Source organism: Pseudomonas sp. KUIN-1, from assembly GCF_009176725.1.
GTDB lineage: Bacteria > Pseudomonadota > Gammaproteobacteria > Pseudomonadales > Pseudomonadaceae > Aquipseudomonas > Aquipseudomonas fragariae.
Map to the genome: position 1 here is coordinate 2,175,911 of NZ_AP020337.1, position 57,671 is coordinate 2,233,581.

At 62.2% G+C, this 57,671-nt stretch carries 25 protein-coding genes and 4 tRNA genes (2 of these 29 running past the window's edge); 16 read left to right on the forward strand and 13 right to left on the reverse strand.

The genetic code is table 11. The annotated features are described in order from the left end of the window. The 4 genes in view from KUIN1_RS10225 to KUIN1_RS10240 are tightly spaced (at most 14 nt apart) and all read left to right on the forward strand, a layout consistent with a single transcriptional unit that may run on beyond the window. Nucleotides 1-468 carry the final stretch of a non-ribosomal peptide synthetase gene (locus tag KUIN1_RS10225; protein WP_152091968.1) on the forward strand. It extends 2,943 nt beyond the left edge of the window, so only the last 468 of its 3,411 coding nucleotides appear in the window; its start codon lies beyond the left edge, outside the window; the stop codon is at nt 466-468. Beyond that, nucleotides 465-8,465: a non-ribosomal peptide synthetase gene (locus tag KUIN1_RS10230; RefSeq protein WP_152091969.1), complete on the forward strand. Its 8,001-nt coding sequence runs from the start codon at nt 465-467 to the stop codon at nt 8,463-8,465. The genes KUIN1_RS10225 and KUIN1_RS10230 overlap by 4 nt, the downstream gene beginning before the upstream one ends. A gap of 14 nt (nt 8,466-8,479) precedes the next feature. Next, nucleotides 8,480-14,944: a non-ribosomal peptide synthetase gene (locus KUIN1_RS10235; RefSeq protein WP_152091970.1), complete on the forward strand. Its 6,465-nt coding sequence runs from the start codon at nt 8,480-8,482 to the stop codon at nt 14,942-14,944. A gap of 1 nt (nt 14,945) precedes the next feature. Then, complete coding sequence (locus tag KUIN1_RS10240) at nt 14,946-23,576, forward strand: amino acid adenylation domain-containing protein (protein WP_172980048.1); 8,631 nt, start codon at nt 14,946-14,948, stop codon at nt 23,574-23,576. A gap of 257 nt (nt 23,577-23,833) precedes the next feature. Here KUIN1_RS10240 and KUIN1_RS10250 read toward each other — a convergent pair whose 3' ends face one another. From KUIN1_RS10250 to pvdM, 6 genes are all read right to left on the reverse strand, one after another. After that, complete coding sequence (locus KUIN1_RS10250) at nt 23,834-26,245, reverse strand: TonB-dependent siderophore receptor (RefSeq protein WP_116887075.1); 2,412 nt, start codon at nt 26,243-26,245, stop codon at nt 23,834-23,836. Nucleotides 26,246-26,570: 325 nt separating this feature from the next. Next, the gene (locus KUIN1_RS10260) at nt 26,571-28,811 is read right to left on the reverse strand and encodes a TonB-dependent siderophore receptor (RefSeq protein ID WP_152091972.1); all 2,241 of its coding nucleotides are present in this window, start codon (nt 28,809-28,811) and stop codon (nt 26,571-26,573) included. 306 nt (nt 28,812-29,117) lie between these two features. Next, a complete protein-coding gene (locus KUIN1_RS10265; RefSeq protein ID WP_024659945.1) occupies nt 29,118-30,794 on the reverse strand; it encodes a cyclic peptide export ABC transporter in 1,677 nt (558 codons plus the stop codon). A gap of 66 nt (nt 30,795-30,860) precedes the next feature. Continuing rightward, nucleotides 30,861-31,721 (reverse strand): dihydropyoverdine dehydrogenase, encoded by an 861-nt coding sequence (pvdO, locus tag KUIN1_RS10270; RefSeq protein WP_024650675.1) that lies wholly within the window; start codon nt 31,719-31,721, stop codon nt 30,861-30,863. Nucleotides 31,722-31,768: 47 nt separating this feature from the next. Next, the gene (gene pvdN / locus KUIN1_RS10275) at nt 31,769-33,049 is read right to left on the reverse strand and encodes a pyoverdine-tailoring periplasmic protein PvdN (RefSeq protein WP_096127024.1); all 1,281 of its coding nucleotides are present in this window, start codon (nt 33,047-33,049) and stop codon (nt 31,769-31,771) included. Continuing rightward, the gene (gene pvdM / locus KUIN1_RS10280; protein WP_103378971.1) at nt 33,042-34,436 is read right to left on the reverse strand and encodes a pyoverdine-tailoring dipeptidase-like protein PvdM; all 1,395 of its coding nucleotides are present in this window, start codon (nt 34,434-34,436) and stop codon (nt 33,042-33,044) included. The genes pvdN and pvdM overlap by 8 nt, the downstream gene beginning before the upstream one ends. A 182-nt stretch (nt 34,437-34,618) precedes the next feature. On the opposite strand from pvdM, the gene pvdP reads away from it, so the two are divergent. Beyond that, on the forward strand, nt 34,619-36,253 hold the full coding sequence (pvdP, locus tag KUIN1_RS10285) for a pyoverdine maturation tyrosinase PvdP (RefSeq protein WP_152091973.1): 1,635 nt from the start codon (nt 34,619-34,621) through the stop codon (nt 36,251-36,253). Nucleotides 36,254-36,599: 346 nt separating this feature from the next. On the opposite strand, the gene KUIN1_RS10290 is transcribed toward pvdP, so the two are convergent. The 3 genes from KUIN1_RS10290 to KUIN1_RS10300 are packed head-to-tail and all read right to left on the reverse strand — an operon-like array spanning nt 36,600 to nt 41,142. Continuing rightward, nucleotides 36,600-37,988 carry an efflux transporter outer membrane subunit gene (locus tag KUIN1_RS10290; protein WP_024650596.1) on the reverse strand — a complete coding sequence of 463 codons (1,389 nt, stop codon included), beginning with the start codon at nt 37,986-37,988 and terminating at the stop codon, nt 36,600-36,602. Nucleotides 37,989-37,995: 7 nt separating this feature from the next. Then, nucleotides 37,996-39,969, reverse strand: coding sequence for a MacB family efflux pump subunit (locus KUIN1_RS10295; RefSeq protein WP_024650597.1), 1,974 nt, complete (start codon nt 39,967-39,969; stop codon nt 37,996-37,998). Next, entirely contained in the window at nt 39,970-41,142 is a 1,173-nt protein-coding gene (locus KUIN1_RS10300) for an efflux RND transporter periplasmic adaptor subunit (RefSeq protein WP_103378974.1), read from the reverse strand. A 192-nt stretch (nt 41,143-41,334) separates the two neighbouring features. Here KUIN1_RS10300 and pvdQ point away from each other — a divergent pair, with 192 nt between their 5' ends. After that, nucleotides 41,335-43,668 (forward strand): bifunctional acylase PvdQ, encoded by a 2,334-nt coding sequence (gene pvdQ, locus KUIN1_RS10305; protein ID WP_332107648.1) that lies wholly within the window; start codon nt 41,335-41,337, stop codon nt 43,666-43,668. Between the two features lie 52 nt (nt 43,669-43,720). On the opposite strand, the gene KUIN1_RS10310 is transcribed toward pvdQ, so the two are convergent. Together KUIN1_RS10310 and KUIN1_RS10315 are read right to left on the reverse strand one after the other, a co-directional pair. Then, nucleotides 43,721-44,032, reverse strand: a complete 312-nt coding sequence (locus KUIN1_RS10310) for a hypothetical protein (protein ID WP_003407694.1) — start codon at nt 44,030-44,032, stop codon at nt 43,721-43,723. Nucleotides 44,033-44,219: 187 nt separating this feature from the next. Then, on the reverse strand, nt 44,220-45,416 hold the full coding sequence (locus KUIN1_RS10315; protein WP_003407696.1) for an amino acid aminotransferase: 1,197 nt from the start codon (nt 45,414-45,416) through the stop codon (nt 44,220-44,222). 401 nt (nt 45,417-45,817) lie between these two features. Between KUIN1_RS10315 and uvrB the strand changes: the two genes are divergently transcribed. From uvrB to KUIN1_RS10365, 9 genes are all read left to right on the forward strand, one after another. After that, nucleotides 45,818-47,833, forward strand: a complete 2,016-nt coding sequence (gene uvrB, locus KUIN1_RS10320; protein ID WP_116887083.1) for an excinuclease ABC subunit UvrB — start codon at nt 45,818-45,820, stop codon at nt 47,831-47,833. A 695-nt stretch (nt 47,834-48,528) separates the two neighbouring features. After that, nucleotides 48,529-50,010 (forward strand): glutamate--tRNA ligase, encoded by a 1,482-nt coding sequence (gene gltX, locus KUIN1_RS10330; RefSeq protein WP_011267360.1) that lies wholly within the window; start codon nt 48,529-48,531, stop codon nt 50,008-50,010. A gap of 148 nt (nt 50,011-50,158) precedes the next feature. Further along, nucleotides 50,159-50,234, forward strand: a tRNA-Ala gene (locus tag KUIN1_RS10335). Between the two features lie 88 nt (nt 50,235-50,322). Continuing rightward, nucleotides 50,323-50,398, forward strand: a tRNA-Glu gene (locus tag KUIN1_RS10340). A 51-nt stretch (nt 50,399-50,449) separates the two neighbouring features. Continuing rightward, nucleotides 50,450-50,525, forward strand: a tRNA-Ala gene (locus tag KUIN1_RS10345). A 46-nt stretch (nt 50,526-50,571) separates the two neighbouring features. Beyond that, nucleotides 50,572-50,647 (forward strand) — tRNA-Glu (locus tag KUIN1_RS10350). 521 nt (nt 50,648-51,168) lie between these two features. Further along, nucleotides 51,169-51,630: an acyl-CoA thioesterase gene (locus KUIN1_RS10355; protein WP_116886189.1), complete on the forward strand. Its 462-nt coding sequence runs from the start codon at nt 51,169-51,171 to the stop codon at nt 51,628-51,630. Nucleotides 51,631-51,659: 29 nt separating this feature from the next. After that, on the forward strand, nt 51,660-52,625 hold the full coding sequence (locus tag KUIN1_RS10360; protein ID WP_116886190.1) for a tRNA dihydrouridine synthase: 966 nt from the start codon (nt 51,660-51,662) through the stop codon (nt 52,623-52,625). A 129-nt stretch (nt 52,626-52,754) separates the two neighbouring features. Next, nucleotides 52,755-53,198: an Hsp20 family protein gene (locus KUIN1_RS10365; RefSeq protein ID WP_003316521.1), complete on the forward strand. Its 444-nt coding sequence runs from the start codon at nt 52,755-52,757 to the stop codon at nt 53,196-53,198. A 66-nt stretch (nt 53,199-53,264) separates the two neighbouring features. On the opposite strand, the gene KUIN1_RS10370 is transcribed toward KUIN1_RS10365, so the two are convergent. Then, nucleotides 53,265-55,457 (reverse strand): putative bifunctional diguanylate cyclase/phosphodiesterase, encoded by a 2,193-nt coding sequence (locus tag KUIN1_RS10370; RefSeq protein ID WP_032654037.1) that lies wholly within the window; start codon nt 55,455-55,457, stop codon nt 53,265-53,267. A 63-nt stretch (nt 55,458-55,520) separates the two neighbouring features. Next, complete coding sequence (locus tag KUIN1_RS10375) at nt 55,521-56,393, reverse strand: LysR family transcriptional regulator (RefSeq protein WP_116886191.1); 873 nt, start codon at nt 56,391-56,393, stop codon at nt 55,521-55,523. Nucleotides 56,394-56,538: 145 nt separating this feature from the next. On the opposite strand from KUIN1_RS10375, the gene leuC reads away from it, so the two are divergent. Next, nucleotides 56,539-57,671, forward strand: the 5' portion of a protein-coding gene (leuC, locus tag KUIN1_RS10380; RefSeq protein ID WP_003406190.1) for a 3-isopropylmalate dehydratase large subunit. 292 nt of this gene lie beyond the right edge of the window; only the first 1,133 of its 1,425 coding nucleotides appear in the window; it begins with the start codon at nt 56,539-56,541; the stop codon falls past the right edge of the window.

The following is a 57,671-nucleotide window of genomic DNA, read 5'->3' on the forward strand; positions in this document are numbered from 1 at the left end:
TTGGCGCTGCGCCAGAGCATCCGCAGCCAGTTGCAAGCCAGCCTGCCGGATTACATGGTGCCGACGCACATGCTGCTGTTGCCGGAGCTGGCCCTGACGCCCAGCGGCAAGCTGGACCGCAAGGCATTGCCGACCCCCGACGCAAGCCAGTTGCAGGCGCGTTATCGGGCGCCGCGCAGCGAGGTGGAAATCTGCCTGGCGGCCATCTGGCAGGACGTCCTGCACGCACCCCAGGTGGGCCTGGACGATCACTTCTTCGAACTGGGCGGGCATTCGTTGCTCGCCGCACAAGTCATCGCCCGTATCAAGACGCAGCTGGGCGTCAGCCTGCCGCTGCGCACCCTGTTTGAAAAACCGCTGCTCAGTGAGCTCGCCGTCGAAGTGGCAGCGCTGACCGACAACAGCACGGACAACGACTGGAGCGACATGGACCAGTTCATGGATTCACTGGAGGAATTCGGCGCATGACCGGGACCACTGCTGCACGCATCGCGAAACGTTTTGTCGGCCTGTCGCTGGAGCAACGCCAGCAGTTCCTCGCCCGGTTGCGCCAGGAAGGCAAGGATTTCAGCCTGTTGCCGGTGCCTGTCAGTCGGCATGATGTCAGCGCCATTCCGCTGTCCTTCGCTCAGCAACGCCTGCTGTTCCTCTGGCAGCTCGATCCCTCGAGCGACGCGTACAAGATGACCACCGGCCTGCGTCTGCACGGCACGTTGAATGAGCCTGCGTTGCGCCGCGCATTCGATCATCTGATCGAACGCCACGAGGTGCTGCGCACGGTGTTTCAGACTGATGGCGATCAGGCACAGCAACTGCTGCTGCACGACCAGACGGTCGCATTGGAAAGCATTGATTTAGCCGGTCTGGCCGATGTCGAACTGCGCGATGCCGAGCTGGCGCTGCAAGTGGCCACAGTCACCGGCCAGCCGTTTGATCTGCGTACGGGGCCGCTGCTGCGCGCGCACCTGTTCCGCCTGGCGGGCGATGAGCATGTGCTGATCGTGAGCATGCACCACATCGTCTCCGACGGCTGGTCGATGGACGTGATGATTCAGGAGTTCGTGCACTGCTATCAGGCGTACTGCGAAGGTCGCGAGCCCGCACTGCCGGAACTGCCGCTGCAATACGCCGACTATGCGATCTGGCAGCGCAGCTGGCTGGAGGCAGGCGAGGGCGCACGTCAGCTGGACTACTGGCGTAACCAGTTGGGCGAAGAGCAACCGTTGCTGGACGCTGCACCGGATTTCCCGCGCCCGGCCACGCAGAGCTATCAGGGCGAGCACCTGCGCTTCGATTTCGGCGTTGATCTGTCGCGGCGGCTCAACGCTTTTGCGCGCACGCAGGGCATGACCCTGTTCATGCTGGTGCTGGCTGGCTTTTCGTTGTTTCTGTCGCGCAAGGCCGGGCAGCGTGATATCCGCATCGGCGTGCCGAATGCCAACCGCGGTCGCGCGGAAACCGAAGGGTTGATCGGTTTCTTCATCAATACTCAGGTTTTGCGCTGCCAGGTGGATGAACGCCTGAGCTACCTTGACCTGCTGGCGCAGATTCGCGACACCTCGTTCGGTGCGCAGGCGCATCAGGACGTGCCCTTCGAACAACTGGTCGATCAACTGGCACCCGAGCGCAGCCTGGGCCACAACCCGCTGTTCCAAGCCAAGTTCAACCAGAACGTGGTCCTCAAGCAGAAAACCGCGCTCAGGCTGGCCGGGCTGGAGGTCAGCGAATATGCCTTCGACAAACAGGGCGCGCATTTCGATCTGGCGCTGGACATCACGGATGATGGCACACTGATCCACGGCGACATGGCCTACGCCAGCGACCTGTATCGACGCACCACCGTCGAAGGTTTCATCCCGGAACTGCTCGCGCTGTTCGAAACCCTGCTCGACGCCCCGCAGGCACCGCTGTTCAGCCTGGGAGCACTGGCGATCGAGCCGAGGCGCGAAGCTCGCGAACCCGCGCCGCACATGCTGCAACTGTGGGATCGGCAGGTCGAACGGCAACCTCATGCCCAGGCAGCCCGCAGCCTGGAGCGCACGCTGACCACGCTGCAACTGGAGCAGGCCGCCAATCAGCTGGCTCATCACCTGATCCGCATGGGCATCAGTGAGGGCCAGCCGGTCGCGGTATTGATGGAGCGTTCGCTGGACTGGCTGACCGCCGTGCTGGCGATTTTCAAGGCCGGCGGCGTGTACATGCCGCTGGATGTCAAAGCCCCGGATGCGCGGTTGCAACAGATGCTGGTCAATGCGCAGGCCAGGGTGCTGCTGTGTGCTGAGGGTGATGTGCGGCACACGTCGCTGGGTGTTGCCGGTTGTCAGGGCCTGACCTGGACGCCTGCGCTGTGGCAGGACCTGCCTGTCAGCCGCCCTGACACCCGGCCTTCAGCCGATTCGGCCGCCTACGTGATTCATACCTCCGGCTCGACTGGCCAGCCTAAAGGGGTGCTGGTCAGCCAAAACGCGCTGGCCAGTTACCTGCGCGGCCTGTTGGAGCAGTTGCAACTGGCCCCCGAGGCGAGCATGGCCCTGGTCTCGACCATCGCCGCCGACCTCGGCCATACCGTGCTGTTCGGTGCGCTGTGTTCGGGGCGCACGCTGCACGTGCTGACCGAGGCGCTGGGTTTCGACCCGGATGCCTTTGCGGCCTACATGACCGAGCATCAGGTGGGCGTGCTGAAAATCGTCCCCGGTCATCTGGCCGCGCTGTTGCAGGCCGGCCAGCCAGCCGACGTACTGCCGCAACACGCACTGATCGTCGGCGGCGAAGCCTGCTCGCCGGCGCTGGTCGAACAGGTGCGTCAGCTCAAGCCGGGTTGCCGGGTGATCAACCACTACGGGCCGAGCGAAACCACTGTTGGTGTGCTGACTTATGAGGTGCCAGCTTCATCATGCCTTGATCAAAAATTGAAAGCGGACTCGAATCCCTGTGGGAGCGAGCTTGCTCGCGAAAGCGATAGTCCGGCTTTCCCATCTCGCAAGAATGTACAAACCTCTTCGCGAGCAAGCGAAGCGTCGCCCAGCTCGCTCCCACAGCTCCCATGTTTCCCACAGAGCACTGCACACTCTGGCAATCCTCTGCGCAGCGTGCCGGTCGGCACGCCGTTGCCAGGGGCCAGCGCCTACGTGCTGGATGACGTGCTGAACCCGGTCGGCACTCAGGTCGCCGGCGAGCTGTACATCGGCGGTGACAGCGTGGCGCTGGGCTATATCGGCCAGCCTGCGCTGACCGCCGAGCGCTTCGTGCCGGACCCGTTCGCGCAGGACGGCACGCGCGCCTACCGCAGCGGTGATCGCATGCGCCGCAATCATCAGGGCCTGCTGGAATTCATCGGCCGGGCTGACGATCAGGTCAAAGTGCGCGGTTATCGTGTCGAGCCGGCAGAGGTCGCGCGGGTGTTGCTGGGCCTGCCTTCGGTGGCGCAGGTCAGCGTACTGGCGTTACCCATCGATGACGATCAGACCCGCCTGCAACTGGTGGCCTATTGCGTGGCGGCAGGCGGGGCGGACCTGAGTGTCGACAGCCTGCGCGAGCAACTGACTGCGTGCTTGCCGGACTACATGGTGCCCGCGCAGATCATGCTGCTGGACAGTCTGCCACTGACCGCCAACGGCAAGCTCGACAAGCGCGCCTTGCCCAAGCCTGGCGTGGTCAAACAGCGTTATACCGCGCCGGTCGGCGAGATCGAGGAAAAGCTCGCCGCCGTGTGGGCGGACGTGCTGAAACTGGAACAGGTCGGCAGCACCGACAACTTCTTCGAACTGGGCGGCGATTCGATCCTCAGCCTGCAGATCATCGCCCGCGCCAAGCGCCAGGGCATCAAGCTCAGCCCCAAGCAATTATTCGAAAAACAGACCATCGGCCAACTGGCTTCGGTGGCAAAACTGATTCAGAAAAAGCCCGTCGCTGTGGCAGAGCAGATCAGCGGTTCGTTGCCGTTGCTGCCGATTCAGGTACGTTTCTTCGAACTGGACATCCCCGAGCGCCAGCACTGGAATCAGGCGCTGATGCTCAAGCCGTTGCAAACGCTGGAGGCCGCTCATCTTCAGTCGGCATTGACTGCGTTGGTCGAACAGCACGACGCACTGCGTCTGGGTTTCACCCAGCAGAACGGCCAATGGCAGGCCACCTTCGGCGCCCCGAATACTTGCGAGCTGCTCTGGACCCATGAGCTGGACAGCATCGAGCGCTTGCCTGAGCTGGCCGATGAGGCGCAACGCAGCCTGGATCTGAAAAACGGACCGCTATTGCGTGCCGTGCTGATCCACCTGCCGCAAGGCGAACAGCGCCTGCTGCTGGTGATTCATCATCTGCTGGTGGACGGCGTGTCATGGCGGGTGTTGCTGGAAGACCTGCAACAGGCGTACCTCGCCCTGGCGCAAGGCCAGCCGGTAGCACTCGCGGCAAAAACCACGTCGCTCCAGCGTTGGGCCGAGCAATTGCAACAGTACGCGACCGGCCAGACGCTGAAGGCCGAGCGCGATTACTGGCTGCAGGCCTTGCAGGGCGCGGACCAGCCGCTGCCTCGCGACAAGCCCGAAGGCACGATGCGCAATCGCGACGCGGCCCATGCGTCGTCATGGCTGAGCAGGGACCTGACCCACAAGCTGCTGAAAGTCGCGCCTGCCGCGTACCGCACGCACGTCAACGACCTGCTGCTGACGGCGCTGGCCCAGGTCCTCTGCGAATGGAGCCAGCAGCCCTCGGTGCTGATCCAGCTGGAAGGGCATGGCCGTGAAGACCTGTTCGACGAGACTGATCTGAGCCGCACCGTCGGCTGGTTCAGTAGCCTGTTTCCAGTGCGCCTCACGCCGCAGATCGCGCCGGGTGCAAGCCTGTCTGGCATCAAGGAGCAATTGCGTGCAGTGCCCGACAAGGGCATTGGTTACGGCGTGTTGCGCTATATGGGCGAGGCGTCTTTCGCGCAGCAACTGGCTGCCTTGCCGCAGGCGCGGGTCACGTTCAATTACCTGGGCCAGTTCGACGGCAGCTTCAACGAACATCAAGGCGCGCTGTTCGTACCGAGTGCCGACAGTGCAGGCACTGCGCTGTGCGAGGACGGGCCGCTGGGCAACTGGCTGAGCCTCAACGGCCAGGTATTCGACGGCCAGTTGCAACTGGACTGGAGCTTCAGCCGCGAGGTGTACCACGCCTCGACCATCGACACCCTGGCGCGTCGCTACGAGCAGGCGCTGACCACCCTGATCGAACATTGCACGGCCGGGCATCAAGGCGTCACGCCGTCGGACTTCCCGCTGGCGCGCCTCACCCAGGCGCAGCTTGACGGTCTGCCGATTGCGGCGGGCCAGATCGAGGATATCTACCCGCTGTCGCCGATGCAGCAGGGCATGCTGTTTCATTCGCTGTTCGATGAGGGCGCGGGCAACTACATCAACCAGTTGCGGGTGAACATTGGTGGGCTGGATGTGCCGCGTTTCCGCAGCGCATGGCTGGCCGCGGTGGACCATCACGACGTGCTGCGCAGCTGTTTTGTCAGTCAGCGCGAACAGTCGCTGCAAGTGGTGCAGCGCCAGGTGACGCTGCCCTTTGTCGAACTGGATGCGCGTGGCCAGCCAGAAAGCTGGCTTGACGACTGGGCGCAGGCCGACCGTCAGCAGGGTTTTGATCTGGCGCAAGGGCCATTGTTGCGCCTGGCCGTGTTGCGTACCGCCGCCGACGCTTGGCATCTGGTGTATACCAGCCACCACATCCTCATGGATGGCTGGAGCAGCTCGCGCCTGCTCGGTGAAGTGCTGCAGCGCTACAGCGGCCAGATGCCAGCGAAACAGGCAGGCCGCTATCGTGATTACATTCAGTGGCTGCAGCATCAGGACGCCGCCCTCAGCGAGCGTTTCTGGACTGCGCAGCTGGCGGAACTGGACGAGCCGACCCGTTTGCTGCAAGCGTTCAAGTCTTCGGCGCAGGGAGGGGGCTACGGCGATTACATCCAGTTGATCGATGCCGATGGCACCCGACGCCTGAACGCGTTTGCCCGCGAGCAGCGCGTGACCCTCAATACGCTGCTGCAATCGGCCTGGCTGTTGTTGCTGCAACGCTACACCGGCCAGTCCAGCGTGACCTTTGGCGCGACCGTGGCCGGGCGTCCGGCCGAGTTGCCGGGTGTCGAAGAACAACTGGGGCTGTTCATCAACACCTTGCCGGTCATCGCCAGCCCGCGAGCCGAGCAGACGGTGGCCGACTGGGTGCAGCAAGTGCAGGCGAAGAACCTTGCGCTGCGCGAGCATGAGCACACGCCGCTGTATGACATCCAGCGCTGGGCGCGCAACAGTGGCGAGGCGTTGTTCGACAACATTCTGGTGTTCGAAAACTACCCGGTGTCCGAAGCCCTGCAGCGTGCGCCGGACGGTCTGGCCTTCAGCGACCTGCGCAATCAGGAGCAGGCGCATTACCCGCTGACCCTGGTGGTCGAGGCCAATGAGGTGCTGTCGGTGCGTTTCAGTTACGACCGCCAGCACTTCAGCGCTGAAGGCATTCTGCAACTGGCGGCGCATTTCGATCACCTGCTGCAGAGCCTTTGCGCATCGGCAACCACGCGACTCAGCGAACTGGCATTGCCGACCGCCTGGACACAAAGCGTGCAGCGCTACCCGAGCGAGCACTGCGCGCATCAACGCATCGAAGCCCAGGTCGAGCGTAACCCGCAGGCCATCGCCCTGAGTTTTGGCGATGAGCAACTGAGTTACCGGCAGCTCAACCAGCGCGCCAACCAGATGGCGCACAAACTGCGTGAGCAGGGCGTCGGCCCGGATGTGCGCGTCGGGCTGGCTGCCGAGCGCGGTGTGGAAATGATTGTCGGTCTGCTGGCCATCCTCAAGGCCGGCGGCGCTTACGTGCCGCTGGACCCGGATTATCCGCAGGATCGCCTGAGCTTTCTGATGCACGACAGCGGTATCGAACTGTTGCTGACTCAGGCGCCGTTGCTAGAAAAACTGCCTATCCCAGCCCAAGTGCAGACGCTCGATCTGGCTGATGCACTGGACGGTTACAGCACGGAAAATCCCATCAATAAAACCGCGCCGGACAACCTGGCCTACGTGATCTACACCTCGGGCTCGACTGGCAAACCGAAAGGCACCTTGCTCGCCCATCACAACCTGATGCGCCTGTTCGCGGCCACGGATGAGTGGTTCGAATTCAGCGAAAAGGACGTGTGGACGCTGTTCCATTCCTTCGCCTTCGACTTTTCGGTGTGGGAGATTTTCGGCGCGCTGCTGCATGGCGGCCGACTGGTGATCGTGCCCCGCGAAGTGACCCGTTCGCCGGAAGAGTTTCATGCGCTGCTGGTCGAACAGCAGGTTACGGTGCTCAACCAGACGCCGTCGGCGTTCAAGCAACTGATGCACGTGGCCTGTGATTCATCGCTACCGATGTCGCTGCAGACAGTCATCTTCGGCGGCGAGGCGCTGGACGTCGCCAGTCTGAAGCCCTGGTTCGCGCGTTTCGGCGATCAATCACCGCAACTGATCAACATGTACGGCATCACCGAAACCACCGTGCATGTGAGCTATCGACCGATCACGCTGGCCGACACGCAGAACCCGGCCAGCCCGATTGGCGAGGCGATTCCGGACCTGTCGTGGTACGTGCTGGACGCCGATTTCAACCCGGTCGCCCAAGGTTGCAGCGGCGAGCTGCACATCGGCCATGCCGGTCTGGCGCGGGGTTACCACAACCGCGCCGCGTTGACTGCCGAACGCTTCGTGCCGGATCCGTTTTCCAGCGAGGGTGGCCGCCTGTACCGCACCGGCGACCTCGCGCGTTATCGCGCTGCTGGAACTATCGAATACGCCGGGCGCATCGACCACCAAGTGAAGATTCGTGGCTTCCGCATCGAACTGGGTGAAATCGAAGCGCGGCTGCAGGCGCACCCGGCTGTGCGCGAAGTCAGCGTGCTGGCGCTCGACGGGCAATTAGCAGCGTACCTGGTGCCTACTGAGCCTGATCAGGATCAGACAACCCTGCGTGAAGCGCTGAAAAGCCAACTCCGGGCGCACCTGCCGGATTACATGGTGCCCACCCATTTCATCGTCCTCGACAGCATGCCGCTGACCGCCAACGGCAAGCTGGACCGCAAGGCGCTGCCTGCGCCGGACGCCAGCCAGTTACAGGCTACCTACAGCGCGCCGCAGGGCGAGCTGGAGCAGCAACTGGCCGCGATCTGGGCCGATGTGTTGAAACTCGAGCGGGTCGGGCGTAGCGACAACTTTTTCGAGCTCGGCGGCCATTCGCTGCTGGCGGTGCAGATGCTCGTGCGGGTGCGCGAACAGTTGCAGCACGAGGTCAGCCTCAAGGATGTCTTCGAGCAACCGCTGCTGGCGGACTTCTGCGCCACGCTGCAGGAAAAAAATGGCGAAAGTGACCACGCGCAGGACGAATTGACTAAATCACTGGAGGCACTCAAACGTTTATCAGCGGAGGAAATTGATAATTTGATTGCTTAGCAGGAGAGACCCCAGTGCAACAGTTGCTTGACTCCGTTAAATCGCTGTCCGCCCGTGAACGCAAGGCGCTGGCGGTGCTGCTCAAGCGTCAAGGGGTGAATCTCTACGGGGTCACGCCGATTGCCGTGCGGGAGACGCAGGCGCCGTCCGCGCTCTCTTACGCGCAGCAGCGGCAATGGATCATCTGGCAACTGGAACCGCACAGCGCGGCCTACAACATTCCGCTGGCGCTGCGCCTGCACGGTGCGCTGAATGTCGAGGCATTGCGACGCAGCGTGGAGCAACTGATCGAGCGTCACGAAACCCTGCGCACGACCTTCGAACAGCAGGGCGATGAAGCGCAGCAGGTGGTGCACCCGGCGTCGGCGTTTGCGCTCGGTGTCGAGCAACTGGCGGCTGGCGAAACGGTCGAGCGTTATGTGGATCAGGAAGTACAACGGCCTTTCGATCTGCAACACGGACCGCTGTTGCGCGTCAGGCTGCTCAGGCTGAGCGCGCAGGAGCATGTACTGGTATTGACCCAGCACCACATCGTCTCCGATGGCTGGTCGATGCCGATCATGGTCGACGAACTGATGCAGTGCTATCAGGCCGCCACGCTGGGCCGCGAGATCAAACTGGCGCCGTTGCCGATCCAGTACGCCGACTACGCCCTCTGGCAGCGCAACTGGCTGGAAATGGGCGAGCGGGAGCGCCAGCTGGCGTACTGGAAGCAGCAACTGGGCGAGCAACAGCCGATTCTGGAATTGCCCACTGATCGACCGCGTCCGGCACTGCGCAGTTACGAAGGTGCGCGACTCAATGTGGAACTGGATGTCGCGCTGTTGAATAACCTCAAGACCCTGGCGCGCCAACAGGGCATCACACTGTTCATGCTGTTGCTGGCCTCGTTTCAGACCCTGCTGCATCGCCACAGCGGTCAGGCCGATATACGCGTCGGCGTGCCGGTCGCCAACCGTACCCGCAGCGAAACCCAGGGGCTGATCGGCTTCTTCGTCAACACCCAGGTGCTCAAGGCCGAATTCACCACGCAGACCACCGTGGCCGGGCTGTTGCAGCAGGTCAGACACACCGCTGTGCAGGCGCAGGCCCATCAGGACCTGCCGTTCGAACAACTGGTCGAAGCCTTGCAACCGCAGCGCGACCTGAGCCGCAGCCCGCTGTTTCAGGTGGCCTGCAACCACCAGAGCGAAGGCCACAACCAGAGCCGTGAGCTGGCAGGGCTGCGTCTGGAATATCAGGTGTCCGACAAGCACACCGCGCAGTTCGACCTGACCCTCGACACCTGCGAACGCCCGGACGGCCTGACAGCCGCACTGACCTACGCCACCGACCTGTTCGACGCATCGACCATCGAGCGCATGGCCAGCCACTGGCGCAACCTGCTCAACGGCATGTGCCACGACGTCAATCAGCGTATCGCTGACCTGCCATTGCTGAGCGCCGAGGAACGCCAGAACACCCTGCGTGACTGGAACCGCGATCTTGCGGTCTACCCAAGCGAGCACTGCGCGCATCAACGCATCGAGGCCCAGGTCGAGCGTAACCCGCAGGCCATCGCCCTGAGCTTTGGCGATGAGCAACTGAGTTACCGGCAGCTCAACCAGCGTGCCAACCAACTGGCGCACAAACTGCGCGAACAGGGCGTCGGCCCGGATGTGCGCGTCGGGCTGGCCGCCGAGCGCGGTCTGGAGATGATTGTCGGCCTGCTGGCCATCCTCAAGGCCGGTGGCGCTTACGTGCCGCTCGACCCGGATTATCCGCAGGATCGTTTGAGCTTCCTGATGCAGGACAGCGGTATCGAGCTGTTGCTGACCCAGGCGCATCTGCTTGGCAAACTGCCGATCCCCGAACAGGTGCAGACGCTCGATCTGGCTGACGCACTGGACGGCTACAGCACGGAAAACCGGCACAATCAGACTACGCCGGACAACCTGGCCTATGTGATCTACACCTCGGGCTCGACCGGCAAACCCAAAGGCACCTTGCTCGCCCATCACAACCTGATGCGCCTGTTTGCCGCGACGGATGACTGGTTCCATTTCAACGAGCAAGACGTGTGGACGCTGTTCCATTCCTTCGCCTTCGACTTCTCTGTGTGGGAGATTTTCGGCGCGCTGCTGCATGGCGGCCGACTGGTCATCGTGCCCCGCGAAGTGACCCGTTCGCCGGAAGAGTTTCATGCGCTGCTGGTCGAGCAGCAGGTTACGGTGCTCAACCAGACACCTTCGGCGTTCAAGCAACTGATGCGCGTGGCCTGCGATTCGCCGATGTCGATGTCGCTGCAGACAGTCATCTTCGGTGGTGAGGCGCTGGACGTCGCCAGCCTGAAGCCTTGGTTCGAACGCTTCGGCGATCAGACGCCACAACTGGTCAACATGTACGGCATTACCGAAACCACCGTGCATGTCACCTACAGGCCAATAGCCGAGGCCGACACGCAGAACCCGGCCAGCCCGATTGGCGAGGCGATTCCCGACCTGTCGTGGTACGTGCTGGACGCCGATTTCAACCCGGTCGCCCAAGGTTGCAGCGGCGAGCTGCACATCGGCCATGCCGGTCTGGCGTGGGGTTACCACAACCGCGCCGCGCTGACTGCCGAACGCTTCGTGCCGGACCCGTTTTGCAACGAGGGCGGCCGTCTGTACCGCACCGGCGACCTGGCGCGTTATCGGGCGACAGGCGTGATCGACTACGCCGGGCGCATCGATCACCAAGTGAAGATTCGTGGCTTCCGCATCGAACTGGGGGAAATCGAAGCGCGGCTGCAAGCGCACCCGGCGGTGCGCGAAGTCAGCGTGCTGGCGCTGGACGGGCAGTTGGCGGCGTACCTGGTGCCTGCTGAGCCTGATCAGGACCAGCCAACCCTGCGTGAAATGCTTAAAAACGAACTCAGGGCGCACCTGCCGGATTACATGGTGCCCACCCATTTCATCGTCCTCGACAGCATGCCGCTGACTGCCAACGGCAAGCTGGACCGCAAGGCGCTGCCTGCGCCGGACGCCAGTCAGTTACAGGCCACCTACAGCGCTCCGCAAGGCGAGCTGGAGCAGCAACTGGCCGCGATCTGGGCCGATGTGTTGAAACTCGAGCGGGTCGGGCGCAGCGACAACTTTTTCGAGCTGGGCGGGCATTCGCTGCTGGCCACTCAGGTGATTTCGCGCATTCGTCAGCAGCTGGATGTCGAGCTGTCGTTACGCGACCTGTTCGAAGCGCGTGATCTGGCGGCCTTCGCGCTGGCAGCGGGCGCAGGGCAGGGCAACGGTGCGCCGCGCTTCATCAAGGCCGACCGCAAGCAGCCGCTGGGTCTGTCCTACGCGCAGCAGCGTCAGTGGTTCCTCTGGCAGCTTGACCCGGAGAACACGGCGTACATTATTCCCGCAGCCCTGCGCCTGCGCGGTTCGCTGGACATCGCGGCGCTGGAGCACAGTTTCAGCGCGCTGATCGCCCGTCATGAAACCCTGCGTACGACCTTCCGCCAGCAGGGCGAGCATGCCGTACAGGTCATTCATGCGCCACGCGCGTTGACCCTGTCGGTCGAGTCGGTGCCCAGCGGCCAGACCCTTGAAGCCTGCGTGCAGCAGGAAATGCAGCGCCCGTTCGATCTGGAGCAAGGGCCGCTGTTGCGAGTCCGTTTGCTGAACCTGAACACTGACGAGCATGTGCTGATTCTGACCCAGCATCACATTGTCTCCGATGGTTGGTCGATGCCGATCATGGTCGATGAATTGGTGCGCCTTTACGAGGGTTACAGCCAGGGCCGTGCGGTGAGCTTGACCGCGCTGGACCTGCAATACGCGGACTACGCACTGTGGCAGCGGACCTGGATGGAAGCTGGCGAGCAGGCCCGGCAGCTGGATTACTGGAAGCAGCAATTGGGCGATCAGCAGCCGATTCTGGAGCTGCCCGCCGATTACCCGCGGCCAGTGGTGCAAAGCCATGCCGGTGCGCGGCTGGCGGTAGAACTGGAACCCGCGCTGATCGATGGCTTGAAGCAGGTCGCGCGGCAACAGGGCGTGACCCTGTTCATGCTGTTGCTGGCGTCATTCCAGAGCCTGCTGCACCGTCACAGCAGCCAGTCGGACATTCGTGTCGGCGTGCCGATTGCCAACCGCAACCGCGCTGAAACCGAAGGCCTGATCGGCTTCTTCGTCAACACGCAGGTGCTGCGTGCCGAGTTTGACGTGCACACGACGTTCAACGAGTTGCTGCAGCAGGTCAAACACACCGCCCTGCAAGCCCAGGCGCATCAGGAGCTGCCCTTCGAGCAACTGGTCGAAGCCCTGCAGCCACAACGCAGCCTCAGCCACAGCCCGCTGTTTCAGGTGATGTTCAATCACCAGAGCCAGGCCAGCGCCGATGTCCGCGCGCTGCCCGGTCTGCAGGTCGAGGCACTGCTGCCGGACAGTTACCCGGCGCAGTTCGACCTGACCCTGAACACGGCTGAACATGACGGTGGCCTGAGCGCTGGCCTGACCTACGCGACAGCGTTGTTCGACCCGCGCACCATCGAGCGCATGGCCGGGCACTGGCTGGCCTTGTTGCAGGCCATCTGCGCCAATGCCGCACAGCGGATCGCCGAAGTGCCGATGCTCGACAGGGCTGAACGGCAGCAGATTCTCCACGGCTGGAACACCACAGTCGCAGACTTCCCCAGCGAGGACTGCCTGCACAGCCTGATCGAAGCTCAGGTGCGCGCCACGCCGGAGGCGCCGGCGCTGATTTTCGCCGCCGAGCAACTGAGCTACGCACACCTCAACGCCCGCGCCAATCAGCTTGCGCATCGCCTGCGTGAGTCGGGCGTCGGCCCGGACGTATTGGTGGGTATCTGCGTCGAGCGCAGTCTGCAACTGGTCATCGGTCTGCTGGCGATCATTAAAGCGGGTGGCGCTTATGTACCGCTGGACCCGGATTATCCCGAAGATCGGCTGGCTTACATGATACAGGACAGCGGGATTGGCTTGCTGCTGACCCAGACGGCATTATTGGAACGTTTGCCGGTTCCGCCCCAGGTGCAGAGCCTGTGCCTGGATCAGGACGGCGACTGGCTGGAGAGTTACAGCATTGCAAATCCAGTCAGCTTCAGCCATCCACTGAATCTGGCTTACGTGATTTACACCTCGGGTTCGACCGGCAAACCCAAGGGCGCGGGTAACAGCCATCGTGCTTTGGTCAACCGCTTGCACTGGATGCAGAAGGCCTACGGGCTGAACGAATCCGACACCGTTTTGCAGAAAACGCCGTTCAGTTTCGACGTGTCGGTCTGGGAATTCTTCTGGCCGCTGATGACCGGCGCACGCCTGGCCGTGGCGCTGCCGGGTGATCATCGCGACCCCGAGCGGCTGGTGCAGACCATCCGTGAGCATCAGGTCACGACTTTGCATTTCGTGCCGTCGATGCTGCAGGCGTTCATGACTCATCCGCAGGTGGAAAGCTGTAACACGCTGCGTCGGGTCGTATGCAGCGGTGAAGCACTGCCTGCAGAGCTGGCCACCCAGGTGCTCAAGCGTCTGCCGCTGGCCGGTCTGTACAACCTGTATGGCCCCACCGAAGCGGCCATCGACGTGACCCATTGGACGTGCAGCACGGATGACATCCTCCGCGTGCCGATCGGGCGGCCAATCGACAACCTGAAAACCCACGTCCTCGACGACGGCCTGCTGCCTGCCGCACAGGGCGTGGCGGCGGAGTTGTATCTGGGTGGCGTCGGTCTGGCACGCGGTTATCACAACCGTGCCGCACTGACGGCTGAGCGTTTCGTGCCGGACCCGTTCGACGAGCAGGGCGGCGGCAGGCTGTACCGCACCGGCGATCTGGCGCGTTATCGCGACGCGGGCGTCATCGACTACGTAGGGCGTATCGACCACCAAGTGAAGATTCGCGGTCTGCGCATCGAACTGGGCGAAATCGAAGCCAGCCTGCTGGAGCACGACAGCGTTCATGAGGCGGTGGTGATCGACGTTGACGGCCCGTCCGGCAAGCAGCTGGCGGCGTATCTGGTGGTCGAGCACCATGACGATCAGTTGCGTGATGCGCTCAAGGCCTTCCTCAAGGAATCGCTGCCGGATTACATGGTGCCCACGCATTTCATCGTGCTGGACAGAATGCCGCTGAGCGCCAACGGCAAGCTCGACCGCAAGGCCCTGCCGAAACCGGACGCCAGCCAGTTGCAGCGCCAGTACGTCGCTCCGTGTACCGAGCAGGAGCAGCAGATGGCGGCGATCTGGGCTGATGTGCTGAAAGTCGAACGTGTCGGCCTGAGCGACGATTTCTTCGAGCTCGGTGGCCACTCGCTGCTGGCGACGCAGCTGATTTCCAGAATCCACAGCGGCCTGGGAATCGACATTCCGCTGCGCCTGATCTTCGAGAAACCGCAATTGAACGAATTTATTCAGGCCTTCGCCGACAGTGGCCTGTCGCTGACCGAGGACGGCTTGTCCGATATTGAAAAAATGATGAATGAAATGGCGGGTATCTGACATGGACAAGTCTGCAGCAGAGCGTATCGCCCAGCGTTTCGTCGGCTTGCCCGTCGAACAGCGCCGGCAGATCCTCGCCAAGATGCACGAGACCGGACAGAGCTTCAAACTGCTGCCCATCGCCGTGACCCGGCATGCCGCAGCGCGTATTCCGCTGTCTTACGCGCAGCAGCGCATGCTGTTCCTCTGGCAGATGGAACCGGGCAACGCGGCCTACAACGTGCCCATGGCCGTGCGTCTGAATGGCGCATTGGACCGGCAGGCCCTGAGCGCGGCGCTGGACCGGCTGGTGCAGCGTCATGAAACCCTGCGTACCCGATTCGTTTCAGAGGACGGCGCGTTCTATCAGGAGATTCTCGAACAGGCCACGGTCGCCCTCGAGTTCGCGTCGGCGGCGCCTGCAGATATCGAGCAGCAGGTGCGCGCCGAGTTGCAACAGCCCTTCGATCTGCTGAGCGGTACGCTGCTGCGGGTCAAGCTGTTCCAGTTGAGTGAAAGCGAACACGTACTGACCGTGTGCATGCATCACGTGGTATCCGATGGCTGGTCCGGCGAAGTGCTGATTCGCGAGTTCGTGCAGCTTTATCAGGCGCAGGTATCCGGACAGCCGGCTCCGTTACCCGAGCTGGCGGTTCAGTACGCCGACTACGCGATCTGGCAACGCGCCTGGCTGGAGGCCGGGGAGGGCGAGCGGCAACTGGACTACTGGAAACAGCAACTGGGCAGCGAACATCCGCTGCTGAGCCTGCCACTGGACCATCCGCGTCCGCTGCAACCCAGCCATCGCGGTGCAATGGTGCGCGTCGACCTGCCGCAGCAACTGTCCGCGCAACTGAAAAGCCTGGCGCGAAACAACGGCCAGACCCTGTTCATGGTGACGCTGGCGGCGCTGTCGGTGGTGCTGTCGCGTTTCAGCGGGCAGTCCGACATCCGCATCGGCGCCCCCAATGCCGGGCGCACCCGCAGCGAGCTGGAAGGGCTGATCGGCTTTTTCATCAACACTCAGGTGCTGCGTGTGCAGGTGGACGAGCGGCAGAGCTTTGCCGAGCTGCTGGATCAGGTCAAGCAGGTGGTGACGGGCGCGCAGTCGCATCAGGAACTGCCGTTCGAGCACCTGGTAGATGCCCTGGCGCCGGAGCGCAATCCGGGTCACAACCCGCTGTTCCAGTTCAAGATCAATCAGCACGTGCTGGCGGCCGATGGCAACGGGCAGCGCGTGTCGGGCCTGACGGTCGATGAGTTCCCGATGGACAGCAGCGATGCGCGTTTCGATCTGGCCTTCGACTTCACCGACACGCCCGACGGGATACGCGGTTATTTCACCTACGCCACCGACCTGTTCGAAGCGCAGACCGTCGAGCGTATCGCTGACGCGCTGCGCAGCGTGCTGCAAGCACTGGTTTCGGACACCGACCGGCGTCTGGCCGATCATCCACACGCGGTATCGTCGCCGGTCGCCGAGCAACCCCAGGACTTTGCCTGCCCCGATTTCCTCAGCCTCTGGCAACAGGGCCTGCGTGCCGGGCGTGGCAAGACTGCGTTGCGTGTGGGCCCGCAGGTGTTGAGCTTTGACGAGCTTGAGACACGCAGTAACCAATTCGCCCGCTACCTGCACGCCCAGGACATCAAACCGGGCATGACCGTCGCGCTGTGCCTGGACCGCTCCGTGGAATGGGTGGTCAGCCTGCTGGCGGTGCTGAAGCTGGGCGCGGTGTACCTGCCACTGGACAGCGCGCAACCGGCCGAGCGCTTGCAGCAACTGGCCCGTGACAGCGGCGCCGTGCTGCTGGTGCATGCGCCCGAAGACGACAAGGCCGCGCGGTTGGGCGTGTGCCCGGTGCTGGCGTTCGATGCTGCGCTGTGGGCCGCTGTCGACAGCCAGGCGCTGGACGTTCGGGCGCTGCCCGGGCAAGCGGCGTACATCATCTACACCTCCGGCTCCACTGGGCAGCCCAAGGGCGTGGTGATCAGCCACGGCGCGCTGGCCAACTATGTGCAGGGCGTGCTTGAGCGCCTGGCATTGAACGACGGGGCGAGCATGGCGATGGTGTCGACGGTCGCTGCCGACCTGGGGCACACGCTGTTGTTCGGTGCGCTGGCGTCCGGCCGGACGCTGCACCTGCTGTCTCACGAACAGGCGTTCGACCCGGACGGTTTTGCGCGTTACATGGCCGAGCATCAGGTTGACGTGCTGAAAATCGTGCCCAGCCATTTGCAGGGCCTGCTGCAGGCCGCCAACCCGGCGGACGTGCTGCCAGGGCAGGTGCTGATTCTGGGGGGAGAGGCCAGCGCCTGGGCGTTGGTCGAGCAGGTGCGTGCGCTCAAACCGGGCTGCCGCGTCATCAACCACTACGGCCCGACCGAAACCACGGTCGGCATCCTGACCCACGAAGTGGCCGGGCCTCTCAGCGCCTGCCGCAGTGTGCCGGTCGGTCAGCCGCTGGCCAACGGTAAGGCGCGGGTACTGGACGCTTACCTCAATCCGGTGGCCGAACGGGTGGCCGGTGAACTGTATCTGGGCGGGCGCGGGCTGGCGCAGGGTTATCTGGGCCGTGCGGCAATGACCGCCGAACGCTTTGTGCCGGACCCGGACGCCAACGGTCAGCGCCTGTACCGGGCGGGCGACCGTGCGCGGTGGGTGGACGGCGTGCTGGAATACCTGGGCCGTGCTGACGATCAGGTGAAAATCCGCGGCTACCGGGTCGAACCGGGCGAGGTCGGCCAGCTTCTGCAAACCCTGGACAACGTGGCTGATGCCGTGGTGCTGGCCCAGCCGCTGGAAAGCGATGAGACACGTCTGCAACTGGTGGCCTATTGCGTCGCGGCAGCCGGTGCGAGCCTGAATATTGAAAGCCTGCGTGGGCAACTGGCGGCGCGCTTGCCCGAGTATCTGGTGCCCGCGCAGATCATGCTCCTGGAGCGTCTGCCAGTGACCGCCAACGGCAAGCTCGACAAGCGCGCCTTGCCCATGCCCGGCGTGGTCAAACAGCGCTACACCGCGCCGGTCGGCGAGATCGAGGAAAAGCTCGCCGCCGTGTGGGCGGACGTGCTGAAACTGGAACAGGTCGGCAGCACCGACAACTTCTTCGAACTGGGCGGCGATTCGATCCTCAGTCTGCAGATCATCGCCCGCGCCAAGCGCCAGGGCATCAAGCTCAGCCCCAAGCAATTGTTCGAAAAACAGACCATCGGCCAGTTGGCTTCGGTGGCAAAACTGATTCAGAAAAAGCCCGTCGCTGCGGCAGAGCAGATCAGCGGTTCGTTGCCGTTGCTGCCGATTCAGGCACGTTTCTTCGAACTGGACATCCCCGAGCGCCAGCACTGGAATCAGGCGCTGATGCTCAAGCCGTTGCAAACGCTGGAGGCCGCTCATCTACAGTCGGCATTGACTGCGTTGGTCGAACAGCACGATGCGTTGCGTCTGGGTTTCACCCGGCAGAGCGGCCAATGGCAGGCCACCTTCGGCGCGCCGAACACTCGCGAGCTGCTCTGGGCCCATGAGCTGGACAGCATCGAGCGCTTGCCTGAGCTGGCCGCTGAGGCGCAACGCAGCCTGGACCTGAAAAACGGCCCGCTGTTGCGTGCCGTACTGATCAACCTGCCGCAGGGCGAGCAGCGCCTGTTGCTGGTGATTCACCATCTTGTGGTGGACGGCGTGTCATGGCGGGTGTTGCTGGAAGACCTGCAACAGGCGTACATCGCACTGGCAGCAGGTCAGCCAGCGCTGCTGCCGGCGAAAACCAGCTCGCTGCAAGCCTGGGCCGAGCATCTGCAGGCCTACGCGCACAGCCCGGCGCTGGAGCAGGAACTGGGCTACTGGCAGGCGCAATTGCAGGATGTCAGCGATGCCTTGCCGTGTGATCATCCGCATGGCGGCCAGCAACAGCAGCATGCGCTGTCGGTGGTCACCCAACTGAACAGCGAACTGACCCGGCAACTGCTGCAGGACGCCCCGGCGGCCTACCGCACGCAGATCAATGACCTGCTGCTGACCGCGCTGGCGCGGGTGGTCAGCCGCTGGACCGCGCAACCGCATGCGTTGATTCGTCTTGAAGGCCACGGCCGCGAAGACCTGTTCGACGCATTGGACCTGAGCCGCACGGTGGGTTGGTTCAGTAATGTGTACCCGGTCAGGCTTACCCCGCAGGCCTCGCTGGCCGACTCGATCATGACCATCAAGGAGCAACTGCGCGCAGTGCCCGACAAGGGCGTCGGTTACGGCGCGTTGCGCTACCTGGGCCGCGAATCGGCGCGGCAGATCCTGCAAGCCCTGCCGCTGGGCAGCATCGTGTTCAATTACCTGGGGCAGTTCGACGGCAGCTTCGACGCACCAGAGGCACTGTTCACACCCTCGGCCGACAGCAGCGGTGCCTCACAGAGTGCCGATGCGCCGCTGGCTGCGCCGATCAGCATCAACGGTCAGGTCTATGCCGGTGAGCTGCGCCTGAGCTGGACCTTCAGCGGCGCGGTGTTCGAGCGCGAGACCTTGCAGCGCCTGGCCGATGAGTACGCCGCCGAATTGCAACAATTGATTGCCCATTGCACCACCGAAGGCGTGGCCGGGGCGACTCCGTCGGACTTCCCGCTGGCGCGCCTGAGCCAGTCACAGTTGAGCAGTTTGCCGATAGCTGTCGGGCAGATCGAAGACCTCTACCCGCTGGCACCGATGCAGCAGGGCATGCTGTTCCACACCTTGTTCGAGCAGGAGGCGGGCAATTACATCAACCAGATGCGCATCGAAGTCAGCGGTCTGGACGTGCCGCGTTTCCGCGCCGCCTGGCAGGCCACGCTGGATGCCCATGAGGTGCTGCGCAGTGCTTTCATCAGCCATCTGCAGCCAGCGCTGCAAGTGGTCTTGCGTGATGTGCGCATGCCTTTTGTCGAGCTGGATGCGCGGGGGCAGTCGTCCGGCTGGATCGACCAATGGGCCGACGCCGACCGCCAGCAGGGTTTCGATCTGGCCCACGGGCCGTTGCTGCGCCTGGCCGTATTACGCACCGGCGAGCAGAGCCATCAACTGATCTACACCAGCCATCACATCCTCATGGACGGCTGGAGCAGCTCGCGTTTGTTAGGTGAAGTGCTGCAGCGTTATAGCGGCCAGACACTGCCTAGGCAGGTCAGCCGCTATCGCGACTACATCGAATGGTTGCAGCGCCAGGATGCCGGGCTCAGCGAGCTTTTCTGGACCGGTCAGCTGGCCAGACTCGATGAGCCCACGCGCTTGGTGCAGGCCTTCAAGGCGCCTGAGAACGGCGAGGGGCACGGTGATTACCTGCACTTGATCGACGCCGAGAACACCCGTCAACTGAGTGAGTTTGCCCGCGAGCAGCGCGTGACCCTCAACACGCTGGTGCAATCGGCCTGGCTGCTGGTGCTGCAACGCTACACGGGGCAGTCCAGCGTCACCTTCGGCGCAACCGTGGCCGGGCGTCCGGCGGACCTGCCGGGTGTCGAGGAGCAGCTCGGGCTGTTCATCAATACCCTGCCGGTGATCGCCAGCCCGCGTGCCGAGCAACGCGTGGCGGAGTGGGTGCAACAGGTGCAGGCGCAGAACAGCGCCTTGCGAGAGCACGAACACACACCGCTGTACGAGATTCAGCGTTGGGCCCGCAGCGCTGGCGAGGCGCTGTTCGACACCATTCTGGTGTTCGAAAACTACCCGGTTTCCGAAGCCTTGCAACAGGCTGCGCCGCCGGGACTGGTATTCGGCGGCCTGCACACGCAGGAGCAGACGCATTACCCACTGACGCTGGTGGTCAATCTCGGTGAAACCCTGTCGTTGTGCTTCAGTTACGCCCGTGAGGCGTTCAGCGAGCAACACATGGCGCAGTTGTCGGCGCATTTTCAGCAGGTCCTGCAGGCGCTGACGCATGACGCGCAGGCGGCGCTTGGCGAACTGGCGCTGTTGAGCGACCGCGAGCAGCAGCATGTGCTGCGCGAGTGGAACGCCACAGCCGCAGACTTCCCCAGCGAGGACTGCCTGCACAGCCTGATCGAAGCTCAGGTGCGCGCCACGCCGGAGGCTCCGGCACTGATCTTCGCCGCCGAGCAGATGAGCTACGCGCAACTCAACGCCCGCGCCAATCAGCTTGCGCATCGTCTGCGTGATTCGGGCGTCGGCCCTGACGTGCTAGTGGGGATCTGCGTCGAGCGCAGTCTGGAACTGGTCATCGGTCTGCTGGCGATCATTAAAGCGGGCGGCGCTTATGTACCGCTGGACCCGGATTATCCCGAAGATCGGCTGGTTTACATGATGCAGGACAGCGGGATTGGTCTGCTGTTGACCCAGACGGCGTTATTGGAGCGTTTGCCGATTCCGCCCCAGGTGCAGAGCCTGTGCCTGGATCAGCACGGCGACTGGCTGGAGGGTTACAGCACTGCCAATCCAGTCAACTTCAGCCATCCACTGAATCTGGCTTATGTGATTTACACCTCGGGTTCGACCGGCAAACCCAAGGGTGCAGGCAACAGCCATCGTGCGCTGGTCAACCGTTTGCACTGGATGCAGAAGGCCTACGCGCTGGATGGCAGCGATACGGTTCTGCAAAAGACGCCGTTCAGTTTCGACGTGTCGGTCTGGGAGTTCTTCTGGCCGCTGATGACCGGCGCACGTCTGGCCGTGGCGCTGCCGGGTGAGCACCGCGACCCCGAGCGGCTGGTGCAGACCATCCGCGAGCATCAGGTCACGACGCTGCATTTCGTGCCGTCGATGCTGCAGGCGTTCCTGACCCATCCTCAGGTGGAAAGCTGTAACACGCTGCGCCGGGTCGTATGCAGCGGCGAAGCACTGCCTGCCGAACTGGCCGCCCAGGTGCTCAAGCGTCTGCCGCTGGCCGGTCTGTACAACCTGTATGGCCCGACCGAAGCGGCCATCGACGTGACCCATTGGACGTGCAGCACGGATGACATCCTCAGCGTGCCGATCGGGCGGCCGATCGACAACCTGAAAACCCACATCCTCGACGACGGCCTGCTGCCTGCTGCACAGGTCGTGGCGGCGGAGTTGTATCTGGGTGGCGTCGGTCTGGCACGTGGTTATCACAACCGTGCAGCCTTGACGGCTGAGCGTTTCGTGCCGGACCCGTTCGACGAGCAGGGCGGCGGCAGGCTGTACCGCACCGGCGATCTGGCGCGTTATCGCGACGCAGGTGTCATCGACTACGCCGGGCGTATCGACCACCAGGTGAAGATTCGCGGTCTGCGTATCGAACTGGGTGAAATCGAAGCGCGTCTGCATGAGCATGCCGCTGTGCGCGAAGCCACGGTGATCGACATCGACGGGCCGTCCGGCAAGCAACTGGTGGCTTATCTGGTGCCAACCGATGCCGCTGAGGCGCCGGACGTTCTGCGCGAGCGTCTGCAGGCCCACCTCAAGGCTCACGTGCCGGATTACATGGTGCCGGGCTACTTTGTCTTTATCGATTCGATGCCGCTGACCGCCAATGGCAAGCTGGATCGCAGAGCACTGCCGAAACCGGACGTGGCCCGCTCACAGCAGGGTTACGTGGCGCCGCGTACGGCATTCGAGCAACGTCTTGCTGCGTTGTGGGAGCAGGTGTTGCACGTCGAACGGGTCGGGCTCAACGATAACTTCTTTGCCTTGGGCGGGCACTCGCTGCTGGCGGTTTCACTGGTGGGCAGGATTCGCGAGACGTTCGATATCTCCATCAAGCTGCATGACTTGCTGTTGCTGCAGACCCTGGGTGAGCTCGCCGATTTCATGCGCGCCGATGAGGCTCGGGTCAAATCGGCGGTCATCGCCATGAACGCCAATGGCTCGACGCATGCGCCACTGTTCTGCCTGCCGCCGGGCGGCGGTGGCACCTATTCGTATTACCCGCTGGCGGGCAGGTTGAGCGACAGCCGACGGGTTTACGGGTTGGTCAACAAGGCCTACGTGGTGCCGGGCTGGTTCGATACGTCGTGGCAGGACATGGTCGACTACTACGTCGAACAGATCCGCATGACCCAGCCGCACGGGCCTTACAACCTGCTGGGCTGGTCGATGGGCGGCGCGCTGGCCGTCGAGGTCGCGCATGTGCTGGAGCGCGCTGGCGAGGTGGTGAGCTTTCTCGGGCTGGTCGACACCCAGCTACCGGCATCGGTGGGCATGCAATGGGTCGAAGAGGACCCGCAAGTCACCACGCAGCAGCAGGGCGAAAACTACTACCGCAGCCTGATCAAGAGCCTGCAGGCCTTTGTGCCGGGCTTGCAGGAGCAAACCATTGTCGACCTGATCGAAAAGGCCCGGCAGTCGGTGAGCGGGGAGAGTGAAGTGATTGACCAGGTAATCGAGCAGATCGCATTGCAACATGCGATGAACGTCGACAGCCTGCGCAGCATGTTCCAGGACATCGCGGTGCAGGACGAAATCGAAACCGGTTACAAGTTACTGGAAGCCAACGCAAAACTCAGCCAGGCGTTTACCTTGAAAACTCTCAATGTGCAGGTCGATTGCTGGTGGGCAGGGCAGAGCCGTAAACCGGGGCAGATTGCCAAGGCCGAAGCGGTGCTGCTGGAACAGTGCTCGGTCAACGGACTGCGCAGCTCGACAACGATCGATCAACGGCACGACAACCTGGTGATCGCGGAAGCGTTTCTGCAGGGGCTTGCCGAGCGTTTGGTGTGACGCAGAGCGTCACGAACGGCATTCCCACGCTGAAGCGTGAGGAACGATAAGCGTCCTGAAGAACACCATCGTGCCCATGCTCCGCGTGGGCATGCCTTTCTGGACGCTCTGCGTCCTCTCTTGAGTGCGTGGCGCGGCGTAGCTGGTGTGACAGAGCGTCACGAACGGCATTCCCACGCTGGAGCGTGAGGAACGACAGGTATCTGGGCTGGAGCGTGCCTTTCTGGACGCTGTTGATCACGAGGGGCGAGCGTCGCTTAAAAATCACCGCGCAGGGTCAGGACGTAGTTGCGTGGGTCGCCGTAGTAGTTGCCGCGGTCGATGTCGCCGGTGGCCTTGTAGTATTTGCGATCCAGCAGGTTGTTGCCGTTGAGCGCCACCGTCCAGTGTTCGTCGATTTTCCACGCAACCCGCGCATCCCAGATGGCCCGGCCAGCGTTATCGATGGGTTGGGTCGACTCGTGTTCCGAGTAGCCGCTCTGCGCCGAGACCCCGCCGCCGATGGTCAAGCGACGCCAGGCGCCGGGCAGGGTGTAGCTGCTGGTCAGGCGCAGCATGTGCCGGGGTGTTTCCGCTGAAATCGATTGCCCGTCACTGCCGCGGGTGATGTTGAACGTGTAGCCGGCCAAGGTCTGCAATCCCGGTAACGGCTCGCCGCTGATTTCCATGTCGATGCCCTTGCTGCGCCGGATATCACCGTTCAGGTAGCAGGTCCCATAGGCATCATTGCTAACGCACTGACCAGCATTGGCATCATCCTCGACGGCCACATCCTTCTGCTTCACATAGAACAGCGCCAGTGACACATTCAGACGTTTGTCGAACAGCTCGCCCTTGATTCCGGTTTCATGGCTGGCGCCGATGGCCGGATCAAGCAGCGTGCCTGATGCGGTTCGATAGGCGCTTTGCGGCAGAAAAATATCCGTGTAACTGGCGTACCACGACCAGTCCCGGTTGAGGTCGTAGATGACCCCCGCAAACGGCGTGACCTGATTGTCCTCCTGGGCGCGACGGGTCACGCCTGCAGACGTGGTCTGATAGTCATAGCTGCTGACCCGGCCACCCATCACCAGGCTCAACGACTCTGTCAGGCTCAGGCGCAGGTTGCTGTAGACGCCATAGCGCTTGTCGCTGTAGTCCGTGCTGCTCCAGGCCGGACGCGGAGGTTCGGCAATCGCGTCGTGGTCGGGGCTGAAGATAGCCAGCGGTTGATTGGCGTTGACCGTGGCATAGCGCGACTCGCGTTTCTGTTCGGACCCGTTGCCGCCGACGGTCAACTGGTGACTCAGGCCAAAGGCGTCGAACCGGCCATCCAGGTGCGCGTCGATGCCATTGCTATGAATATCGTCCGAGCGGAACAGGGTTCTGACCAGCCGGGAACCGCTCTGCGTCGCTGGATCAATAGCGCCCTGTGCATAGGCGACCTTCTGATCGAAAGCGCCATCGGAGTGAGTGGCAGACAGTGTGCCGCTCCAGTTGTCGTCAAAGCGGGTTTCCAGTTCGCTGAACACTTCGTCGGTGCGGGTCTGGTGGCGGTTCCAGTCCTGGGCCAGCGACGTCGAACGCGGCAGGTCGATGGCCTTGCCGTTGCTGTAGCGAGGCAGACCGAAGATCGAAAAGCCCTGGGTGTCGGCGTTCTGATGGCGTACGCCCAGGGTCAGGGTGGTGTCTTCGCTCAGGTCGGTTTCCAGGATGCCGTAGAGCAACGGTGCGGTTTTCTGCAGACCATCGGTGAAATAGCCGCGGTCTTCATAGGACGTTACAAAACGCCCGCGGATGCTGCCTGAATCGTTGAGTTTGCTGCTGCCATCCAGATCGACCCGGTAGCTGTCCCAACTGCCTGCGCGAGTGGTGATCGACAACTGCGGCAGGGCGGTCGGGCGCTTGCGGACCAGATTGACCGCGCCACCGGGGTTGCCCGCGCCGATCAGCAAGCCGGCCGCGCCGCGCAGCACTTCGACGCGGTCGTAGATTTCCATGTCCGGGGTCATCCAGCCGGTCACGCTGTAACCCTGGCCAGCCACGCCATCGATGATGTAACTCTCGTCCTCCAGCGCGAAGCCCCGCGAACTGAAGACATGAGAGCCGAAATTGCGTTGGGAAAAGGTGATGCCGGGCGTCTGTGCCATCACCTCGTCGAGGCCGGTGAGGTTTTTGTCGTCCATCACCTGGCGGGTCATGACGGTAACCGACTGCGGCGTTTCGCGCAGCGACTGAGCGGTCTTGTTGATACTCACGCCAGTGGCCGCATACGAGCCGCTGCCCTCGGTGGTGATGCCGAACGAATCGCCCTTTATCGCCACCGGCCCCAGGTTCATGGTGTGTGCGGAGGCAGCAGCGCCAAGGGTCAGGGTGTTGTCTTCAAGACTGTGCGCTACGTTGGCTTTTTTCAGCAGGTCGGCGACTGCCTGTTCGGGCGTCAGCCTGCCGTGCACCGGGCTGCTGAGCTTGCCGTTCAGGTCGTCGGGGTTGTAGAGGATTTGCAGATCGCACTGGCGGCCCAATTCCTTCAGGGCACTGTTCAGCGTCTGCGCCGGAATATCGAATTCGAACTCATCCGCCAGCGCCTGTCCCTGGACACTCAACGCCAGCACCAGCCCCACGCCGCCCAGACGCAGGCCGAGCGTTTTCACGCGGCCTGTGCGCAGACGGCTGGAGGATGATTGCATGGCAGGGATAGCTCGTTGAGATCAATGGCGAAGGATAATGCATTTGCGGCAGCCTGGTCGCGTGCACAGCGCTGTATCACGAACCGAAACCGCTCCGCGCGGAGCATGGGCACGATGGTGTCTTTCCGGATACCTATCGTTCCTCACGCTCCAGTGTGAAAATGCCGTTCGTGACGCTCTGCGTCATACTCGATGCCGCGCCACGCGATCAACGCTTCGCTTGCTCGCGAAGAGGCCTGTCCAGCCCCGGAAATCAGGGCATCTGAACCATTGCCTTCGCGAGCAAGCTCGCTCCCACAGGGATTCCCATAACGCTGAGCTTAGATCAGAAATCCCCCCGCAAGGTCAGGACGTAGCTGCGCGGTTCGCCGTAGACGTTGGAGCGGTCGGTGGCGATCGAGGTGGTGTAGTACTTGCGGTCGAACAGGTTTTCGGCGTTGAGCGACACCTTCCAGTTTTCGTCCAGTTTCCATGACGCCCTGGCATCCCAGATGGCCCGGCCGGTCACGCCCAGCTCCTTGTTGGACGGCACTTCGTAACCCGAATCCGCCGACACTCCAGCACCCAGGGTCAGGCGGTTCCAGGCACCCGGCAGGTTGTAGCTGGTGTTGAGGCGCAGCATGTGTTTCGGTGTTTCGTAAGCCACATCCGAGTCGCCGTTGTTGCGCAGCATGTTGTAGGTGTAACCGCCGAACACTTGCAGCCCCGGCAACACTTCACCGCTGGCCTCGACATCGACGCCCTTGCTGCGGCTGATGCCATCCTGCAGATAACAGGATCCGTCGGAGCTGGTAGGGCACGTTGTAAGAGTATCCTGGGCCGCGAGATCGACAGCAGCGACATCTTTCTGCTTGATGTAGAACAGCGCCATCGACAGGTTCATGCGCTTGTCGAACAGCTCACCCTTGAAGCCGGTTTCGTAGTTGGAACCGATGGCCGGGTCCAGTGGCGAGCCGGCGGAGGTTACGTAGTTGGCCTGTGGCGTGAAGATGTCGGCATAGCTGGCGTACCACGACCAGCTGTCGTTGATGTCATAGATAACACCCGCGAAGGGCGTGAATTCCTGAGTCTGTTTGGACTCGTAATCCTTCGCCAAGCCGGTTTTGACGTCGTACTTGTAGTCATACCAGCTGAGGCGCGTGCCGAGCACCACGCTCAACGGTTCGCTCAGGTGAATGCGTGTGTTGGCATAAAGGCCCGCGCGTTCTTCGGTGGTGTCGATGTCGGTTTGCCAGGCCGGACGGGCTGGTTTGGCGAACGCGTTCTGGTCGACGTCGAATACGTTGATCGCGGTGCGTCTGGTCACCGTAGCCTGATGCGTGTTGGCGTTCTGCTTCGACCAGTCGACACCCAGGGTCACCTGATGTTCGAGGCCGAACGCGTTGAAGTTGCCTTCCAGCTGGCTGTTCAGACCGACGCTGTCGACCTCGTCCTTGCGAAACAGCGTGCCCTGAAAGTTGGAGCCCGCCAGCGTCACGGGATTCACTGCGCCCCGTGCGAAGGCAATGTTCTGATCGAAGCCACCCTGGGAATAGGTCAATGACGTGCGGCTGGTCCAGTCTTCATTGAAGCGATGCGCGACTTCGGTGAACACCTCGGTCATGTCGCTTTCATGGCGGTTCCACTTCTGCGCCAGGTTGGTCGAGCGTGACAGGCCCAGCGACTGGCCGTTGCTGTAGCGCGGCAGGCCATAGATCGAGTAGCCGTTGATGACCTGCTCCTGACGACGCAGGCTCATGGTCAGGGTGGTGTCGTCGCTCAGGTCGGCTTCGACGATGCCGTACAGCAGCGGCGTGCGGCTGTCGCGACCGTCCAGGTAAGAGCCGCTGTCATCGTAGGCCGCGACCATGCGCCCGCGCAGGGTGCCGGAATCGTTGAGCTTGCCGCTGCCGTCCAGGTCGACCCGGTACTGGTCCCAAGAACCGGCGCGGGTGGTGATCGAGAATTTGTTCTCGGCGGTCGGGCGTTTGCGCACCAGGTTGACCGCGCCGCCGGGCTGACCGGCACCGACCAGCAGCCCTGACGCGCCGCGCAGCACTTCCACGCGGTCGTAGATCGCCATGTCCGGCTGCATCCAGCCGGTGATCTGATAGCCCTGGCCGCCAATGCCGTCGACCAGGAAGCTTTCCGCCAGCAACGAGAAGCCACGCGAGGTGTACACGTGGCCGCCGAAGTTGCGGTACTGGAAGGTGATACCCGGGGTGTCTTCCAGCACGTCGCTGAGGCTGGTGAGGTTGTTGTCATCCATGACTTGCCGGGTCACCACGCTCACCGATTGCGGTGTTTCGCGTAGCGATTGCGGTGCACCCTTGCCGATACTCACCGCGCCGGTGGTGTAGGAACCGGTGCCGTCGGTGGTGGTGCCCAGGTAATGCGAGTCGATTGCGGTCGGGGCCAGATTGACCGTGCCCGTCGTGTTCGAATCGTCTGCGACAGTTTCCTGCGCCTGGCCGGCCACCGGCATGCACAGCGCAAGACCCATGGCCGCCATGGATGGCCGGGAGCGGAACATCTGACTGAGCATCAACGCTTTGCTGAGCGGGGTGAGTCGTGACGGGTTGTGCATGAATTGGCTCTTTCCAGTGAGTATCGGCAAGGAGATCGGGGGCGTCGTTCAGGTCTGCGCAGTCGGGTCCAGCCGTCGACCGGGCAGGCATGAGCCACTTTTTTATGGGGCGGTGCGCGAGAGATGGCTGGGCACGCAATTCGCTGTTAATGAGAACGAAAGCGAATAACGTTTATTTAATGGTTTTTTCAAAATCCACGAAAAAAGATGGCGCTTGGCTAGTAATTGAGCGTGGCGCGGAATGCACAGGCAAAAAAAAGCCCCGCTCGCGGGCTGGCCGGGCGGGGCGTTCCAGGCTTGGATGAATCACGCCGGAATGGTTTTGTCGCGGGTTTCGCTGTGAACCTGTTCGACCTGAATCTGCCCGGTCTGCATCCGCACCAACTGATCGGCAACGTAGAAATAGCGGTCGTCATGGGAGATCACGATGATGGTCTTGCCCTGTTGCTTCAGTTCCGGCAGCAGCTCGGTGTAGAACACGCGACGGAACGCCGGGTCCTGATCGGCGGCCCACTCGTCGAAGACCAGCACCTGACGCTCGTCCAGCCACGCATTGATCAGTGCCAGACGCTTGCGCTGACCGGTCGACAGATCGGTGGTGGTGAAGACACCGTTCTCGATGCTGACCTTGTGCGCGATGTCCAGGCGCTCCAGGTACTTGCCCGCGTCCTGCGGCAGCGCGGCCTGGCCCTGCAACGGCTCGTCGAACAGGTAGTAGTCGGCGAAAATCGTGGTGAACAGCTGGCGGTAGTCATCCAGGTTTTCCGCGGTAACGGCCTGGCCATTCAGGCGGATCTCACCCTGTTGCGGGGTGTACAGGCCCAGCAGCAGCTTGATCAGCGTGGTCTTGCCACAGCCGTTCTCGCCGACGATGAACACGATGTCGCCCTGTTTGATGCTCAGGTCGACCGGGCCGAGGTGAAAGGCGTCGCTGCCTTCGACCGGCGGGTAGTCATAGCGCAGGTTGTGCAGTTCCAGCGTGTGCATGCTGGCCAGCGACGTCGGGCGGTCACTGACCAACAGGTGCGGTTCGGGGCTGGAGAATTTCCACGACAGCTCGGCGATGCGGCGCATGGCGATCTGCGCGCGGCTGATGCCGGGCAGGGCAGTCATCAGGCGCTCCAGCGGGCCTTTCATGTACAGCATCACCAGCACGAAGCCGCCCAGCACGGTTTTCTCGGTGGTCGGCCACATGGCCTGGAAGGCGATGGCCATGCCGATCACGGCAAAGAACAGCATCGAGCCGAAGGTTTCTGCGCTGACGAAGATGTTGGCAGCGCGAATGTTCGAGCGGCAGATGTGTTCAGTGGCCCCGTGAATCTTTTCGTCGAGCATGTTCTGACGACGTTTGCGCTGAATGCGCAGCTCCTTGGCGCCTGCGGACAGCGCCTGGTAGTGCTTCTGCAATTCGTCTTCGCTGTTGCGCGCCGCCAGAATGCTGCGCATGCCGAACGCATGCGCCAGGTATTGCGCGCCGGTGCCGAGCACCACGGTGAGCACTGTCAGCGCCAGAATCTGCCAGGACAGCACGGCCAGATAGGCCAGGCAGCCTAGTGTGACAGTAAACGAAATCACCATCGGTGCGACCGACAGGGCAAAGGTGCTGATGGTGTTGACGTCGTTGAGCAGCACCGGGATCAGGCGGTGCGCGCGATAGCGTTCCAGCTGCTCGATGGGCGCGACCAGCACCTTGGCCGCCAGCTCGCGGCGCAGGTTGGCGACGACTCGCTGGCCGACGTAATTGGTCGACAGGTTGGACAGGGTCGAACACGCCAGGGTCAGCACACACAGGCCGGCGAACAGCAGCGCGGTCTGCGTGTCCGGCCCGCCTGGCCTGTTCATCGCGTTGTTGATGGTGGCCAGCAGGCCGGTGACGCTCAGGCCGCTGACAATCCCCAGCAAGGTCGACAGCGCCACCAGCCACCAGAACGGCTTGAGGATTCTCAGGGTTTCCCGGGCGAGGCTTTCAGTTGTGCGGGTCATGGTGTGTCTCGTCAGTGTCCGTGAGTGCGGCTTGGGCTGGTTCAGGCCGGGGGCGCATGAAGTCCGTCAGAGGTCGCGGGCGACCCGGAAACCCAGCCAGTCACCCCGTACATCCGGCTGGCGGCTGTTGCGGTTGCCGGAGCGCGAGAAGATCGGCGCTTCGGTCCAGTCATTGCCGCGAATCATCTTCCAGGTGCAATCACCGGCCAGCCACGCGCTGCCATCGGTGGGCGCGCCGTTGTAGTTGCTGGTCTCGCAATCGGCGGTCCACTCGTAGACGTTGCCGTGGGCGTCGTAGATGCCGAAATCGTTGGGGCTGTAGCTGCCGGCAGGCGCCGTGTAGCTGAAACCGTCTTCCGGGCCGTAGGTGTTGGCGTGTTTGGCAATGCTGTAGGGCTTGCCTTCGTCCATCGGAAACGGGAACGAGCCCTTGCTGCCGCCGCGTGCCGCGTATTCACGCTGGGCTTCGCTGACCATGTGGTAGGACTTGCCGGTCTTTTTCGACAGCCATTCGACATACGCCTTGGCTTCGTTCCAGTCCATGCACACCGCAGGCTGACGCGGGCTCAGCGGGTAGCGCGGCTTGCCGGCCTTGCACTCGCGGCCCGGCCGGGTATCGCCGTCCGGCATCTTGTAGCCGGAGCTTTTGATATAGGCGGCCCATTCGCCAGCCAGTACCTGAAAGCGGCTGATGGCGAACGGTTTGGCGAAGGTCACGTCATGCAGCGGGCCTTCGTCCGGCTGACGACCCAGTTCCTCTTCGGGCGCCCCCATGGTGAAGGTGCCCGCAGGCAGCACGACCATTTCCGGGCAGTCCTTGCAGTCCTTGAACACCTTACCTGGCGCGGATACCGGCGTGGCGGCCAGGGCGCTGTCGCAGAGCAGAAGGCCGAGCAGGGCGGACAGGGGCAGCAGTGTTTTTTTCATGTCGGGTCTCGATGGAAAACGGAAAACAGGTGATCGGTGAATTTGTGTCAGGCGCGCCGGGCGAGCAGCGTCATGAAACGATCGATTTCGGCTTCGCTGTTCAGCAGTCCCGGCGCGGTGCGCACCACGGGGCCGACGTCGCGACTTACCGCGTCAACGACCATGCGCTGCTTCATCAGCCAGGCCGCCACGTCGTCGCACGACTGGCCCTTGAGCCGGAAGAAGCTGAAGCCCGCCGACAGCGCAGGGTCCACCGGCGTCACCAGCTCGACATTGGGCTGAGCCTTGAGGCGCTGCTTGAGGTAACTGTTGAGCTGGTGAATGCGTGCCTGCACATCGGCCTTGCCCAGTTGCAGGTGCAGTTTGAAGGCCTCGTTCAACGCCCAGCGGTGTTCGAACGAGTGGTAGCCACCGGGCGTCATGATCGTGCTGAAACCGGTGGCTTCCGAGAACGTCGGGATCAGCGGCGTGAGGTCCTTGACCTGTTCCGAGCGGGCGCAAACGATGCCGGTGCCGCGCGGGCCAAACAGCCACTTGTGGGTGCCGGCGACATAGAAGTCGCACCTCATCTCCGGGAAATCGAGGTTCTCGACGCCAAAGCCATGCACGCCGTCGACCACGTAGAGAATGCGCTCCTGGTCGTCACGGTTGCGATTGTGTTCCTCGACCAGATCGCCGATGGCCGCGATGGGCAGTTTCACGCCGCTGCCGGACTGCACCCAGGTCATGCCCAGCACCCGCGTCTTCGGCTGAATGCTGCGCGCGATGGAGCCGATGATTTCATCGGCCGAGACGGTCGCCGGGTCCTTGAACAGGCGAATCTTGCGCACCTGCGTGCCGTCGCGCTGCTGACGGAATTTGAGGATATCGCGGACGCAGGAATGCTCGTGTTCGGTGGTCAGAATCTCCTGATCCGGGCGCACATGGAGACCGCCGTAGATGATTGCCAGGCCTTCAGTGGTGCTGCCGGTCAGGGCGATCTGGCCGGGTTGGGCGTTCAGGTACTTGCCCGCCCAGACGCGAACCTCGTGTTCGCGGCGCTCGGTCTCTCCCAGGTCCCAGTCCATGGCCAGACCGGGATTACGGTCGATATGCGCACGATGCTGTTCGATGGCCTGGCGAACCGGTGCAGGGTGCGAGGTGACCAGAAAATTGGAGAGGTGGACGTAATCCGGGTCCTGATTGAACAATTGTTTCAGGCGCGTCCATTTGTCCGTGGAGGCCGGCTGAGTCGCTGGCGTCACGGCTGCCGTTGCAAGGCCGGAGCCCAGGGGCAGGGCCGCCGCGAGCAGCCCGGCCTGTTTGAGGAAGGTTCTGCGATCAGTCATGAGCGTCTGCGCCTGAGGGTCGGGTAGCGGCGTTTGAGAGATTCATGTGCTTCATATCCGGACGGGCAGCAGCCTGAACCTGCTCCCAGACGCGCAGGAAATTGCCGCCCCAGAGCTTGGTGATATCCGCTTCGGCATAGCCGCGTTCGATCAGTTCGGCCGTCACATTGCGGATTTCGCTGACATCGTTGAAGCCTTTCACGCCGCCGCCATCGTTGAAGTCGGAGCTGATGCCGACGTGGTCGATGCCGATTTTGCGGACGGTGTAATCGATGGCGTCGACGAAGTCCTGGACCGTGGCTTTGGGCTCCTCCTCGAGAATCGCATACAGCTTGCTGGCATAGGCGCCGAAGCGTTGTTCCGGCCAGACGGTGATGATCGGGTCGCCGGGCATCAGTGCCATGGCCAGGTTCGGCAACGGCGGCAGGTCGAAGTCCTTGCGCAGCGCGTTGAGCTTGTCCTGAGTCTTCTGGCTCAGCGGCTTCAAATAGGCCGGGAACGCCACGATCTGTACCACGCCGCCGCTGCGCTTGATGAGCTGCAGTTCCTCGTCGCTGAGGTTGCGCGGGATGTCCACCAGCGCACGCGGCGCCGAGTGCGAGGCGACCATCGGCGTGCGGCTCAGCTCGCTGACCTGTTGCAGCGCCTTGCTCGACATCTGTGACACGTCGATGATCACGCCCAGATCGTTGAGGCGTTGCACTGCCTGCCTGCCGATCTCCGACAGGCCGCCCAGTGCGTCGGGCGTGTCATTGAGAAAGGGCAGGGGACGTGAAGAGTCGGCCCAGCTGTTATTGCCGACATAACTGAAACCGAACATGCGCATGCCGCGTGCGGTCCAGTGGTCCAGCAGGCTCAGGTCATTGCCCAGCGGGTAAGCGTTGAGCATGCTGATGAAGATCGCAAACTTGCCTTCGCCGTGCAGGCGGCGCATGTCGTCCGGGGTGTAGGCGATGCCGACCTGATTGGGGAAGTCGCGAACCATGCCGGTGATGATTTTGTAACGCACTTCCTGCTGATGGCGTGCTTCGTCGACGAAACCGGGTGTCGGACGATGCGGGGCGTTGTCGCCGTTCCAGATCTCCGGCCAGCCGAATACCGTCAGTGCAGCCCCGGACAGGCGTCCGCGCGCGGCTTTCACCAGGTCGAATTGCCCCGAGCCGTCCTTGTCGGCTTCGTTGCCCTCGCTGCCGAATTTCATCGGCACGGTGATGTGGCTGTCGAAGGAAATGATCCGCTCCTGCAGGTCGTCGGCCTGTTGCATAACCTTGACCGGGTAGCCTGCTGGCGACCAGTAATTCCAGGCCAGAAAGCCCGTACCTGCACTGATGGCCAGGGCCAGCGGCAGGCCGATGAAGAGAGCTTTTTTCCAACGCGGTCTTGTCATTTCCGTCTCGTGTGGTTAACCGTTGCGCAGCCTGCGACGGCTGTTGCTATCTGGTGGAGAACGAGCGGGTCGCCGATAAATTTAGCGCGGGGTCATGGATGTGTGTGCAGCGCTAAATTTGTCTGCCGGGTTTACGTTCTAGCTTGGATAACGGCTGTCTCGGGGCTGGAACAGGTAGGGTAATGACGATTTCTCGACGAGGGTTCATAGCGGGGCTGGCGCTGACCGGTGCGGCAGTTCCGGCAGCGTATTACGCGCATCGGGAACTCACCCGGGTCGACCTGCCCGAAACGCCGGGCGAAGCGACGGCGGGGCCTGCCGATACCGCCACTCAGCGCCTGGCCGACAAGCTGCGCGGGGTGTGGACCCTGCGTTTCGAGGGGCGCGATGCCGGGCTGAGCGGTGCGCCGCTCGAAGGCCTGGAAATGTTTCTCGACATTGCCCCGCGCGGTCGCGGCCTGCGCGGCTATATCGACACGGCCGAACGATTGCGCAGCGATGGACTGCCGCGTTTTCGGGTGATTGGCGATCTGCAACCGGCCAACGCCGCAAGACTCTACCTGCGGGTCATGGACGGCCATGCCGGCAATGACCCGCACAGCGACAACCCGGATTACGAATTCAGCCTGACCCTCGATGAAGTCTGGGGCGCATTCGGTAACGCAGGCAGCGGCACCCTGAGCGGGCGTATCGAACGTCTGGACCGAGCGCTGGCCCTGCCGGAACTGGAAAGCCGTCTGATCGCGATCAAGCAGGTGTTTCCAGAGGCGCGGGAAAGGGTCGGTCTGAGCCCGCCGTTTCTGGCCTGGCTGGTGTCCAGGGAGCATCGTCTGTTCCATCAGCTCTGGCATGCCTCGCGAGACAAATGGCACAAACTGCCCGAAGACAAGCGTGACGCCCTGCGCGGCATTGGCTGGCAGCCGGGCCCGCGTGAGCATGAGCGCGATGCGCGTGGCCCGCACAAGGACCGCAACGGCTCGGGTGAAGACTTTTTTTATATGCACCGGCACATGCTGATCCAGGCACGCAGGATTCAGGACTTGCCGTCATGGCCGCGCTTTCCACTGCCGCAGCCTGAGCTGGAGCGCGACCGCCTGGGCTTTGCCCGCTATTTCGACAATCACGACGGTTGTTCGCTGCCGCCCAACTGGCTGGCGCACGGTGACGAGGAATACACCCAGCTGGTCAGCGATATCAAAAGCCACGAGACGTTTCATACGCATTTTCAGGTCTGGGAGTCGCAGTATCGCGATCCGCGCTTCTTGTCGAAGTTGACGTTGGGGCAGTTCGGTTCGCAGGTCGAGCTGGAACTGCACGACTGGCTGCACATGCGCTGGGCCTCGGTGGCCCGCGACCCGGCCAACGGCCAGCCGGTGCCGATGGCACGTCGTTCGGATGATTTTGCCGAGCGCTGGTTCGAGCCGGAAAACGACTTTCTCGCCGACCCGTTTTCATCGCACGTGAACCCGGTGTTCTGGATGTTCCACGGCTGGATCGACGACCGCATCGAGGACTGGTTCCGCGCCCACGAGCGCTTCCATTCGGGTGAGGTGAAGCGCCTGGAAGTCAACGGCGTGCCATGGTTTGCGCCAGGCCGCTGGGTGAATGTCAGCGACCCCTGGCTGGGGCCGGACACCCACGGTTGCAGCACCGTGCCGGGTCAGGCGGCGGGCACGACCATGGAAATGGACCCGGAAGTCATGAAGCTGGCGCTGCGCATCACGTTCGCCGCGGATGACAAACTGAGCAACCTGCTACGCCGCGTGCCCCGCAGGCCGTGGTATGCCAGGAATTTGTTGCCGGACAGGTGGTTCTGACCAACGGCATTGGAGGTTATCGTTCCCAGCGCTCCGGCTTTGGAGTGCCGTCCATGACGTTCTGTGGCGCAAGAGGACGCGGAGCGTCCGGAAAGGCATGCGACGCGGAGCGTCGCACGATAATGAGTTGTTCGCGCAGACCGACGCAGTGCTTCAGCACGGAGTTGAGATTATCGTTCCGCACGCTCCCGCGTGGGAATGCAGGTCTCGACGCTCTGCGTCGCAAGAGGACGCAGAGCGTCCAGAACGGCATGCGACGCAGAGCGTCGCACGATAATGAGTTGTTCGCGCAGACCGACGCAGTGCTTCAGCACGGTAGTCGGGATTATCGTTCCTTGCGTGGCGCTCAGTGCACCTGCCAGCTCCCACCCAGTGCCTTGTACAGCGCAATGCTCGCCTGCAGGCGCGCCAGCCGCAGTTGCACACTGACATCCTGCGCCAGGTACAGCGTGCGCTGGGTTTCCAGTACGGTGAGCAGGTCCTCGGCGCCTTCCTGATAGCGGCTCTGGGCGATGCGGAAGGCAGTTTGTGCCTGTTTGAGTTCTTCTTCGTGCCAGTAGCGCTGTTGATACAGGCCGCGAATGCTGTTCAGGGCTTTTTCCACGTCGGCGAAGCTGTTGATGATCGCGCCGCGATAGGTTTCCAGCAGTTCCTCCTGACGCGCTGTGGCCTTGTCGCGCTCGGCAGCCAGGCGGCCATTGTTGAAGATCGGCCCCACCAGCCCGGCAGCGAGGCTGCTGAACGGTGCACGCAGCCAGTCTTCGGCGCGGGTGTTTTCGGTGCCCAGCCTGGCGCTCAGGGTCAGTTTCGGCAGCATGGCGGCGCGGGCGACGGTGACATTGGCCTGTGCCGCTGCCAGGTCAGCCTCGGCCTTGGCCAGATCAGGGCGGCGGGTCAGCAACTCGCTCGGTACACCTGCGCCGATGTCCGGCCAGTTCAGGGTGTCGAAGGGCTGATCCGCGAGGTGCAGATTCTGCACCGGCTGACCGAGCAAGGCCGCCAGGGTGATCAACTGCTCGTTGGCCAGTTGCTGAACGCGGGGCAGTTCACGCTGCTGGGTTGCAACCAGATTCTTCTGCTGTGCCAGCTCCAGTGCCGTTGCCGAGCCCGATTCATAGCGGGTCTGCACCAGGCGCAGCACGTCTTGCGCGTTGGCCAGATTCAGCTCGGCAATCCGCCCTTGCTCGCGCGCCGCCAGGGTTTGCGCATAGCGGTCGGCGACGTTGGCCAGCAGGGTCAGCTCCACGGTCGCCTGATCGAACTGGCTGGCGCGCAGGCCTTGCAGTGCGCTGTCGCGTCCCGCTGCGATGCCGCCCCAGAAATCCACTTCATAGCTGGCGGTCAGGTCGCTGGTGAAATTGTTGGTGTTGTTGTCGTCGGAAGGGTTGGCCTTGCGGTCGCTGTTGCGCAGGAACCGGTTACGTTCGCCGCGCAGGTCAAAGGCCAGTTCCGGCAGCAAGGGCGCGCCGCCGATGATGGCGCTGGCCTGTGCCTGACGAACCCGCGCCATCGCCGCAGCGACTTCGTGGCTGTCGCGGCTGGCCTGTTCGATCAGGCGATCCAGCTGCGGGCTGCCGAACTGCTGCCACCAACGCACATCGCTGCGCTGTGCGGCGGCGTTTTCGGCAAACGCCCAGCTTGCCGGTGGCTGGATGCCGCTGTCCGGCGACGGGGCAGGCGTCTGGCAGGCGCTCAGCAACAGGCAGGCAGTCAAAACGGAGAGACTCGGCTTCATTGATCGATCATTCACTGGTGAGGGCCGCGACCGGGTCGAGGCGGGCAGCCTTGCGGGCCGGCATGAAACCGAAGGTCACGCCGGTGATCAGGGCGCAGACAAACGCCCCGGCCACGGCCGGCAGGGTGAACGCCACGGCCACCTTACTCAGCAGCAGCGCTGCGCCCATGCCCAACGCCAGCACGATACCGGCCAGCCCGCCGACCACGGAAAGCATCATCGCCTCGGTGAGAAACTGCCGCAGGATGTCGCTTTGCCGCGCGCCGGTGGCCATGCGGATGCCGATTTCACGGGTGCGTTCGCGCACCGTCATCAGCATGATGTTCATCACGCCGATACCGCCGACTAGCAAGGAAATGGCGGCAATCGAGCCGAGCATCAGCGACAGGGTGTTCTGGGTGCGGGCTTCGGCCTGGATCATCGCGGCGTTGTTGGTCAGCTCGTAATCCTGTTTGCCGTGATGCAGCTGTTGCAGCAGGTTGCGTATCGACTGTTCAGCCTGTTTGACATTGTTGGCGTCGCGGGTGGCGATGGTGATGTACTCGGGGTCCTGTGTGCCGAACAGGCGGATGCTGGCCGACGAGTAGGGGATGGCGATGCGATTGTCGCTGTCCAGATCGCCCGATGTGGCGCCTTTTTCCTGCAGCACGCCGACCACCTGAAAAGGCACGTTTTCGATCAGGATGTACTGGCCGACAGGGTCGCTCTGCTCACCGAACAGTTTTTGGCGAACCTTGTAACCAATCACTGCCACGGCGGCTGCGTTCTGCTCATCCGCCTCGCTGAAATAACTGCCTTCCACCACCGGCCAGTTGAAGATCGCCGGAAAGTGCGTGTCATTACCGCCGACGTAACTGGAATGATCGAGGTTGCCGTAGCGCACCCCGGCCTGGCCGCCGTTGACCGGCATGATCATTTTCACCTCGGGCAACTCGCCCAGCGCAGCGACTTCCTCCAGGGTGATGACGCCCTTGGGCGCACGCGGGTTGGGCGCCTTGCCGTTGAGGTAAATGATGTTGGAGCCGAACGAGGACATCTGCGCCATGACCTGACGTTTGCTGCCTTCGCCGACAGCCAGCATCACCACCACCGACGCCACGCCGATGACGATTCCCAGCAAGGTCAGCGCGGTTCGGAAGCGGTTGATCCACATCACTCGCCACGCCGCCCGAATCGCGTCGAACAGTTCGCCTTGCCAGGCGCTTTGGCTGCCGCTGCCTTCGCTCAGACGCTTGCGCAGGTCGACCGCCTGCAGCGCGGCTGGATTGACTGAGCGCTGCACGTCAGAAGCACCTTGAGCCGTATCACTGATCACCAGCCCATCGCTGATCTCGATGACCCGTTTGGCGCGCGCCGCCACTTCGCGATCATGGGTGATGAGGATCACTACATGGCCCTGGCTCGCCAGTTCGTCGAGCAGAGTCATGACCTCCGCGCCACTGTGGCTGTCCAGCGCACCGGTGGGCTCGTCGGCGAGGATGATGTGCCCGCCATTCATCAAGGCGCGGGCGATGGAAACCCGTTGCTGCTGGCCGCCGGACAACTGGTGCGGCCGATTGCCGGTGCGCGACGCCAGGCCCAGTCGGTCGAGCAGGGCGGCGGCCCGCGCGTGACGCTCTGCGGCGGGCGTCCCGGCGTAGATCGCCGGCATCTCGACGTTTTCCTGCGCCGAGCCGGACGGAATCAGGTGGTAGCCCTGAAACACGAACCCGAACGCCTCGCGGCGCAGCCAGGCGAGTTCGTCGCTGCCCAGCGCGGCGACGTTTTCTCCGGCGAACAGGTATTCGCCCGAGGTTGGACGGTCCAGACAACCGAGGATGTTCATCAGCGTCGACTTGCCGGACCCGGAAGCGCCGACAATCGCCACGAACTCACCGGTATGAATCGACAGATCGATGCCGCGCAGCACGTTGACCAGCGGGCTGTCGCCTCCGCCGTAGGATTTGCGAATGCCTCGCAGGTCGATCAGCGGCGTGCGCATTCAGCCCCCGCTGCCGACAGAGGCGGGCACCAGCAGGCGCTCACCTTCATTCAGGCCGTCGAGTACCTGCACGCGCAGGCGGTCGCTGATGCCGGTGCGTACCTGACGGTTCTGCACCTCGCCATTGGCAGACAACACCTGGGCGGTCTGCCGATCGGTCTGCGCTCCGTTTCGCAACGCCGCGAGTGGCGCGGTAAGTGTGTTCTCGGCTTTATCGGCGACGAAAAATATCTGCGCGGTCATTTCTGCCATCAGCGCCTGATCGCTGTTATCCACGTCCAGCAGCACGGTGTACAACACCACCCGGCCACCGCCGTTCTTGCGCGCACTGCTCGGGCTGCCGCCGCCCTGATTGGCTTGATCCAGCGGCCTGGGCGGTACTGGCAGGATCTGTCGCACGGTGCTGCTCCAGCGCCGGTTGCCGCCGCTCAGGGTGGTGAAATAGGCAGTCATGCCGGGTTTGACATGGCCGATATCGGCTTCCGAGACCTCGGCCCAGACCGTCATCGGCGACAAGCGGGCGATGCGCAGAATCAGCGGCGTCTGTTGTTGTGCGTTCAGCGTCTGGCCTTCACGTGCGTCGAGGGCCACCACTGTGCCGCTCATGGGCGCGAAAATACGGGTGTAGCCCAGCGCTGCTTCGTCGCTGCGCAGGGCGGCCTGGGCTTCGAGAATCTGCGCCTTGAACATGTCGACCCGTGCCTGGGTGGCGCGAAATTCCGATTCCGCAGCCTGCACGTCCTCGGCCCGCGTGGCACCGCCTGCGGCGAGGCGCTTCTGGCGCTGCTGCTTCTGTTCGGCCAGTTCGTGCAGCGCACGCTGTTCCTGCAATTGCGCCTTGAGGTTGTCGATGGCGTAGCGTGCGGCGTCGAGCTTGGCTTTTTGCGTCGAAGGATCGATTTCGACCAGCAAGTCGCCTTCCTTGACCTGATCGCCGACCTGCGCGTGAATCTTCATGATCTGCCCGCTGGCCTGCGAGCCCACGTCCACATAACTGCGCGGCTGCAGGGTACCCAGCGCCGTGACGCTGTTTTCGATCGTGCCGCGGGTCACCGTCACGGTTGCGGCGCTGTTTTTGCTGTCGGGCAGGATCTGCCAGGCACACACGGCAATGACCGGGAACAGGCACAGCGCCACCAGGAGGGCGCGTCGAGGATGTCGAGAGCGTTTCATGCAGATTCCTGCGCTGGGAGATCAGTCGGTCGATGAACGACGGCCACGAGAGCTGCCCTTTAAACGAGGCGTGCCGGCAGGAATTTAGCGTCGATCACGGGTTGTCCGGTTCGGCTAAACATCAGCGTCCGTGTTCCGTTTAACGAGAGCGGCTAATTCGGGTCGTCTTGTCGAGTTGGAGTCAGCGTGATTATTTCCAGACCCCTGTGCGGTTTTCTGTTTGCAGGTCTTTCATTCGCTGTGAGTTTGCCCGCGCAAGCCTTGGTTGAGCCTGGAAATCAGGCGGCCAGGGCCGAGATCCGGCGTACCGGTTTTGGCGTGCCGCATATCGTTGCCGCCAATGAGCGCGGCCTGGGTTACGGCATCGGTTATGCCTATGCGCAGGACAACCTGTGCCTGCTGGCCAATGAGGTGGTCACCGTCAATGGCCAGCGCTCGCGCTATTTCGGCCCGGACAAGGCGACCCTTGAGCAGCGCAACAACATGGCCAGCGACCTGCTGTTCCAGTGGCTCAATACGCCGCAGGCACTGGCGGATTTCTGGAATGCGCAGCCGCTGGAGATTCGCCAGTTGATGCAGGGTTATGTCGCCGGTTACAACCGTTCGCTGGCCGAGCAGACCACCCAAGGCCTGCCGCAACCCTGTGCGGCCGAGTGGGTTCGACCGATCAGCACCGATGATCTGCTGCGTTTGACCCGCCGCCTGCTGGTCGAGGGGGGCGTTGGGCAGTTTGCCGAAGCGCTGGCCGGTGCCACGCCGCCTGCACAGCAAAAACCACTGCAGGTCGATGCTCAGCAGGCTCAGGCGCTGCAACTGGCCGCTGCGCGTAACCAGCGTTTTGCTCTGGAACGCGGCAGCAATGCCGTGGCAATAGGACGCGAGCTGTCCGCCAACGGACGCGGCATGCTGTTGGCTAATCCGCATTTCCCATGGGGCGGCGGCATGCGTTTCTATCAAATGCACCTGACCATTCCCGGCAAGCTCGATGTGATGGGCGCAGCGTTGCCGGGTTTGCCGCTGATCAATATCGGTTTCAACCGGCATCTGGCCTGGAGCCATACCGTCGACACGTCGAAACACTTCACGCTGCATCGCCTGCAGCTCGACCCGAAGGATTCCACCCGTTACCTGCTGGACGGCCAATCGGTTGTCATGGGCAAGCAGCAGGTGAGTGTCGACGTGAAGCAAGCGGATGGCAGCCTGAAGTCGGTGCCACGCATCGTCTATTCGTCCCGGTTCGGTCCGGTGGTGCAGTGGCCGGGCAAGCTGGACTGGGACAGCAAATTCGCCTACAGCCTGCGCGATGCCAATCTGCAGAATGATCGGGTGTTGCAGCAGTGGTATGCGATGGACAAGGCCGACAGCCTCAAGGCGTTTCAGGATTCGGTACACAAGATCCAGGGCATCCCGTGGGTCAACACCCTGGCGGTGGATGCCCAGGGGCAGGCGCTGTACATGAACCTCTCGGTGGTGCCGAACGTTGATGCCGCCAGGCTTGCCCGATGCAGTGATCCGCGCATCGGCACAGAGCTGATCGTGCTCGACGGCTCGCGCAGTGAATGCAACTGGGAGGTCTCCGCAGAGGCAGCACAAGCCGGCATCTATCCGTCCTCGCGCCAGCCGCAGTTGCTGCGGACCGATTTCGTGCAGCATTCCAACGATTCGGCGTGGATGGTCAATCCCGCTGCGCCGCTGCAGGGCTTTTCGCCGCTGATCAGCCAGGACGGCCAGCCGCTCGGCCAACGTGCACGTTTTGCCCTGGATCGGCTGGGCAGCCTGAAGACGGCGGGCAAGATCAGCGTCGAGAACCTGCAAGCGATGGTCATGGACAACGAGGTCTATCAGGCCGTGCAAGTGCTGCCGGATCTGCTCACATTCTGCGCCTCGGAGCTGGGTGACGACGCTGCCCGTCTGGCACCGTTGTGCGCTGCACTGAAAGACTGGGACGGGCGCGCTGACCTGAACAGTGGCATCGGCTTCGTGTACTTCCAGAAGATCATGACATCCATGCAAGCTGTTGCCTCACGCTGGCGCGTCGCGTTCGACCCGCAGGACCCGGTTCACACGCCGAGCGGGCTGGCGATTGAGAACCCTCAGGTCGCCACTGCATTGCGCGCTGCCATGTTGGCCGCAGTGGATGAAGTGGCCAAAGCAGGACTCTCGGCAGGCAGTAAATGGGGCAACATTCAGGTCTCCAGCATCAGCGGCAAGCAGATCCCGATTCACGGCGGGCCGGCCGGGCTGGGCGTCTACAACGCCATGCAGACAATCGCTGGCAAGGACGGCAAGCGCGAGGTGGTCAGTGGCACCAGCTACCTGCAGGTGGTGACGTTCGACGAGCAGGGCCCCAAGGCGCAGGGTCTACTGGCGTTCTCGGAGTCGAGCAATCCACAGTCAGCCCATTCAAGCGACCAGACTGAGGCGTTTTCAAAAAAGCGGTGGCAGGCGTTGCCGTTCACTGAACAGCAGATCAAGGCTGATCCTGCGTATGAGGTGCAGGTGATAAGCGAGGGGGCCAATCGCTGAAAGAGGCAAGAAAAGCGTTTGGGCCATGCGGCCCAAATGCGCTTGCCGGGAATCAGCCGCCGGGTGTATCGATGTCGGCGTCAACACCCGTGGTTGGCTGATGATTGCGTAAGTCCTCGGTTTTTTCTTCCGGCTCATGGTCAGGCACATAGGCGCTGTCGCTGGTTGACTGGCTCTGCGACTGAGTCTGTGACTGGCTGGGGGAAGGCGTCTGGCCCTGGCTCTGGCCATTGCCCTTTTCAGTCTCGGGTTTCACGTCCCCGACTTGCGGCTCGATTGCCGGATCGTTGCGGTCCGGGCCCGGGCTGGCAGGTGCGTCCTGATTTGGCGTCGGTTCTTTCTGACGTTGCGGTTCGATAGACATGAGTACCTCGATATCTGGTTCAGAAAATGTGCTGACAGAGTTTCGAGGCAGGTTTTTTCAGATCGTTCGATGGAAAGTGCCCAGCGGAGCTGGGAGCTGGGAGCTGGGAGCTACAAGCTACAAGCTACAAGCTTCAAGAAAAAGCAGAACCGCTCTTGCTTGCAGCTTGCAGCTTGCAGCTTAAAACTTAAAGAACCTGCTTGATCGCATCACACACTACGTCGATGTTCTTCTGATTCAGCGCGGCCACGCAGATACGGCCGGTGTCCAGCGCGTAGATGCCGAACTCGCTGCGCAGGCGCTGGGCCTGTTCGGCGGTCAGGCCGGAGTAGGAAAACATGCCGCACTGACGAGCGACGAAGCTGAAGTCCTGACCGGCCGGGTTATCAGCCAGACGCTCGACCATCGCCTTGCGCATGCCCTGGATGCGCAGACGCATTTCGCCCAGTTCCTCTTCCCACATTGCACGCAACGTCGGGTCGTTAAGCACCGCCGCGGAGATGATCGCACCGTGGGTCGGCGGGTTGGAGTAGTTGGTGCGGATCACGCGTTTGACCTGGGACAGGACGCGAGTGGTTTCTTCCTTCGATTCGGTGATGATCGACAGCGCGCCGACGCGTTCGCCATACAGCGACAGCGATTTGGAGAACGAGCTGGAGGCGAAGAAGGTCAGGCCCGACTCGGCAAACAGGCGCACTGCCAGCGCATCTTCCTGAATACCCTGACCGAAGCCTTGGTAGGCCATGTCCAGAAACGGCACGTGGCCCTTGGCCTTGACCACTTCCAGCACTTTTTTCCAGTCATCCAGGCTCAGGTCGACGCCGGTCGGGTTGTGGCAGCAGGCGTGCAACACCACCACCGAGTTGTTCGGCAGGTTGTGCAGGTCTTCGAGCATGCCGGCACGGTTCACGTCGTGAGTGGCAGCGTCGTAGTAGCGATAGTTCTGCACCGCAAAGCCTGCGGTTTCGAACAGCGCACGGTGGTTTTCCCAGCTCGGGTCGCTGATGGCGACGACGGCATCGGGCAGCAGCTGCTTGAGGAAATCGGCACCGATCTTCAGTGCGCCGGTGCCGCCGACCGATTGGGTGGTCAGCACGCGGCCCGAGGCGATCAGCGGCGAATCAGCGCCCAGCAACAGTTTTTGCACGGCCTGGTCATAGGCGGCAATACCGTCGATCGGCAGGTAGCCACGCGGAGCATGCTGGGCCACGCGGACCTTCTCGGCTTCGGCCACGGCGCGCAGCAGGGGAATGCGCCCGTCTTCATCACAGTAGACGCCTACGCCAAGGTTGACCTTGGTGCTGCGGGTGTCGGCGTTGAAGGCTTCGTTGATACCCAGGATCGGATCGCGGGGTGCCATTTCGACAGCGGAAAACAGGCTCATGGTGCGGCGGCTCTTGGTGAAGAGTGGGAAGGGGACACGCTGAGGCTCGATGCGCCAAAGCGGTGCGCAAACAGAGCGTAGTATAGAGAGCATCCCCTCGGTGATCGACAGTGCAGGGCGGGTTTTTTACAGGTTTTTGCGCATATTTGTAGAACGTTCGTTCGGTTAAAACCTCAATGCTTTAAGTGGATGCCTTGAAAGGCTGATATATGACTCCATCTATTAGCCATCACTTCAAAACATCGCACGCCTGCTTCCCGGCGGGAACGGCTGTTTGCGATGATTTCGTCATGGCGCGCCGTCATGCGCCGACGAATATTTCCAGTTGTGCCGTCGAGGCGGTCAGGTCGCGGAAAGATTCACGCGAACCCGTCACACGCGCACCATTCAAGAGGTCAGTTATGTCCGAGTTCCAGCTCGTTACCCGCTTTGAGCCAGCCGGCGATCAGCCCGAGGCCATTCGCCAACTGGTCGAAGGGATCGACGCAGGGCTCGCGCACCAGACCTTGCTCGGGGTGACCGGCTCGGGCAAGACGTTCAGCATCGCCAACGTGATTTCCCAGATCAAGCGTCCGACGCTGGTGCTGGCACCGAACAAGACCCTGGCCGCGCAGTTGTATGGCGAATTCAAGGCGTTTTTCCCGAACAACGCCGTGGAGTACTTCGTTTCCTACTACGACTACTACCAGCCCGAAGCCTATGTGCCGTCGTCCGACACCTTCATCGAGAAGGATGCGTCGATCAACGACCACATCGAACAGATGCGCCTGTCGGCGACCAAGGCGCTGCTGGAGCGCAAGGATGCGATCATCGTCACCACGGTGTCGTGCATTTACGGTCTGGGCAGTCCGGAAACCTATCTGCGCATGGTCATGCACATCGATCGCGGCGACAAACTCGATCAGCGTGCCTTGCTGCGCCGCCTGGCCGATCTGCAATACACCCGTAACGACATGGACTTTGCCCGTGCGACCTTCCGGGTGCGCGGCGACGTGATCGACATCTACCCGGCCGAATCCGATCTGGAAGCGATCCGGGTCGAACTGTTCGATGACGAGGTCGAGAGCCTGTCGGCGTTCGATCCGCTGACCGGCGAGGTGATCCGCAAGCTGCCGCGCTTCACCTTCTATCCGAAAAGCCACTACGTTACCCCGCGCGAAACGCTGATCGAGGCGATGGAAAACATCAAGGTCGAGCTGCAGGAGCGCCTCGAATACCTGCGCAGCCAGAACAAACTGGTGGAAGCCCAGCGTCTTGAGCAACGCACCCGTTTCGATCTGGAAATGATGCTCGAGCTGGGTTACTGCAACGGTATCGAAAACTACTCGCGCTACCTGTCGGGCCGTCCGTCCGGTGCGCCGCCACCAACCTTGTTTGACTACCTGCCCCCCGATGCCTTGCTGGTGATCGACGAATCCCACGTCAGCGTGCCGCAGGTCGGCGCGATGTACAAAGGTGACCGTTCGCGCAAGGAAACCCTGGTCGAGTACGGCTTCCGCCTGCCGTCGGCACTGGATAACCGGCCGATGCGCTTCGATGAGTGGGAGGCGATCAGCCCGCAGACCATTTTCGTCTCGGCGACTCCGGGTAACTACGAGGCCGAGCACGCTGGGCGTATCGTCGAGCAAGTGGTGCGTCCGACCGGCCTGGTGGACCCGCAGATCGAGATTCGTCCGGCGCTGACTCAGGTCGACGACCTGCTGTCGGAAATTCACAAGCGTGCTGCGCTTGAGGAACGGGTACTGGTCACCACGCTGACCAAACGCATGTCCGAGGATTTGACCGACTACCTGAGTGACCACGGCGTGCGGGTGCGCTACCTGCACTCGGACATCGATACGGTGGAACGTGTCGAAATCATCCGTGACCTGCGACTGGGGACGTTCGACGTGCTGGTGGGCATCAACCTGCTGCGCGAAGGTCTGGACATGCCTGAAGTGTCACTGGTGGCGATTCTCGATGCCGACAAGGAAGGCTTCCTGCGCTCCGACCGTTCGCTGATCCAGACCATTGGCCGGGCGGCACGGAACCTCAACGGCCGGGCGATTCTGTATGCCGACCGGATTACCGGCTCGATGGAGCGCGCCATCGGCGAGACCGAGCGACGTCGCGAGAAGCAGATCGCCTTCAACCTGGAACACGGTATTACGCCCAAAGGCGTATTCAAGGACGTCGCCGACATCATGGAAGGCGCCACCGTGCCTGGCTCGCGCAGCAAGAAGCGCAAAGGCATGGCCAAAGCCGCCGAAGAAAACGCCCGCTACGAGAACGAACTGCGCTCGCCGAGCGAGATCAACAAACGCATTCGCCAACTGGAAGAAAAAATGTACCAACTGGCCCGCGACCTGGAATTCGAAGCCGCTGCGCAGATGCGCGACGAAATCAGCAAACTGCGCGAGCGCTTGCTGGCGGTTTGATTGGCTAGCCGACTCTCGCGTCAATCCGCGTTGATCATCGTGCCAATGCTCTGCGTTGGCATGCCGTTGTCAAATCTCAATCCACCTGACAGAACTGCCGTGTGACGCGGAGCGTCACGAACTGCATTCCCACGCGGAGCGTGAGGAACGATAGTCATCAACTCCCGAGCCGTGCCTTTAGCCAAATTGCCCTAAAGTGCTTTTTGAGCGCGATGGCACAGACGACGCAGAGTGCGACGTAAGTGACGGCTGAGTCCTGGCTCTGATCCGGGGGTAGCCTGGCAGGACGCCAGGCTAGCCGCACCGGACCATGGATGGTCCGTTGCGGCGACCCCCGGATCAGTGTCAGGGCGAAGGAACCCGACGAAGTCGGGCCGGAAACAGGAGCGAGGGGGTTTGCCTACTTTGGCCCCATCAAAGTAGGTCGCCGAGGGGCGAAAAGGTGACCTGAGCCGAACCTCAATCCACCTGACATCGCAGAACCGCTTTGTGACGCAGAGCGTCACGAACTGCATTCCCACGCGGAGCGTGCGGAACAAGAACTATCGTGGCTTGAAGCCTTTTTTCAGCACCCATCGGGCCCTGTGAGCAGCGCTGAGCGCGGAGCGCGAACGCAATCACATTGCCCGTGCTGGAGCCCCATGCCCCCGGCCTGTTAACATTCCGCGCTTGATCGACCTCATTCGGGATTTTCCATGACCACCGTTCGTACCCGCATCGCGCCATCGCCCACAGGCGACCCCCACGTCGGCACGGCCTACATCGCGCTGTTCAACTACTGCTTTGCCAAACAGCACGGCGGCGAGTTCATCCTGCGCATTGAAGACACCGATCAACTGCGCTCTACCCGCGAGTCCGAACAGCAGATCTTCGACGCACTGCGCTGGCTGGGCATCGACTGGAGCGAAGGCCCCGACGTCGGTGGTCCTCACGGTCCCTACCGCCAGAGCGAGCGCGGCGACATCTACCAGAAATACGCGCAGCAACTGGTCGACATGGGCCATGCCTTCCCGTGCTTCTGCACCGCCGAAGAACTCGACCAGATGCGCGCCGAACAGCAGGCCAAGGGCGAAACCCCGCGCTATGACGGTCGTGCCTTGCTGCTCTCCAAGGAAGAGGTTCAGCGCCGCCTGGATGCCGGCGAGCCACACGTTATCCGCATGAAAGTGCCCACCGAAGGTGTCTGCGTAGTACCTGACATGCTGCGTGGCGAAGTCGAAATCCCGTGGGACCGCATGGACATGCAGGTCCTGATGAAGACCGACGGCCTGCCGACCTACTTCCTCGCCAACGTCGTCGATGACCACCTGATGGGCATCACTCATGTACTGCGCGGCGAAGAATGGCTGCCATCGGCGCCGAAACTGATCCTGCTGTACGAATACTTCGGCTGGGACAAGCCGCAGCTGTGCTACATGCCGCTGCTGCGTAACCCCGACAAGAGCAAGCTGTCCAAGCGCAAGAACCCCACCTCGGTGACCTTCTACGAGCGCATGGGCTTCATGCCCGAGGCGATGCTCAACTACCTGGGGCGCATGGGCTGGTCGATGCCTGACGAGCGCGAGAAGTTCTCCTTGCAGGAGATGGTCGACAACTTCGACCTGTCGCGTGTTTCGCTGGGCGGGCCGATCTTCGATATCGAGAAGCTTTCCTGGCTCAATGGCCAATGGCTGCGTGACCTGCCGGTCGAGGAGTTCGCCTCGCGTCTGAAGACCTGGGCGCTGAATCCTGACTACATGATGAAGATTGCACCGCATGTACAGGGCAGGGTAGAGACCTTCAGTCAGGTCGCACCGCTGGCCGGCTTCTTCTTCGCAGGTGGCGTCACGCCTGATGTGAAGCTGTTCGAGCACAAGAAGCTGTCCCCGGAGCAGGTGCGTCAGGTGATGCAACTGATCCTGTGGAAGCTGGAATCGCTGCGTCAGTGGGAGAAGGAGCGGATCATGGGCTGCATCCAGGCCGTGGTCGAGCATCTCGAACTCAAGCTGCGTGATGCCATGCCACTGATGTTCGCTGCGATCACCGGCCAGGCCAATTCGGTGTCGGTGACCGATGCGATGGAAATCCTCGGTCCGGACCTGACCCGCTTCCGGCTGCGTCAGGCCCTCGATTTGCTCGGTGGCGTTTCCAAGAAAGAAAACAAGGAATGGGAAAAGCTTCTGGGCTCTATCGCCTGAGGCGTTACCTGTTCCTGTGAGTCGCCCCCGGTTTTCCGGGGGTTGAATGGTAAGTGGTTGTATTACCGACAAAAAAGTTTGCAGATTGTAGAAAATAAATTTGACAGCCCTGTCACTCACGCTTAATATGCGCCCCGTCCACTGATGTGGGGCTTTAGCTCAGCTGGGAGAGCGCCTGCATGGCATGCAGGAGGTCAGCGGTTCGATCCCGCTAAGCTCCACCAAATTTAGCGTTTCAGAGTGCTGCTACACTGCTCTGAAATGATGTGAAACAAGCGGATCCAGCGACCGTTTGCTTTACGAGAAGGTTTTGTCCCCTTCGTCTAGTGGCCTAGGACACCGCCCTTTCACGGCGGTAACAGGGGTTCGAGTCCCCTAGGGGACGCCAGTTTCACAGAGTGATGCCGGAAGGTTGATGTCCGCCGAGAGGCGTAAATCCGGGGCTTTAGCTCAGCTGGGAGAGCGCCTGCATGGCATGCAGGAGGTCAGCGGTTCGATCCCGCTAAGCTCCACCAATTTTGCCAGGGCTCATCGTTTGATGAACCTGACTGAAGGTTTTGCGTCCCCTTCGTCTAGTGGCCTAGGACACCGCCCTTTCACGGCGGTAACAGGGGTTCGAGTCCCCTAGGGGACGCCACGATTTCCCGCTCTGCGGGACCAAGGGTCATTCGATTATTGAATGGCCCTTTTGTTTTTTCGGGGTTTGAAAACCCCTCCTTTCTGTTTTTATCTATTGCCACACTCAACTGCAACCGACTCTCGTGCCGATACTGCGTTGGCATGCCGTTCGGGACACTCCGCGTCCTCTATGCGTTCGCAACGCAGTGCGCCGCGAACTGCATCCTCGCGCTACAGCCCTCATGGTTATACATAAGTCTTGTGGGAGCTTGCTCGCGAAGAGGCCGGTATAGCTCCCAGGAAATAGAGGTTGGATGCATCGTCTTCGTGAGCAAGCTCACTCCCACAGGTCTGTGTCCAGTCTGCACGTACGGTTTCAGGCCTTTTATCCGGGCTTATCCAGACTTGTGTGTGACTCTGAGCGCTGTAGCGTGAAGAGCAAAAGGCGTTCCGAGGGGCGCTTTTCATGCCAGCGCGTGTGAACGCGCGCCATGACCCGCTACACTCCCGCCAATCACATCTACTCAAGCAGGAGCACGCATGGTCTGGGATCGGGCAACGCCTTTCGTCATTGATCTGAATGTCGCCGCCGAAGACATCGACGGGCTGGGGCATGCCAATAATGCTGTCTATGTGTCCTGGCTGGAGCGCTGTGCCTGGCGTCATTCGCAGTTTCTCGGGCTGGACCTGACTGAATATCGGCGTCTGGACCGGGCCATGGCGGTGGTCAGGCATGAGATCGATTACCTGGCCAGCGCCTACGAGAACGACGAACTGCAATTGGCGACCTGGATCGTCGACTGGGACCGCCGCCTGAAAATGACCCGCTGCTTCCAGCTCAAGCGGCCTGTCGACAACCTGACGCTATTACGCGCGCAAACCACCTTTGTCTGCATCGAACTGTCCAGTGGGCGACCCAAGCGGATGCCTGCCGAGTTCATCGAGGGCTATGGCGCAGCCATCTCTGACAGGGCCGTTCCCAATCCGCACGTCGGGCAGTAAACTGCCGGACTTTTTTTCGAGTGTGACCCATGCAAATTGCTCTGGCGCCCATGGAGGGGTTGGTCGACGACATCCTGCGTAATGTGCTGACGAAAGTCGGCGGCATCGACTGGTGCGTGACCGAATTCATCCGGGTGTCCGAGCGTTTGATGCCGGCGCATTACTTCTATAAATATGCATCGGAATTTCACCAGGGTGCGAAAACTGACGCGGGCACGCCGTTGCGCCTTCAGTTGCTGGGCTCTGATCCTGTGTGCCTGGCCGAGAATGCCGCGTTCGCCTGCGAGCTGGGCGCGCCGGTGCTGGACCTGAACTTCGGTTGCCCGGCCAAGACCGTCAACCGTTCCCGTGGTGGCGCAGTTCTGCTCAAGGAGCCGGAACTGCTGCACACCATTGTCAGCCAGGTGCGCCGTGCTGTGCCAAAAGACATACCGGTCACCGCCAAGATGCGTTTGGGCTACGAAAACACCGACCTGGCGCTGGATTGCGCCAGAGCGTTGGCTGACGGCGGGGCCGAGCAAATCGTCGTGCATGCGCGCACCAAGGTCGACGGCTACAAGCCGCCGGCGCACTGGGAGTGGATCGCGCGCATTCAGGAAGTGGTCAAGGTCCCGGTAGTTGCCAACGGGGAAATCTGGACCGTTGAGGATTGGCGGCGATGCCGCGAAATCTGCGGCGCGCGGGACATCATGATCGGTCGCGGGCTGGTGGCGCGCCCTGATCTCGCCCGGCAGATTGCTGCGGCGCAGAAGGGCGAAGAGGTCGTGCCAATGACCTGGGACGCGTTGCAGCCGATGCTGCGGGTCTTCTGGCAGGACTGTCTGGTGAAGATGACGCTGATTCAGGCACCGGGTCGGCTCAAGCAGTGGCTGGTGCTGCTGACCAAAAGCTACCCCGAGGCGATCCTGATGTTCAATACGTTGCGCCGCGAGACCGACTGCGATCGCATCAGCGTATTGCTGGGCTGCGCGCCCGGTTGCTTACCCAAAAGCTGATCCCGACGAACGGTCAAAAAAATCCTGAAAAAAGTCTCTTGAAAAGCGAAAGGCTGTCCCTATTTTGGTGATCAGGCGATGCCGAAAACGGGTCGCTTAAACCACTCGCTGATAAACAGGAGAATTGTTATGGCTACTGCATTTTCTCTGGCTCCACTGTTTCGCAACTCAGTGGGATTCGACCGCTTCAACGACCTCTTCGAGTCGGCGGCGCGAAATGAGACAACCAGCGGCTATCCGCCCTACAACGTCGAGCGGCACACCGATGACCATTATCGAATCGTGATCGCTGCAGCAGGCATGCAAGAGCAGGATCTCGAGTTGCAGGTTGAAAAAGGTGTGCTGACCGTGATCGGCAACAAGCGCGAGCAAGAAGCCGAAAACGTGACGTATCTGCATCAGGGTATTGCCCGGCGTGAATTCAAGCTGTCGTTCAGGCTGGCGGACAATATCGAGGTCAAAGGGGCCGATCTGTCTCACGGCCTGCTGAACATTGACCTGGTGCGCAACGTGCCGGAAGAAGCGAAACCGAAACGCATTCCGCTCAATAGCCAGAAAGCGCTGGAAAACTGATCCGTCAGGTGATGTTGAGTCAGCGGCACGTAACAGGGAAGGCGCCTCAGGGCGCCTTCCTTTTTTTCAGTCCTGATGTGCAGTTTGCTGCGCAGGCCGTTTGAGCTCCAGCAAGGACTCGAACTGCGGGCCTGGCAGCGGTTCGCTGAACAGATAGCCTTGATAGGTGTAGCAGCCGACTTTTTCCAGAAATGCCAACTGCTCCGAGGTTTCCACGCCTTCCGCGATCACGTTCAGGTTGAGGCTCTGCGCCATGGCGACGATGGCGCGGATGATTTCTGCGTCGTTGGGGTCGTTGGTGGCATCCTGGACGAAGGACTGGTCGATCTTCAGCGTATCCACCGGCAAGCGCTTGAGATAGGTCAGGGACGAATAGCCGGTGCCGAAATCATCCATCGCAAAGCTGACGCCCAGCGCCTTGAGGCTGAGCATCTTGAGAATGGTGTCGTCCAGATTCTGGATGACGATACCTTCGGTGATTTCCAGCTTGAGCATGGACGCCGGCAACTGGTGCAGCGTCAGGCTGCGCTCCACGCGCTCGATGAAATCGTGCTGGAGAAACTGTCGCGGGCTGATATTGACACCCATCAGGAATTTGTTTTCCGGGATCAGCCCTTGTCTTAGCAGCAGGCCGCCGGTTTTGCAGGCTTCGTTCAGAATATGGCTGCCGACCTCCAGAATCATCCCGCTTTCTTCGAGTATCTGCACGAACTGATCGGGCGCCAGCAAGCCGTATTCGGGGTGTTGCCAGCGCAGCAGGGCCTCGGCCCCGGTGATGTATTCGTTGCGACAGTCGACCTGGGCCTGGAAGTGCAGGTGAAATTCGTTGCGGGTCAGGGCCAGGCGCAAGTCATTTTCCAGGCGCAGACGCTGGCTGACGGCCTGTTGCATGGACACATGGAAAAACTGTGAAGCGTTGCGCCCGCAATCCTTGGCCCGATACAGGGCAATATCGGCGCGCTTGAGTAGATCGGCCGGGGTCAGACCATCATCCGGAATCAGCACCACGCCGATGCTCGGGGTGACCTGCAGGCGATGGCCGTCGAGAAACATCGGCTCGGCCAGCAGGTTGCGCAGGTTGTCGGCCAGCTCCCGCACTTGTCGGGTGACCTCGCCCTGCGAGCCTTCCAGGCCGCAGATCAATACCACGAATTCGTCGCCGCCCAAGCGCGCCACGGTGTCTTCCTGGCGCACGCTGGCTTCCAGGCGCGCGGCGATGATGCTCAGAACGCTGTCGCCCACCGGATGGCCGAGCGAGTCATTGATGTGCTTGAAATGGTCCAGATCGAGAAACAGCAGGGCGCCGCGCAGGTTCTGGTGCTGAAGCAGCGACACCTGCTGGCTCAGGCGGTCGAGCAGCAGTGCGCGATTGGGCAGCCCGGTCAGCGGATCGTGATAAGCCAGGTGCTGAATCTGCGCCTGGGCATTTTTAAGCGCGCCGATGTCGCGGGCGTTCATCAGCAGGCAAGCGGTGTTGTTCAGGGTGATGAACTCGACCGATATATCCAGCACCAGCGGCGCGCCATGCTTGTCCCGACCGTCCATTTCGCGGTGATGCACGCGGCCTTTCTGGCGCAGTTCTTCAAGCATGTGTTCGCGCTGCAAGGTGTCGGTCCAGATGCCGACTTCATGCGCTGTACGGCCAAGCACTTCGTGGGCGCTGAAACCGGTCAGGCGGCTGAAGCCATCGTTGACCTCGACGTAGCGGCCCGAGTCGATTTCGGTGATGGTGATCGAGTCGGGGCTTGAATGAAACGCCTTGGCAAATTTTTCCTCGCTGGCCTCCAGGGCTATCTGAGCACACTGTTGGGTAATGTCCATCAGGGTGCCGGACAGCCTGACGGGCTGGCCCTGTTCATCCCGATAAATCCGCGCGCGGCTTTCAAGCAGGCGTGACGTGCCGTTCTTCAATTGAAACCGGTAGGTGACTTGCAGGCAGTCCTGCCCGGTTTCGAGCGCCGCGGCATAGAGTGCGCGCATGCGACGGCGTTCTTCGGCGGGCAGGCTGCCGAAGAACTGCCCGCCAGACTCATCGAAGGTCCGTGCCGGCATGCCGTGCAACAGCGCCGCGCGTGCCGAAGCCTGCAGCCGGTTGCGGACGATATCCAGATCCCAGGTGCCCATTTGCGCCAGGTCCAGTGCCAGCTCCAGGCGATCACGGGTTTCCTGCAGGGCCAGCTCTGCGTCTGTCAGCGGCAGCCTGGCAGAGGCCGTCTGTACGGTGGTTTTCGGCGCGGCGTTATCCGGTGGGTTGGGCATGGTATCCGAGCCTTTGATCGATGGAGCCGCCAGAGCGATCTGTCTGCGGCCTGCAGCCTCTATTCACTGTGTCTGCGCATCGAGCAGTTTCATGAATGCCCGTGCCGCATTCGATAGCGTGCGTTCGGTGTGCAGGATGTAGCCTAGCTGGCGATTGAGCTGTACGCCCGGCAGCGGAATGCGCGCCACCTGCTCGTCGAGCATGGTGCGCGGCAGAACGCTCCAGGCCAGGCCGATGGAGACTATCATCTTGATGGTCTCCATATAGTTGGTGCTCATGGCGATGTTGGGCTTGAGGCCCTGGGCCTCGCACAATCCGCTGACAATGTGATGGGTAAAGGTGTTACCGCCGGGAAATACCGCCGGATAGCGCACAATATCCTCCAGCTTCATCGGGCCGCTGTTGGCCAGCGGGTGCTCGGGTGCAGCGACGAAATCCAGCGGATCGTCCCAGACGGGCACGGCGCGGATCAGTGCATGCGGCTCGGGCGCCAGTGTAATGACTGCCAGCTCGGCACGCCCGTGAAGAATTTCTTCATAAGCAATTTCCGAATCCAGGAACTGAATGTCCAGTGCAACCTTCGGGTAAGTGCGGGTAAAGGCCCGTAATATCGGCGGCAAACGGTGCAGGCCGATGTGATGGCTGGTCGCCAGAGTCAGCCGCCCGGTGACTTCCCCGGTCAGGTTGGTCAGTGCCCGGCGGGTGTCATCCAGCACGTTGAGAATCTGGTAGGCGCGTGGCAGCAGGGCGCGTCCGGCCTCGGTCAGACTGACTTCGCGGCCCAGGCGATCGAACAGGCGCACGTTGAGTTGCTGCTCCAGACCGGCGATGCGCTTGCTGATGGCCGGTTGGGTCAGGTAAAGGCGTTCGCCTGCCCCGGAGAAACTGCCGGTCTCGGCGATGGCGATAAAGGCATTGAGGTTGGCCAGGTCCATGGTCAGATTCCAGTTGGTTATCCAAAGTATGAAAATTATGAATTTGAGTTATTTAAGCATATTCCATAGGATGACCGCACAAGCCAAAGGGTCATCGCCACGATTGCCCAAGGCATAGAAACAAGCTGATGAGGAAGTACGTCCGATGGCCGGGAAAACGCTCTACGACAAGCTCTGGGATTCGCATTTGGTCAAACAGCGCGACGACGGTTCGGCGCTGATCTACATTGACCGTCATATCATCCATGAAGTGACCTCGCCGCAGGCGTTCGAAGGTCTGCGGCTGGCGAAGCGCAAGCCGTGGCGGATCGACTCGATCATCGCCACGCCTGACCATAACGTGCCGACCACCGCCGAACGCAAGGGTGGCATCGGTGCCATCGAGGATCAGGTGTCGCGCTTGCAGGTGCAGACCCTCGACGACAACTGCGACGAGTACGGCATCACCGAATTCAAGATGAATGACCCGCGCCAGGGCATCGTCCATGTAATCGGCCCGGAGCAGGGCGCAACCCTGCCAGGCATGAGCGTGGTCTGCGGCGACTCGCACACCTCTACCCACGGCGCGTTCGGTGCGCTGGCCCACGGTATCGGCACTTCCGAGGTCGAGCACGTGCTCGCCACCCAGTGCCTGGTCGCCAAGAAAATGAAGAACATGCTGGTGTCGGTCGAGGGGCAATTGCCGTTCGGCGTGACGGCCAAGGACATCGTACTGGCGGTGATCGGCAAGATCGGCACCGCAGGCGGTAACGGTTACGCCATCGAGTTCGCCGGCAGCGCGATTCGCGACCTGTCGATCGAAGGGCGCATGACCATCTGCAACATGTCCATCGAAGCGGGTGCCCGGGTCGGCATGGTGGCCACCGACGAGAAGACCGTCGAGTACGTCAAAGGCCGTCCGTTCGCACCCAAGGGCGCGGAGTGGGACCTCGCTGTCGAAGCCTGGAAGGACCTGGTGTCCGACCCGGACGCTGTGTTCGATACCGTGGTCAGGCTGGACGCCGCACAGATCAAGCCGCAGGTCAGCTGGGGCACCTCGCCGGAAATGGTCCTCGCGGTCGATCAGAACGTGCCGGACCCTGCGCAAGAGCCGGATCTGGTCAAGCGCGGCTCCATCGAACGTGCGCTCAAGTACATGGGCCTGAAAGCCAATCAGCCGATTACCGATATCCAGCTGGACCGGGTATTCATCGGTTCCTGCACCAACTCGCGCATCGAAGATTTGCGTGCTGCTGCGGATGTCGCCAAGGGCCGCAAGGTGGCTTCAACCATCAAGCA

Bases quoted from the DNA above. Each gene is read 5' to 3' on its own strand.
- KUIN1_RS10230 (WP_152091969.1), top strand. From the start codon at position 465: ATGACCGGGACCACTGCTGCACGCATCGCGAAACGTTTTGTCGGCCTG.
- KUIN1_RS10240 (WP_172980048.1), top strand. From the start codon at position 14,946: ATGGACAAGTCTGCAGCAGAGCGTATCGCCCAGCGTTTCGTCGGCTTG.
- KUIN1_RS10250 (WP_116887075.1), bottom strand. From the start codon at position 26,245: ATGCAATCATCCTCCAGCCGTCTGCGCACAGGCCGCGTGAAAACGCTC.
- KUIN1_RS10260 (WP_152091972.1), bottom strand. From the start codon at position 28,811: ATGCACAACCCGTCACGACTCACCCCGCTCAGCAAAGCGTTGATGCTC.
- KUIN1_RS10265 (WP_024659945.1), bottom strand. From the start codon at position 30,794: ATGACCCGCACAACTGAAAGCCTCGCCCGGGAAACCCTGAGAATCCTC.
- pvdO (WP_024650675.1), bottom strand. From the start codon at position 31,721: ATGAAAAAAACACTGCTGCCCCTGTCCGCCCTGCTCGGCCTTCTGCTC.
- pvdN (WP_096127024.1), bottom strand. From the start codon at position 33,049: ATGACTGATCGCAGAACCTTCCTCAAACAGGCCGGGCTGCTCGCGGCG.
- pvdM (WP_103378971.1), bottom strand. From the start codon at position 34,436: ATGACAAGACCGCGTTGGAAAAAAGCTCTCTTCATCGGCCTGCCGCTG.
- pvdP (WP_152091973.1), top strand. From the start codon at position 34,619: ATGACGATTTCTCGACGAGGGTTCATAGCGGGGCTGGCGCTGACCGGT.
- KUIN1_RS10290 (WP_024650596.1), bottom strand. From the start codon at position 37,988: ATGAAGCCGAGTCTCTCCGTTTTGACTGCCTGCCTGTTGCTGAGCGCC.
- KUIN1_RS10295 (WP_024650597.1), bottom strand. From the start codon at position 39,969: ATGCGCACGCCGCTGATCGACCTGCGAGGCATTCGCAAATCCTACGGC.
- KUIN1_RS10300 (WP_103378974.1), bottom strand. From the start codon at position 41,142: ATGAAACGCTCTCGACATCCTCGACGCGCCCTCCTGGTGGCGCTGTGC.
- KUIN1_RS10310 (WP_003407694.1), bottom strand. From the start codon at position 44,032: ATGTCTATCGAACCGCAACGTCAGAAAGAACCGACGCCAAATCAGGAC.
- KUIN1_RS10315 (WP_003407696.1), bottom strand. From the start codon at position 45,416: ATGAGCCTGTTTTCCGCTGTCGAAATGGCACCCCGCGATCCGATCCTG.
- uvrB (WP_116887083.1), top strand. From the start codon at position 45,818: ATGTCCGAGTTCCAGCTCGTTACCCGCTTTGAGCCAGCCGGCGATCAG.
- gltX (WP_011267360.1), top strand. From the start codon at position 48,529: ATGACCACCGTTCGTACCCGCATCGCGCCATCGCCCACAGGCGACCCC.
- KUIN1_RS10355 (WP_116886189.1), top strand. From the start codon at position 51,169: ATGGTCTGGGATCGGGCAACGCCTTTCGTCATTGATCTGAATGTCGCC.
- KUIN1_RS10360 (WP_116886190.1), top strand. From the start codon at position 51,660: ATGCAAATTGCTCTGGCGCCCATGGAGGGGTTGGTCGACGACATCCTG.
- KUIN1_RS10365 (WP_003316521.1), top strand. From the start codon at position 52,755: ATGGCTACTGCATTTTCTCTGGCTCCACTGTTTCGCAACTCAGTGGGA.
- KUIN1_RS10370 (WP_032654037.1), bottom strand. From the start codon at position 55,457: ATGCCCAACCCACCGGATAACGCCGCGCCGAAAACCACCGTACAGACG.
- KUIN1_RS10375 (WP_116886191.1), bottom strand. From the start codon at position 56,393: ATGGACCTGGCCAACCTCAATGCCTTTATCGCCATCGCCGAGACCGGC.